Origin of the sequence: Bradyrhizobium sp. LCT2 (assembly GCF_009931255.1) — a bacterium.
GTDB lineage: Bacteria > Pseudomonadota > Alphaproteobacteria > Rhizobiales > Xanthobacteraceae > Bradyrhizobium > Bradyrhizobium diazoefficiens.
On sequence record NZ_CP034432.1, the window covers coordinates 1,369,982 to 1,427,652 of the forward strand.

The following is a 57,671-nucleotide window of genomic DNA, read 5'->3' on the forward strand; positions in this document are numbered from 1 at the left end:
GGCGGCCTCGGTGGCTTGGGCGGCGACGCTGCCGGCATCGCGACCGGTGCGCGGCGCGCCTCAGGCGGCGGGCAGGTCTTCTGCACTAATGGCGGCTGCCGTCCGGTCAACCGCGGTTGCCATCTCGAGTATCGCGGTGGCGGCGGCCCCGGCAACGATGCCAACGCCGAGGTGTGTAATTGAAGGGCACGGTGTCGTCCCGGCGAAGGCCGGGACCCATAACCACAGGAAGTGGTTTGGCGAAGATTAGCTATGATCTATAGAGTCTTCGGTACTCGCACCGTTCTCATACGATAGATCACGCGGTATGGGTCCCGGCCTTCGCCGGGACGACGTTACGTCGCAATCGCGCTCGCCGCGATGTTCACCGTCAGCGCCAGCAAGGCCGTGTTGTAGATGAACGAGATAATGCCGTGCGCGGTCGCGGTGCGGCGGATGGTCTTGTCGGTGATGCCGACGTCGGAGACCTGCGCGGTCATGCCGATCACGAACGAGAAATAGACGAAGTCCCAATAGTCGGCGTGGTCTTCCTTGTCGCCGCTCGGGAATTGCAACCCGCCCGGCGGGTGCCGATAGTAGTCATGGGCGTAGTGCAGCGCGAAGGTGGTGTGCACGGCGGCCCATGACAGCGCGATGGTGGTGATCGCGATCGTCAGCTCCGTGGCGCCGCGATGGGCGCCGAGCTCGGCGACGATCGCCGCGATGCTCGCGAATGCGCCGATCGCCGTCACCAGCAGGATCACGAAGCGGCCGTCGTCCTGCATCGCAGCGTTGCGGCGGATGTGCTGGTGGTCGTTGTTCAGCATCATCACGTAGACCAGCACCAGATAGGCCGCGATCAGCGCATCCCAGCCGAGCACGAGCCGCGTCGCCAGCCGCAGGGAGCCGGGCAGCAGCAGGCAGACCAGGATGCCGAACCCGAGTGAAATGAATGTCCGCGGCCGCGCGTAGATCACGCGCATCGGCCGCGACATTTTCTGGAAGCGCGCGAGGACGGGATCTTCCTTGTCGATGCCCGTCATCGCACGGTCAGTTCTTGCGCTCGGCGACAAACCGCGCGGCGGCTTGCAGCACGGCCGCGCGATCGCCGAAGATCGAGACCGCGCTGTCGGCGCGCGCGAGCAGGTCGCGCACGCGCTGCTTGGCGCCTTCGATGCCGAGCTGGGTGACGAAGGTGGTCTTGCCGAGCGCAGCATCCTGGCCCGAGGGTTTGCCGAGCGCCGCGGCATCGCCTTCGACGTCGAGCAGATCGTCGGCGATCTGGAAGGCTTCGCCGAGCGCGCGGCCGTAATCGTCGAGCGCCTGATATTCCTTGGCCGTGGCCTGGCCGAGAATCGCGCCGGCGATGCAGCCGTAGCGCAGCAGCGCGCCGGTCTTCATCTGCTGAATGCGGGCGACATCGATCGGCTCGTTGCCGCCGAAGCGGCCTTCGCCTGCGAGGTCGAGAATCTGGCCACCGACCATGCCGCCGATGCCGGCGCAGCGCGCCAGCGCGCGCGTCAGCAGCAGCCGTACATTGGCGTCGCGATGGATCTCGTCGCGGGTGACGATATCGAAGGCGAGCGTCAGCAGGCCGTCGCCGGCGAGGATCGCGGTCGCGTCGTCGGTCTTCTTGTGCAGGGTGGGCCGGCCCCGGCGCAGGTCCGAATTGTCCATCGCCGGCAGGTCGTCATGGATCAGCGAGTAGCAGTGGATGCATTCGAGCGCCGCACCGGCGAGCAGCGCCGCCTCGCGCGGCACGCCGAACACGGCTGCGCTTTCAACCACCAGGAACGGCCGCAGGCGCTTGCCGCCGTTCAGGCTCGAATAGCGCATTGCGTCCATCAGTCGCTTGGGACGGGCGATTTCATCGGGCAGGATGTCGTCCGCGAGGAGGCGCCCGAGCAGGGCCTCGGTGTCATCAGCGGTCTTGTCCAGACGTTTGGCGAAATCGGACGGGGACGTGCCGGTCATCAAGAAGGGCTCCAGAACTAAAATTCGGCGGGACAATCCTTTATGAGCCCGCCTCAGTCAATCGTTTGGAAGGCCTAAAAAGTGCTGGAAAAGACCCGAATTATCACAGACTTAATGGCTGGGCCCGTGGCTGCGTTTCATTTTGCGCCGGAAAGGTCGATTTGCGCATCGTTAAAATCCTGCTGGTAGCGCTCGCGGTCGTGGTTCTCGCGCCCTATGTGATCGCGCCGTTCTACCGCTCCGGTCATCCCGTTTCGACGCTGATGGCCTGGCGCAGCTTGCGGGGCGCGCCGATGCAGCGGGAATGGATCGATCTCGCGGCGATGTCGCCCTACCTGCCGCGGTCGGTGGTGGCGGCCGAGGACGCTCATTTCTGCAAGCATCACGGCATCGACTGGGGCGCGTTGCGCGAGGCGATCGACGACGCGAAGGAGGACGGCACCGCCTTCCGGGGCGCCTCCACCATCACCCAGCAGGTGGCGAAAAACCTGTTCCTCTGGCAGGGGCGGGACTTCATCCGCAAGGCGCTGGAATTCCCGCTGGCGTTGTGGATCGATTTCGTCCTGCCCAAGCCGCGGATCCTGGAAATTTACCTCAACATCGCCGAGCTCGGTCCGCAGAGCCAGTTTGGGGTGGAGGCGGCCAGTGCCTATGCGTTCGGTAAATCGGCCGCCAGCCTCTCCCCCCGGGAGGCGGCACTTCTGGCCTCGATCCTGCCGAATCCGGTCAAACGCAGCGCCAGGACCCCCGGACCGGGCGTCCGGCGGCTCGCCGGGACCTATGTGGCAAGGGCGCAGGCCTCGACGCTTGCGACCTGCTGGCGGGAAAATCGCTGATTTCGGGCCCTTTTCGGGCGCATTTTCCGGCCCAAGAGCCTAGCTTTGCGGCCAGCCTTCCTCTATAAGCGCGGCCTTGATCGGCATTCAGCTCGCCTCGTATTGCGGGTGCTGAGCCGTCCCTCGCGGACGATGCCCTGATGACACCAATCCCTAGAGGATATTGAAATGGCCGTTCCGAGAAGAAAAACCTCGCCGTCGCGCCGTGGCATGCGCCGCTCGGCAGACGCCATCAAGAAGCCGACCTATGTGGAAGACAAGGACTCCGGCGAGCTCCGTCGTCCGCACCATCTCGACCTCAAGACCGGCATGTACAAGGGCCGTCAGGTCCTGAAGAAGAAAGAGTCCTGAGGTCGGACTCTTCTTCGGGCAGGGTTATCCTCAATCAGGATGACGTGACCTGCCTGATTTCGGCCAACCCATGAGATATGACGGTGACGGCGGCGGAGCGAATGCTTCGCCGCTGCATTGTTCTGTCCGGATATCTTGATCGAGAAGGCATTTCGCCGATGGTCGGTTTCCCGCTGCTCCTGATTCCGCTCGCGGTCTACAACATCATCGCCTTCCTGATGCCCAGCGTGTCCTTCTCGGACGTGCTGTTCAAGGTGCCGATGATCACGGGCGAGACCTGGCCGGTCACGCTCGCCGATCTGATGCTTGCGCTCGGTATCGTGCTGCTGCTGCTCGAGGTGGTCAAAGGCGCGCGGCCCGGCTCGAAATTCCTGATGGATCATCTGCTGTCGCTGATCGTGTTCGGCGCGGCCGCCGCCGAATTCGTGATGTGGCCCAAATTCGGCAACTCCACCTATTTCCTGCTGGTGCTGCTCGCGATGGCCGATTTCCTCGGCGGCATCGCCCAGCGCACGCGCCGCCGCGTCACCTATGTCGCCGAGACGACGGTGCCCGCGCCGCGCAAGGCCAAGCGCCAGGCCGAGGCGCCGGCGGATGACGTCGCGTCCGAGCCCAAATTCGAGCCGGTGTCGGCACCGCAAGCAGCCCCGGTGCCGCCCGCGCCCACCGCTCAATCGGTCGCCGAATCCGTGCTGATGGACCATCCGGCGCCGAAGCCGGTGAGCCCGCCCTCGCCGGAAATTCCCTCGCCGCATCTGCAGCCGGGCAATGGCACGCCGTCGTCGCCGGATACGCCGCGCTGATCGATTTCAAGCCACCTGCCGCGTGCGCGCGCTGACGCTTCCGAGCGGGCGCTTGCTGCCATAGGCCATCCGCGCATCTTCAGGGGAGGCGCGGCGGAGCCGGCTGGCCTGGGGCAAATGCTCGGCATTGGCGATGAGTTGGGTGACGAAGCTCGGATCGGGGCGAGGCAGCGGCGCCTTGATAATCCACTGCAACGTCGGCAGCAGCGGCACGAGGGCCGAGCCTGTGCCGTAGTCCGCCAAGTCCGATCGATCAGTACTCAACATCGCAATCACCGTTGATCCGGCGAAGATCGTCGCGTTTCGGGACGCGGGCGCCGGTGCGAGTCACGTACTCGCAAGGCCTATGCCGGCCGGGCCGGTTTGGTTCCGCGCTGCCCCGAAACATGGTTTCCAAATTGTTTATCAACTTTGCCTAGGGTTGGGGGCGAATCTGGCTCTATCCTGTGCCGGCTCAGGACTCCCCGCTGTCCCGAAATGAGGCGATTTTGACCCCCGCATTGCCACAAGCCTCCGACATCCTGGCCGCGCTCGGCCAGGCCGTGTTCGCCTGGGACATCGCCAGCGACGTCATCGTCTGGGGGGAGCACGCCGGCGCCGTCTTCCCCGGCATCCCCGCCGAGCGGCTCGCGACCGGCGCCGAATTCGCCAAGCTGATCGAGCCCGCGCCGTCGCTGCGGACCGCCGCGCTGGCGCAGACCTCCGCCGTGCACGGCGCCGACGGCACGCCCTACCGGGTCGAATACGGCGTGCGCATGAGCGCCTCCGATCCCGTGGTCTGGGTCGAGGAGACCGGCCGCTGGTTCGCCGGCCCCGACGGCCGTCCGGTCCGCGCGATCGGCTCCGTCCGCATCAACAATGAGCGCCACGCCCGCGACGAGGAATTGACCAGGCTGGCCCGGCTCGATCCGCTGACCGGCGAGCTCAACCGCTCGCATCTGATCGCGGCGCTGGCCGAGGCGATCGAGGAGACGACCCGCTTCCGCTCGACCGCGGCCTTCATGCTGGTCGGCATCGATCATCTCGCCCGCGTCAACGACGCCTTCGGCTTCGACGTTGCTGATGCCGTGATTCTCGATGTCGGCAAACGCATTCGCGCGCGGCTGCGCGGCGGCGACGTGCTCGGGCGCTTCTCCGGCAACAAGTTCGGCCTGATCCTGAAGAACTGCACCATCGACGACATGAACGTCGCCGCCGAGCGTTTCCTCGCCGGCATCCGGGACGAGGTGGTGCCGACCAAATCCGGCCCGGTCTCGGTCACCGCGTCGATCGGCGCGGTCAGCGTGCCGCGCTATGCCCGCAACACCGACGAGGCGGTCAACCGCGCCCATGAGACGCTGGACGCCGCAAAGCGCCGCCGCGCCGGCTCGTTTGCAGCGTGGCGTCCGGATGCCACGCGCGACGCGCAGCGCCGCGTCAACATCCGCGTCACCGACGAGATCGTCACCGCACTGAACGAGCGCCGCATCAAGCTCGCCTATGAGCCGGTGGTCTCGGCCGTCTCGCGCGAGCGCGCATTCCATGAATGCCTGGTGCGGATGGACCAGGGCGACGGCCAGGTGCTGCTCGCGCCCGACATCGTGCCGGTTGCCGAGCGCCTCGGACTGATCCGCCTGGTCGATCACCGCGTGCTCGAGCTCGTGGTCGCCGAGCTCGCGGCCGCGCCCGATGTCAGTCTCAGCCTCAACATCTCGCCGGACACCACCATGGATCCGGACTGGTGGGCGGGAATCGAGTCGCTGATGCTGGCGCATCCCGGGGTCGCCGAGCGGCTGATCGTCGAGATCACCGAGACGGTCGCGATCCAGGACATCGACGATGTCCGCGGCTTCGTCACGCGGCTGAAGAATTTCGGCAGCCGCATCGCCATCGACGATTTCGGCGCCGGCTACACCTCGTTCCGCAATTTGCGCAAGCTCGGCGTGGACATCGTCAAGATCGACGGCGCCTTCGTGCAGAACATCACCCGTTCCGCCGACGATCGCGCCTTCGTGCAGACCCTGATCGACCTCGCCCGCCGCCTCGACATCAAGACGGTGGCCGAATGGGTGCAGGACGACGAGGCCGCAAACATGCTGCGCGACTGGGGTTGCGACTACATCCAGGGCCGTCTGATCGGGCTGGCGTCAGCCGAACGCCCGTGGAGTGCGCCGCCGGACAGCGCGCTGCCTGCGGCGGGGTAGGAGTTCATCGTTTAATCGCGCTGCGATCTCGCTTCCCCTCCCTCACGCTCCCTCATCCAGCGCCACCAGCTCGCGCTTCCTGCGCAGCGACGGCAGCAGCGGGGCGACCAGCAGCGCCAGCGCCAGCGCAAGGCACGCCGCCGAGATCGGCCGCTGCACGAAGGTCCAGAGATCGCCCTGCGACAGGATCAGCGACTTGCGCAGATTGTTCTCCAGCATCGGTCCGAGCACGAAGGCGAGCACCAGCGGTGCCGGCTCGTAGCCGAGCTTGCGCATGAAATAGCCGATGATCCCGAACGCGATCATCACATAGACGTCGAACACGTTGTTGCTGGAGCAGTACACGCCCAGGATCGTGAACAGGATGATCAGGGGAAAGAGGATGTTGTAGGGCAGCTTCAGGAGCTGCACCCACATGCCGATCATCGGCAGATTGAGGATCAGCAGCATGACGTTGCCGATATACATGCTGGCGACGATGCCCCAGAACAGGCCGGGGTTTTGCGTGATCAGCAGCGGCCCCGGTTGCAGGCCGTGGATGACGAAGGCGCCGAGCAGCAGCGCCATCACCACGTTCGGCGGGATGCCCAGCGTCATCAGCGGAATGAACGCGCCGCCGGCCGCCGCGTTGTTGGCGGATTCGGGGCCCGCGACGCCCTCGATCGCGCCATGGCCAAACCGTTCCGGCGTTTTCGACAGCCGCTTCTCCAGCGCATAGGACGCAAACGAGGCCACCACCGCGCCGCCGCCGGGCAGGATGCCGAGCAGGAAGCCGAGCAGCGTGCCGCGCGCGACGGGGCCGGCGCTGGCCTGCCAATCGGCCTTGTTCGGCAAGAGCTGCGTGATCTTGGCGTTGATGATGTCGCGCTTGATCGCCTGCTCGGTGTTGAGCAGCACCTCGGCGACGCCGAACAGGCCCATCACCACGGGCACGAGGCCGATGCCGTCGATCAGCTCCATGCGGCCGAAGGTCAGGCGCGGCTGCGCCGTGATGCTGTCGAGCCCGATCAGCCCGAGCACGACGCCGATGCACGCCATCAATAGCGCCTTCGGCATCGAGCCCTGGGTGAGGAAGGTGAGCACGACGAGACCGAGCACCATCAGGCTGAAGTACTCGGCCGGGCCAAATGCGATCGCAATGCTGGCAAGTCTTGGCGCCACCAGCATCAGCGCCACCAGCGCGAACGTGCCGGCGATGAAGGAGCCGAAGGCGGAGATGCCGAGCGCGGGGCCGGCGCGGCCCTGCTTGGCCATCTGGTGGCCGTCGATGCAGGTCACGACGGAGGCCGCCTCGCCCGGGGATGTTGACCAGGATCGAGGTGGTCGAGCCGCCATACATCGAGCCGTAATAGATGCCGGCCATCATGATGATGCCGGATTCCGGCGCACCCGACAGCGTCACGGGCAGCAGCAGCGACATCGCCGAGATCGGCCCGATGCCCGGCAGCACGCCGACCAGCGTGCCGATGAAGACGCCGATGAAGCAATAGAGCAGGTTGATCGGCAGCAGCGCGACGCCGAACCCATGCGCGACGTTGACGAGCGTATCCATGCGATCAGCCGATCCCGAACAGGCCGGAGGGCAGCTGGATCAGGAGCAGGCGCTTGAGCACCCACCACATGCCTGATGGCACCAGCACGGCGATCGGGATCGCCAGCGTCCAGCGCACCGGATCGATCAGCCGCAACATCAGCAGCAGCAAGGGGATCGACGACAGCAGAAATCCCAGCGGCTCCAGCGCGAAGGAGAACGCGACGAGGCAGGCGATGACGAGCAGCGGCTTGCCCCAGCGCACATTTTCCCAGCGCGAGGCCAGCGTCGGCCCGCCCTCGGTGACGGCCGAGACGATGATGGAGGCCGCGAACACGCACATCAGGATGCCGGTGTAGAACAGCACGTAGCCGGAACCGGGATCGTTGATCGTGCCGAGCTTCAGCCGCAAGCCCTGCCAGATCACGCAGCCGCCGAGCCCGAGCCCGATCAGCCCGCCCCAGAGTTCGGAGTTGGAGAGGCGGAGTTTGACGTTGGTTTGGTCGCCCATGTGAAACACTCCTAGACCACCGTCACCCCCGCGCAACGGCGAAGCCGTTGTCGCTGAGGCGGCCGCTTCTTCAGCGAAGGGCGACAGTGCCCGTGTCCATCCTTCGAGGCGAGCCGCAAGGGCGGCTCGCACCTCAGCATGACTTCAGAATTTGCAGTAGCCCAAGTTGTTCTCGCGATTCTACTTCTTCGCGAGCCCGAGCGTGTCGATGACCTTGCGTTCGGACTCCGTGACCTCGACGACGAACTTCCTGTAGTCCTCGGTGTTCTTGTAGTTCGGCACCATGTCGTACTTGGCGAGCGTGGCGATCACCGCGGGATCTTCGACGGCCTTCTTGAAGGCGTCGTGCAGCTTGGCGACGATCTTGGGGTCCATGCCCTTCGGGCCGGCGATGCCGAACGGGGAATCGTAGACCATGGGGTAGCCGAGCTCCTTCAGCGTCGGCACGTCGGGATAGTTAGGCGATCGCGCGCCGGTCCAAACCATCAGAAGCTTCAGCTTGCCGGCGTCGACCAAGGGCCGCCATCCCGTGGAATCGGCCTGGAGCATCGTGTGCTGTCCCAGCACTGCGGCGTTGGTCTCGGCGCCCCCCTTGAACGGCACCTGCGTGAGCTTGATGCCGGACATCGCCGCGATCTGCTCCATGCCGATATGGAGCGAGGTTCCGGTGCCCGGAGACGCATAGGTCACCTTGCCCGGATTCGCCTTCGCGAACTCGACCACGTCCTTCCAGGACTTGAACGGCGACTCCGCGCTGGTGGTCACGCCGAACGTGTAGCCGGTGAGGTGAATGATATAGGTAAAGTCCTTCGCCGGGTCCCATGACACGTCCTGCATCAAGGGCAGGCGGAAGACGGTGATCGGGATCTGCGAGATGGTGTAGCCGTCGGGCTTGGCGGCCGCTGCCATGGTCGCGGGGCCCACCGTGCCGCCGCCGCCGGCCTTGTTGTCGATCACGATCGGCTGTCCCAGCACTTTCGAGGCGCTGTCCGCGATCGCGCGCATCGAGATGTCGGTCGAGCCGCCGGCCGGCCATGGCACGATCAGCGTGACCGGCTTGCTCGGATAGTCCTGCGCGCCGGCCGCGGTCGCGAGCAGCGCTCCCACGGCAATATGTATGGCGGCGAATACAGCCGTCCTCAGCCCATACCGCGACATCGGGTTACCTCCCTCGCAGCGGCCTCGTTCGGGCCGCCGTCTCTCTTTGTCATGACGGGATTGTCCCTGAAATCACCAGAGAAGAAAAGCGCATTGCGCGGACCGTGCGCAGCGGTCGACGCGGCTATCCAGCCGGAAACGTTATGTGCGACAATTGGTCGTTTGGAGGCGTGCCGAGGCACGGAATTTGACGTGGGCGTCCTTACGCCACGCGGCGAACCGCGTTCAGCGTCTCGATGGTACGTGCAACCTCGGCCGCCGGGCACGGTCTGCCGAAGTAATAGCCCTGCACCGCGGTGCAGCCGCATTCGCGCACGAAGTCGAGCTGCTCCTCGGTCTCCACACCCTCAGCCGTGGTCTCGACGCCGAGCACGGAGCCAAGGCTTGCGATGGTGCGAACGATGGCGACGCTCTCCGGGCTTTCGCCGAGCGTGCCGACGAAGGAGCGGTCGATCTTGATGCGGTCGAATGGAAACTTGCGCAAATAGCTCAGCGAGGAATAGCCGACGCCGAAATCATCGAGGCTGACGCGCACGCCGAGCGCGCGAAGCTGGTGCAAGATCTCGATCGTCGCCTCGCTGTCGTCGAGCAGCGCGGTCTCGGTGACCTCGAGCTCGAGCCGCTGCGGCGGCAGGCCGGCTTCCGCGAGCGCGCTCGTGTTCATCGCCGCCAGCCCGCGCGAGCGGAACTGCACCGGCGACAGGTTCACCGCGACCGTGACATCGGGCCATGACGCCGCGGTCGCACAGGCCGTGCGCAGCACCCATTCGCCGATCGGAACGATCAGCCCGTTCTCTTCGGCGATCGGAATGAATTCGGCCGGCGAGACGAAGCCGCGCGAGGGATGCTTCCAGCGCAGCAGCGCCTCGAAGCCGGTGAGCTCCGAGGACTCGAGCCGCACCTGTGGCTGGAACACCAGGTGGAATTCACGCGCCTCCAGCGCGCCGCGCAGGTCGTGCTCGAGCGCGTGCCGGCTGCGGGCCTCTTCCTCCATCTCGGGTTCGAACAGCTGATAGGCGCCGCGCCCCCTGGCCTTGGCCTGGTACAGCGCGAGATCGGCGCATTTCATCAGCTCGTCGGCATCGAGCCCGTGATCGGGCGCGATCGCGATGCCGACGGAGACGCCGACATGGATCGACTGGCTTTCCAGCGGCGGCGGGTGGCCGATGATCTCGACCAGGCGGCGGGCGAGCTTTTCGGCCGACTGTGGCTGCGGGCCGCGCTGGAGAACGGCGAACTCGTCGCCGCCGAGGCGGGCGACGGTGTCGTGCTCGCCGACATTCTCCTTCAGGCGCGCGGCGACCCAGCGCAGCAAGCGGTCGCCGGCGGCATGGCCGAGCCTGTCGTTGACGGTCTTGAAATTGTCGAGGTCGAAGCACAGCACGGCCATTGCGCCGCCGGCGATCGCGACCTGGTTCAGTCCCTCGCCCATCTTGTCGCGGAACAGCGTGCGGTTGGGCAGGTCGGTGAGTGAATCGTGCCGGGCCATGTGCGCGACGCGGGCCTGGGCTTTGTGGCGCTCGGTGACGTCCTCATAGGTGACGACCCAGCCGCCAAGCTCCATCCGCTTGTGGTTGAGCTTGATGATACGGCCGTCGCTCAAATGGCGGTGCAGCGTGTGTTCGCCCTCGCGCAGCCTTTCGACATAATCGGTATAGAGCTTGGCGCCGGTCGTGTCCGGATGGATGCCGAGCTCGCAGCTGTGATCCATGATCTCGCGCATCGAAATGCCCGGCTTCACCACGTCGGGCGACAGCCCGTACATCTCGATATAGCGGCGATTGCAGACGATCACGCGCAGGCTCGAATCGAGCATGCACAGGCCCTGGCTCATGTTGTTCAGCGCCGCGTCGAAGCGGCGATACTGTTCGCTCAGTTCCTCGATCGCGCGCTCGCGCTCGGTGATGTCTTCATAGGTGGCGACGAAGCCGCCCTCGGCCAGGGCGCAGTAGCGCACCGAGATCACGGTGTCGTTCGTCATGCGCCGGCGCATCGGCGAGGAATCGCGGTTCGCGATCTTCGCGCTGGCGGCTTCCAGGAGCTGTCGCGGACTGTATTCCGAAACGAACGCGCCGTTCGCCATCGATCGTTCGATCAGCTCGCCGAGATGCGTGCCGGGCCTGGTTTCCTCCGGCGACAGCCAGTAGATCTTGCGGTAGGTGGTGTTGCAGACGCGCAGGCGCATGTCGCTGTCGTAGAAGGCGAGCCCGTGCGCCATGTTCTCCATCGCCGCGTCGAGGATGAAGTTCTGCTGCCTCAGCGTCTCCTCGTATTTCAGCCGCTCGGTGACGTCTTCGTGTACCGTCACCCAGCCGCCGTCGGGCAGGAAGCGGGAGACCGCCTGCACCATCCGCCCGTCGTAGCGCATCACCAGCAGCGTCTTCGCCTTCCGGCTGCGCACGTCCTCGAGCCTGGTGTCGTGGAATTCGTCGGCCGACATGCCCGGCGTGTTGCCGCGCGAGAGCCAGTGTTCGATGGCCGCGCTGTGCGTGACGCCCGGCTTCACGACTTCTGGGTCGAGGTTGTAGAGTTTCAGGAAGCGTTCGTTGCAGACGACGACGCGGCTGTCGGCGTCATACATGATGAGGCCGTGCGACATGTTGGCGAGCGCATGCTGGCTGCGTTCTGTCTGCACGCGCAATTCCGCCTCGAGCCGGGCGAGGCGGCTGACGTCGTCACAGATCGTCATCCAGCCGCCGCCGGGAAGCGGCTTCAGCTCGAGTGCCATGACGAGGCCAGTCGCCAGCCGTTGCTCGGTACGGAACGGCTTGCCTGCCGCGATCTGCACGATCCGCGTCGAATACAGCGAGTCGAGCTCGCTTTCCGGAAAATTCCCACGCGTCGCGCTGTGCGCGAGCACCTCGCGATATCTCGTGCCCACCCGCACGACATCGGCCGACATGTCGAACAGCGACAGGTAGCGCTGGTTGACCAGCACGATCCTGTTGTCGGCATCGTAGACGCAGACACCCTGCTCCATGTGGTCGAGCGCAAGCTGGCTCAACGCGACCAGGGCCTCCGGGCCCTGCTCGCGGCGTGCACCAAGCTCGTTGTCGCGGGTCGACGTCATGGGGTCGGCGTGATCTCGGCGGGCAATAGACTTAACGCAGCGTAATTCGAGCGCCGAGGGTAACGGAGACCCCGGAAAATTCCCTTAAGCGCAGTAGTTTACGGAGGGTGACCGGCGATGGAGAGCGTCTCCGGATTGCAAAGGTGCCTGCAAGAGTTGGCCGAGAGGGCGCAACATATTCTGGTGTCGTCCCGGCGAAGGCCGGGACCCACAACCATAGGGAGAGGTTTGGCGAAGACTAGTAGTGAACAGGTTTTCCCGCGGTACTAGCACCCTGCGTTTACAGACAGATCACGCGGTATGGGTCCCGGCCTTCGCCGGGACGACACTGAGTGTGGCGGCATCTGCCCTCACGGCCCGTAGAGCACGAGTTCCGTGTCGGTGAGATCGGCGAGCTGCGGCTGGTGCGGGCCCTTGAAATATTTGCGGCCACGCCGCTCAGTATAAATACCGACGAGGCCGGGAACCGGGCCGTTGGCATCGACCGCCACCGAGATCTTGCCGAGCCGCAGCAGCAGCCGGCCGATGCGGCCTGCGCAGGCGGCGTATTCGGCGGCGCTGCGGCAGTAGATCAGCTTCATCGCGGGCGGCGCGATGAAGCCGCGGCGGATGCGCACCGGTTGCAGGATGAAGGGGAAGGTTCCCTGCGGCGTGCGGCAGACGAGGCTAAGGCAATTGTAGCGCGCATGCCGCGTCAGCAGTTCGGTCTCGGCCTCGGAAAGTCCCTCGATCGTCTTGGCGTGCTGCGAGATGACTTCGATCTTGCTCCAGCGCGGGGGCCGCGCCAGCGCTGGCACCGAAAAGAATATGCCGCGGCAATAGGCACGGAAGCCCTGCGTCTCGATGATCGGCCAGGTCCACGGCGCCGGGCTGATGTTGAGATAGGTCACGTCCTTGTGCCGCTGCGCGATCTTGGTCAGCAGCGGGGCGTAGTTGCGATACGCCGGATCGACATACCAGCTCGACAGGTTGCACTGGATCGCGGTCTCTTCACCGTTCTTCCGTGCCGTGTAGATCAGCAGCAGCACGCCGACCGGCGTGCCGTCATTGTCGATCATGTAGCCGAAGCGCGGATAGCCCTCCGGCACCGGCCGGAAGGCCTGCCGGCGCAGGCCCTGGATCCAATAGTTGCGCGAGCGGCCCACGAAGCCGCGCGTCAGCAAGTCCGCGATGGCATCGACATCGGACTCGGTAATCTCGCGGCATCGAACCTTGGTGTGGATCACGCTCGTCTTACCCGTGGAAATGGTCGGCCTCGTTTGGTCTATCGTTTCAGCATGATCTTTTCGGAAAACCGCTTCGCACTTTTCCGGATCATGCTCTAGCGCCAGCCTTCGCCATGGGCGCCAGCCGCAACATGCGGCTGCAGGCCCAGGATGTCCCGCACCTTGGCGGGCCAGGCGGAAAGATCGGTGCCGTGGGTGTGGAACATGGCGACCGCGAGCCGGTCCATGCCGAAGGCGACGCAGCCGGTGTGGGCCGGCTCGCCATTGGCGTCCTGGATGCCCCAGGTGGTACCGAAATGCTCGCGGTGATAGTTGAAGCTCATGCAGGCGGTCGGCTGCTCTTCCGAGCGCAGCGGGATCAGGAGCTCGAACTTGAGCTGCTGCTGCTTCTGGCTCACCGCCTTCATCTGGCCGACGCGGCCGAAGAAGGGATCGCTGGCGTAGTCGACGCGGAAGGTCAGGCCGAGATCGCGGGCGATCGCCTGCGCGCGCACCATCCAGCGCTCGCGGAAATCGGAAACGTCGTCGGGCGTGCCGATGCAGACATATTCGCGCATCCGGAACGATTGCAGCCGGTCGAGATGCTTCGACGGCTCACGGCGGAAGCAATCGGCGGCGACGTCGAAGCGGAGACCGCCCTTCGGCAAAGGTCCGCGGCTCGCCGCGATCGGATAGACAGGGTAGCAGGCGGCCGGCGACAGCACGAGGTCGGCCGGCGACAGCGACGTGGTCCAGTCGCCGCCGGCATCGAACCGGCTCACCGCGGCGTTGATCTCACGCTCGGTGCCGTGCAGGCCGCAGACGCATCCGAGCAGGTTCGGAAAGCTCTTGAGATAGCCGGACTTCTCGAGCTGGGTGCGACTCATCACCGGTGGGAAGCGCAGCGCTTCGGTGCCGGCTTCGCGATGGCTGGTGATCAGCGCGACGAGCCGCTCGACGACGCCTTCATAGAGCGCGGTGCGGGCGTAGACACCGTCCGAGCCCATGCTGTGGAACAGCTTGTCGGCGAGATGATCGAGCGGATCGGCGATTTGCGGCGCGGTGTCAGGCGAGTTGGGGAGAACAGCAATGTTCATGTTCGACTTCCTGCTATCTGAAATTATTCTTGTTGGACGAAGGCACGTCAGTCTCGAAAACTTGTCAGTCCCGCAGGCTCGCCGGAATGCCGCTCATCAGCGTCGAGGTCGCAGCGTTGGCCAGGATACGGTCGTTGTTGATCATGATCGGCGACGACAGCACGTCGCGCAGGTGGCGGCCCATGGTGAACTCGCCGTCGTTGCGGTAGCCGGAGAGGCCCGCGGTGCGCATCGCATGCATCACGGTCTCGACCGCGAGCTCGGAAGCCTGCACCTTCAGAAGCGTGATCGACGACTGGAAGTCGAGCGAGCCGAGTGCGCGCTCGTCATGCTCGGCGCGGGCGAAGGCCTCGATATTGGCGGCGATCAGCGCGCGGAGCTTTGCCAGCGACATTTTTGCCGCGGTGAAGTGCGCTGCTGCCGGCGGCATCTGGCCCCCGGAGCTGCGGGCCGCCTTGCGGATGAAGGCCTGCGCGCGCGTCACGGCTGCGGCGGCAATGCCGGCCCAGGCCGAGGACCAGCACAGATGCGCGAACGGCGTCATCGTCTGGGCATGGATCTTGTCGTAGGCTTCCGGGAAGACGCGGTCGGTCGGGCAGTCGACCTTCAACTCGAATCCGGTGGAGCAGGTGCCGCGCATGCCGAGCGTTTCCCAGCCCAGCGTACGCTTCAGCGAATAATCGTCCTTGGCGAGCGCCAGCAGCACCTGGTCCGAGGCGGCGGCGTCGGTGGCGCGGCGGGCGATGGTGACGAGGCCGTCGGCCTCGGCGCCGTAGGAGATCACGGTGGCGTCGCGCACCAGCGAGACGGTGTCGCCGGCGACGTCGACGGCGGCGGCGCTGGCGCGGATGTTGCCGCCGTTCTGGCCTTCTGTGGTGGAGGAAGCGAGCAGCCACTGGTCGCGGGCGACCCGGCGCATCATGGTTTCCATCCAGGGAATGCCGTGGCCGTGCCTGACGACGCAGGCGACTTTGGTCTGGTGCATCGCGTAGATCATCGCGGTCGAGGCGCAGGCGCGCCCGAGCGTGTAGCAGATGTCGGTGACGTCGTAGATCGAGGCGCCGAAGCCGCCGAACTCGACCGGGATCATGACGCCGAGCAATTTCTGCTCACGCGCGACGTCGAAAGCCTTGTGCGGGAAGCGGGCGTCGCGATCGACCCCGTCTGCGTCGGCCGCTGCCGCTACCGCGGTTCGGGCGACGCGCTCGATCAGGGAGGGACCCTGCTCGAGGAGGTTCGTCTGCGTTTCGTCGACAGTGAGAACTGCTTCACGCACGTTCATGCTCGTCCGCCTCCGGTTTGCCGTTCGAGATCGCCGGCATCATTCGCGATGCCGCGTAAGCGATCCTCCGGCCATCTTTGCTTGTGAGACGAGGCTACGGATTTAATTCAAATTCGTCGATGAAATACAGGGTAAACAAAGCCAAATTCCGAACGAACAGTTAAGGTCGGGTTGTTGGCATGGCCGGAATTTCCGCGATCGCGTTAGGGATCTGGAAGATGTCCGGATTCCCGACAATCTGAGTCATCGTTTACTAAGAAACGCGAAGTAATGGTGCCGGCCATTGCGGGATCGGCCGTCCCTGACCATCGTAGGCGGCAGTCCGGACCGACTAGACAAACGGGAATTTGCCGATGCAGGCCTTCAATACCGACGTGCGCAATCGCATCATCAAGCTGGTGAAGGGCATCCTTGAACAGAACGCGCTCGCCGCGGACGTCACGCCGCAGGCCAAGCTCGTCGATGTCGGCCTGACCTCAATGGACATGGTCAATCTGATGCTCGGCGTCGAAGCCGAATTCGATTTCACCATTCCGCAGTCGGAGATCACGCCGGAGAATTTCCAGTCCGTCGAGACGCTGGAGCGGATGGTGATGACCCAGCTGCAGCCGGCGACCGCGGCTTAGCTAAGCGCACGGCTGTCTCCCCGGGATCGTCCTGGCGAAAGCCAGGACCCATTACCCCAGGCAGGAGTTTGGCGAAGTTTGGTCGTTCGGGATTGATATCGCGCCCCATCGATGGACCTCGCGGTATGGGTCCTGGCTTTCGCCAGGACGACACCGAACGTGTTACGAGCGCCTCACGCCCCTCACGCGCATCGTTCCCCCACCCCCGTTCCAAAACCGCCGCAAAACTGGCATAGCTTAACCATGTCGCACGTAGCGGACAGGGTGGAGCAGGCATGACGCAGGCGGTATTGGGCATCATCGGTGGCTCCGGCATCTATGACCTGCCGGGCGTCGAGGGCGCGCACGAAGAGGTGATCAAGAGCCCGTGGGGCGAGCCGTCGGCGCCCCTGCGGCGCGGGACCATCGCAGGCCTGCCGATCGTGTTCCTTCCGCGGCACGACAAGGGCCACAGGCTGTCGCCCTCCGACATCAACTACCGCGCCAATATCGACGTGCTGAAGCGCGCCGGCGTCACCGACCTGATCTCGCTGTCGGCCTGCGGCTCGTTCAAGGAAGAGATGCCGCCCGGCACCTTCGTGCTCGTCGATCAATTCGTCGACCGCACCCACAAGCGCGAGAGCTCGTTCTTCGGCCGCGGCTGCGTCGCGCATGTGTCGATGGCCCATCCGGTCTCGCCGCGGCTGCGCATCCATCTTGCCGCGGCGGCCGAGGCCGAGGGTATCGCAATCGCGCGCGGCGGCACCTATGTCTGCATGGAGGGGCCGCAGTTCTCGACCTATGCGGAGAGCATGACCTACAAGACGCTTGGCTATTCCGTGATCGGCATGACCAACATGCCCGAGGCGAAGCTCGCGCGCGAAGCGGAGATCTGCTACGCCACGGTCGCGATGGTGACGGATTTCGACTGTTGGCATCCCGACCATGACGCCGTTACCGTGCAGGACATCATCCGCGTGCTGACCTCGAACGCCGACAAGGCGAAGGCGCTGGTGGCGCGGCTGGCAAAGGATTTCCCGCGCGAGCATGAGCCGTGCCCGATCGGTTCGGACCGCGCGCTCGACACCGCGCTGATCACTGCGCCCGAGGCGCGTGATCCCGAGCTTCTGAAGAAGCTCGATGCCGTAGCAGGGCGCGTGCTACGCGGCTGAGACGAAAGGCAGAAAGCCATGAAGGTTGACGGCAAGCATTTCCGCAGCATCTGGCGCGAGCGCGACGGCTGGTCGGTCGGCGCGATCGACCAGCGCCGGCTGCCGCATGAGTTCGTCGTTGCAAGGTTGACCTCGTGCGAAGACGCGGCCGTTGCGATTCGCGACATGCTGGTGCGCGGCGCGCCGCTGATCGGCGCGACGGCAGCCTATGGCATGGCGCTCGCGATGCGCGAGGATGCTTCCGATGCGGGCCTGAAGCGTGCCTACGAGACGCTGGTTGTGGCACGCCCGACCGCAATCAATCTGAAATGGGCACTGGATGAGATGCGTGCGACCCTCGCGCCGATCGATCCGGTTGAACGGGCCGAGGCGGCCTATGCGCGCGCGGACGAGATCGTCGAGCAGGACGTCGAGATCAACCGCGGCATCGCCGCCAACGGTTTGGCGCTGATCGAGGCGATCGCGGCGAAGAAGCCGGGCGAGGTCGTCAACGTGCTGACCCATTGCAACGCCGGCTGGCTCGCCACCGTCGACTGGGGCACCGCCACGGCGCCGATCTACCTCGCGCATGAGCGCGGCATCAAGGTCCATGTCTGGGTCGACGAGACGCGCCCGCGCAACCAGGGTGCCTCGCTCACCGCCTGGGAGCTCGGCCATCACGGTGTGCCGCACACGGTGATCCCCGACAACACCGGCGGCCATCTGATGCAGCACGACATGGTCGATCTCGCCATCGTCGGTACCGACCGCGTCGCCGCCAATGGCGACGTCTGCAACAAGATCGGCACCTACCTCAAGGCGCTCGCCGCGCATGACAACGGCGTGCCGTTCTACGTCGCGCTGCCGTCGCCGACGATCGATTTCGCCGTCCATGACGGCATCCGCGACATCCCGATCGAGCAGCGCAGCGGCGTGGAGGTCACCGATATGACCGGCCGCACCGCCGACGGAAGGCTGGAGACGGTGCGCATCGTGCCCGAGAACTCGCCGGTCGCGAACTACGCCTTCGACGTGACGCCTGCTCGCCTCGTCACCGGTCTCATCACCGAGCGCGGTGTGCTGAAGCCCGACCGCGCCTCGCTCGCCGCAGCGTTTCCGGAGCGAATCTCCGCCGCGGCGGAGTAGGCTCTCGTAGGGTGGGCAAAGGCGCGAAAGCGCCGTGCCCACCATCTGCTTGTCCCAATGGAATTGGTGGGCACGCTTCGCTTTGCCCACCGTACAGCCTTCGCGAACTATGTCAGCTTCAACCCTGTCGCCTTCTCAAGCTCGGCAATCGCCTGGGCGCCGCTGGTGACCTTGATGGTGGTCATTCCCATCTCGCGCGCGGGTTTGAGATTGACGCCGAGATCGTCGAGATAGACGCAATTTCCCGGATCGACCTTCAGCGTCTCGACCATCATCTTGTAAATGCGTGGGTCGGGTTTGCGCAGGCCGATCTTGGCGGACTCGATGACGTGGTCGAACAGCACCATCACCTCGGCGATGTAGAGCGAGCGCCCGGTCATGCTGCCGATGGCGTTGGCAGGCAGGTTGTTGGTGATGCAGCCGGTCTTGAGCCCGGCCTTGATGCGCTTCAACGCTTCGACCATCTCGGGACGCAGATCGCCCTGAAGCAGCGGCAGCACGTCGCGGCCGCGCACCTCCGCGCCGAGCGCGCGCGACTCCTCCGCGAACAACGTGTCGAAGGTGTCGATGTCGACCTCGGCGCGCTCGAACCTGGCCCAGGCGTTCTCCAGATGGTTGGCCGCGTTGGTGCGCCGGATGATGTCGATGGGCAGCCCACGCTCGGTCTCGAACCGCGTGAACGCCTCGAACGGCGAGCTCGTCAGCACGCCGCCAAAATCAAAGATCACCGCCTCGATCGCCAATGTCCTGCCCTCGTCAATTCCTTTCCAAGAGGGCTAGCATGCGCTATCGGCAAGGGCCAGTCCGAAGCAATCCGCCCTCACCGAGGCTGCCGCCAAAGCGTGTTCCCATGAAGAAGCTTGCAACTCCCATCATCGCGGCGCTGCTGCTCGCCACGCCCGCCCATGCCATCGTCGGCGGCGGCACGCCGCAGGTTGATGGCGTTGCGCGCGCCGTCGTCACCATCGTCGGCTCGCGCGGCAATTTCTGCACCGGCAGCCTGATCGCACCAAAACTCGTGCTCACGGTCGCCCACTGCGTGCAGCCCGGCGCGGACTACAAGATCGTGGATCGCGGCACCGACGGCCAGCCGCAATTGCTGAATGTCCGTACCGTCGCGATCCATCCGAACTTCAACATGCAGGCGATGCAGGCGCATCGCGCCACCGCCGACGTGGCGCTGCTGCAACTGGAAATTCCACTCAAGGGAAAATCGGCGGTGCCAGTCGGCATGCCGAATATTCCAATCCAGGTCGGCAGCCGTTTCGTCATCGCCGGTATAGGCGTCACCGTGCGCGGTGATGGCAAGAGCGGCGGCGCGACGCGCGTCGCGGGCCTCGTCGCCACCGGCCAGCCCGGCACGCTTCAGATCCGGCTGGTCGATCCCGTAACCAACGGTGTTCGCGACGGAATCGGCGCCTGCACCGGTGATTCCGGCGGTCCTGTGTTCGAGGACAAGCCGAACGGCGCCGTGCTCGTCGGCCTCATCAGCTGGTCCACGGGGGCGAATGGCGCGGCTGGCTGCGGCGGGTTGACCGGCGTCACGCCGCTCACGCTCTACCGCGACTGGATCTTGCAGACCGCGCGGAGCTGGGGTGCGGCGCTGTGATTTGACCGCAACTTGATCTATGTCATTTTGTAGCGGAAGCGCGATGGGCGACCATGCCTGTCGCGGAGGAAACGCGTCGCTCAATCAAGGGCGGCCACAAAAGCAAGCAAGGCATAGAAGCAACAATGAATGTCGCTGTTCGCAGTCACGCCACGGCCAAACAGGTTTCAGAGCATTTCGACGTGCTGATCGTCGGCGCCGGCATCTCCGGCATCGGCAGCGCCTATCACGTCACAAAGCACCTGCCGGGCACGAGCTACGTCATCCTGGAAACGCAAGCGACGTTCGGCGGCACCTGGAGCACGCATCGCTATCCCGGCATCCGCTCGGACAGCGACCTCCACACTTTCGGTTATAGCTTCAAGCCCTGGGTCGGGCCGCCCATCGCGACCGCCGAGGAGATCCTCGCTTATATGAACGAGGTGATCGAGGACAACGATATCGCCCGCCACATCCGCTACAAGCACAAGATCAATTCCGCGAGCTGGTCGAGCGACCAGAACCTCTGGACCATCGAAGCGGTCACGACCGATACCGGTGAAGCAAAGACCTTCACCGCGAACTTCCTCTGGATGTGCCAGGGCTATTATCGCCATTCCGAGGGTTACACGCCCGAGTGGAAGGGCATGGATCGCTTCAAGGGCCGCATCGTCCATCCGCAGACCTGGCCTGATGACATCGACCTCACCGGCAAGAGGGTCGTCGTGATCGGCTCGGGCGCGACCGCAGCGACGCTGGTGCCGAACATCGCGGACGATTGCGCGCATGTCACCATGCTGCAGCGCTCGCCGACCTATTTCCGCCTCGGCCGCAACGCCATCGAGATCGCCGAGGAGCTGCGTCGGCTCCAGGTGGATGAAGCATGGATCCACGAGATCGTCCGCCGCAAGATCCTGTTCGAGCAGGATGCGTTCACGAAGCTCTGCGTGTCCAGGCCCGAGCAGGTGAAGAAGGAACTGATCGGCCAGATCAGCGCGGTGCTTGGGCCGGATTACGATGTCGAGACGCACTTCACGCCGAGCTACCGGCCGTGGCGGCAGCGCATCGCCTTCGTGCCCGATGCCGATCTGTTCAAGGGGATTGCCAGCGGCAAGGCCTCCGTCGTCACCGACGAGATCGAATGCTTCGTCGAGAACGGCATCCAGCTCAAGTCGGGCAAGCTGCTGGAGGCCGATATCATCGTCACCGCGACCGGCTTCAATCTCGCGGCGCTCGGCGACATCGCCTTCGAGATCGACGGCAAGCCGCTCGCCTTCGGCGACACCGTCACCTATCGCGGCATGATGTTCACGGGCGTGCCGAACATGGTCTGGGTGTTCGGCTATTTCCGTGCCAGCTGGACGCTGCGCGTCGACCTCGTCGCCGATTTCGTCTGCCGCCTGCTCGGACATATGAAGGCGAAGGGCAAAAAGAAGGTCGAGGTGAGCTTGCGCCCCGAAGACCACAACATGCCGATCCTGCCCTGGATCGATCCGGAGAACTTCAACCCCGGCTACATGATGCGCAACATGAACCTGCTGCCCAAGCGCGGCGACAAGCCGGAATGGCAGCACAGCCAGGATTACTGGACCGAAAAGGACGAGATCCCGAAGACGGATCTGGATGACAAGGCGTTCGTGTACGGGTGAGGGGGTTGTTCCTGTAGGGGCGATGGCCGTCGTCACGCATGCCACTGTCGTCCCGGGGCGCGAAGCGAGCCCGGGACCCATACTCCCAGGCAGTGGTCGTAGGGCGAGCAGGTAACTCCGAGTCTTCGCCAAACGTCTCCCTGTGGGTATGGGTCCCGGATCGGCGCTCCGCTCTAGACAACGCTACGCGTTGTCGGGAGCTGCGCTTGTCCGGGACGACACCGTCTGTTGGGTTAGTGGTGTCCCAACTCATTCGCGCAGCGGCTACGAATTCCGCCTTGTCGCGCTCGTCGCAATCGCCGCAGCCGCGGTCCGGTTTTCCACGCCCAGCTTCGCATAGATCTGCTCGAGATGCTTGTCGACCGTGCGCGGGCTCAGTCCCAGGATCTGCGCGATGTCGCGGTTGGTCTTGCCCTTGCTGAGCCAGGCCAGCACCTCGCCTTCGCGGGTGGTGAGGCCGAGCTCGCTGGTGAATTCCGGCGGCAACGCGGTGCCGGATTCCTTGGACAGCCGCAGCAGGAACTCGTTCGGCGCGGTTTCGCCCATGTAATAGAACCGGAGTTGCGGATTGTCGGGCAAGGAAGCGCCTTGCGACTTCGAGCTGCCCTTGCCCTTGGCCTGCTCCAGCCAGTGCAGCAGTGATGGCGGAAGGGCAAAGTCGTCGGCCTGGGCCCCGTGGTGATCGGACAGCAGCTTCTGCGCCTGCGGGGTCGCCCAGAGGATGCTGCCCTGCCGGTTGACCGCGAACAGGAAGCGGCCGGAGACGTCGAGCGCGGCGCGCGCGCTCTGGGTCAGGCGGGCGTTGCCGAGATGGACACGGATGCGCGCCAGCATCTCCTCGATCACGATCGGCTTGGTCACGTAGTCGACGCCGCCGGCGTCCAGCCCGCGCACGATATGCTCGGTCTCGGCGAGGCCCGTCATGAAGATCACGGGGACGTTGGCAAGGCCCGCATCGCGCTTGAGGCGGCGGCAGGTCTCGAAGCCGTCGATGCCGGGCATCACCGCATCGAGCAGCACGATGTCGGGCGTGATCTGCTCGACGATGCGCATCGCCGCCGCGCCGTCGAGCGCCACCATCACCGTCATCCCGGCGCCGTCGAGCGCATCGGTGAGCAGCCGCAGCGTCTCGGGAGAGTCATCGACAACGAGCGCGACGTCGCGCTTCTTCGACTCAATGCTCATGCGCATGCAACGTCTTCAATGTGGTCATGTACTGGTCGAGATCGAAGCGGTCGACCAGCGATCGCATCTGGGCGACGAAGTCGGCATGCTCCGGATGCTCGCTGCCGATCTCGTCGAGCTTCAGCTGGATGCCCTTGACGTAGCCGATCTGGCCGAGCCCGATCAGCTCCTCGATGTGTCGCACCGGCGGCCGTGAGCCGCTCTCGGGCTGCCAGAACGGCACCGCGATCTCGTCCGAGCCGTATTGCCATTCGATCTTGAGCAGTTGGCGGATCGTCTCCAGCAGCCGCGGAATGTCGATCGGCTTCATCAGATAGCCGTCGTGGAACGGTTGCGCCAGCGGCGTGCCGTGAGCCTCCAGCGCGCTCGCCGAGACCATCAGGATTCGGGCCTGGTGATGGCCGCTCGCGCGCAGCGTCTCCGCGACCGTCCAGCCGTCCATGCCGGGCATGGAGATATCGAGCAGGAACAGATCGGGCCGGCAATGCTGCGCCAGCGCGAGGCAGCCCGGGCCGTCTGCGGCGCTGAGCAGGATGAAGCCGAGCGGCGTCAGCACTTCGCGCAGGAGGTCGCGATGAACGGGGTCGTCGTCGGTGATCAGGATCGTCTTGCGCGCGCCGTGATAGCCGGAGACCGGCGCCTCCACCGGCGCGATGCGCTGGGGATTGGCGACCTCCGACAGCAGGATCTTGACCTTGAACGTGCTGCCGGTGCCGACCGTGCTCATGACCTTGATGTCGCCGCCCATGACGCCGGCGAGCAGCCGGCTGATGGTCAGCCCGAGGCCCGTTCCGGTCTGCGGCTGCGAGACACCGAGGGCGCCGCGTTCGAACGGCGCGAAGATGCGTTCGAGATCGTCGCCCTGGATGCCGGGACCGGTGTCGATCACTTCGAATTCGGCAACGGGGCTGCGATAGTGCACGACGAACTGCACGCTGCCGGTCTGGGTGAATTTGATCGCGTTGGAGAGCAAATTGATCAGCACCTGGCGCAGCCGCTTCTCGTCGGCATAGACCACGACCGGCAAGTGGGCGGGACGCCTGAACACGAAGTCGATGCCCTTGGCGGCGGCCTGAAGGCGGAACATGCCGACGAGCTGGTCGAGGAATTCGCTGAGCCGCACCTCGTCGCGCGAGAGATACAGCCGCCCCGCCTCGATCTTGGAGATGTCCAGGATGCCGTCGATCAGGCCGGAGAGATGATCGGCGCTGCGGCGAACCACGCGGACCTGGTCGCGCGGCTTGGTGTTGAGCGTCGTATCCTGCTCGAGGAGCTGCGCATAGCCGCTGATCGCATTCAGCGGCGAGCGCAGCTCGTGGCTGAGGCCGACGACATAGCGGCTCTTGGCGAGGTTGGCGGATTCGGCGACCTCCTTGGCGCGCTGGAGTTCGGCGTCGGTGCGCTTGTGCGCGTCGATCTCCTGGATCAGCAGCGTGGTCTGCCGCCGCGTCTCGGCCTCCGCGGCCCGCCGGCTCTGCTGCGCCAGCACGAACAGCCAGGCCACCACGCCGATGATGATGCTGAGCGAGAAGAACACCTTCCACAGCACGTCGGAGACGAGCATGTTCTCGCCATGCGCGCTCGCGGAGGTCTGGAGATAGATCAGCCCCAGCACGAGCGCGACGAGGCCGGCCGAGATCACGAACACGCCGATGTAATGGCCGAGCTGCGAATTGATCCGCTGGTAGATCGGCTGCGGCAGGATCTTGCCGAGCGTCTCGGAGAATTGCGTCTGTACGCGCGCATGCGGCTTGCAGAGGTCGTGGCAGCGGGCGTCGAGCGAGCAGCACAAGGAGCAGATCGGCCCGGCGTAAGCGGGGCAGGAGGCCATGTCCTCCGGTTCGAACGAGTGCTCGCAGATGCAGCACTGGATCGCCTCGATGTTCTGCCAGCTCCGCTTCGGCTTGCGCGCGATGTAGTATTTGCCACCGGTCGCCCATGCGATCAGGGGGGCGGCGAGGAAGGCAACCGCCAGCGCGATGAAGGCCGACAGCGCCTTCGCGGTCGGCCCGAATAGGCCGTAGAAGGCACTGATGGAGATGATGGTCGCGATCGTCATCGCACCGACGCCGACCGGATTGATGTCGTAGAGATGCGCGCGCTTGAACTCGATCTGCTGTGGCCGCAATCCAAGTGGCTTGTTGATGACGAGGTCGGCGACCAGTGCGCCGACCCAGGCGATCGCGACGTTGGAATAGAGCGCCAGCGTCTGCTCCAGCGCCTTGTAGACGCCGATCTCCATCAACAGCAGCGCCACAATGACGTTGAAGACCAGCCAGACCACGCGGCCGGGATGGCTGTGGGTCAAGCGCGAAAAGAAGTTCGACCAGGCGATCGAGCCGGCATAGGCGTTGGTGACGTTGATCTTGACCTGCGACAGGATCACGAAGGTGCCGGTCAGCGCCAGCGCGAGGTCGGGCTGTGACAGCACGTATCGAAATGCTTCGAGATACATATGCGCCGGCTCGGCGGCCTCTTCGGGCGGCACGCCGTGGCTGAGCGCGAAGAAGGCGAGGAACGAGCCGGCCAGCAATTTCAGCGCGCCGAGCACGATCCAGCCGGGGCCCGCGCTCATCAGTGCGATCCACCAGGAGGTCCTGGAGGCCCGACGGTCGCGCGGCAGGAATCGCAAGAAGTCGACCTGCTCGCCGATCTGCGCCACCAGCGAAAACACGACCGAGGCCGCAACACCGAACAGCAGCAGATCGAAATGTCCGTTGAGGTCGCCGTGCTCGCCCGAGAACTTGCGCCACTCCGTGAACGAGTAGGGGTTGGCCCAGGCGATCGCCGCAAAGGGCAGGATGTGCAGAATGATCCAGAGTGGCTGGGTCCAGAGCTGGAAGCGGCTGATCAGCGTGATGCCGTAGGCCACCAGCGGGATGATGACGACCGCACTGATGAGATAGCCGACCGGCCTCGGAATCCCGAAGCACATCTCGAGCGCGGACGCCAGGATCACCGCTTCGATCGCGAAGAAGATGAAGGTGAAGGACGCGTAGATCAGTGAGGTGACGGTCGAGCCGATGTAGCCGAAACCAGCGCCGCGCGTCAGCAGGTCAATGTCGATGCCGCATTTGGCGGCATAATAGGCAATCGGCACGCCGCAGCAGAAGATGATGGTCGAGACCACGAGGATCGCGGCGGTGGCGTTGGTGACGCCATAGTTCAGGGTGATGGTGCCGCCGATCGCCTCCATCGCCAGGAACGAGATCGCGCCCAGCGCGGTGTTGGCAACGCGGGCGGTGGACCAGCGACGCGCGCTCTTGGCCGTGAAGCGCAGCGCGTAGTCTTCCAGCGTCTGGTTGGCGACCCATTGGTTGTACTGGCGCCTGACGCGGTCTATTCGCTGCCGCCCTGCCACTTAATCCCACTCCCGATACGACCCGGATCCCTCGCAAATCCCGTACCAAAAGCCTACGTCGGCATTTTGCGGTGCAGTATACGCGATCTTGCGTATGCTTGCGCTGCACAAATTCGAGCCATCCTCACGGCACCAATCGCGTGTCCTCGAACAAAAGTGGGGTGCTCATGTCAGACAAAGCAAACAAGGGCCTGTTGTCGCCGCTCCGGCGCAAATTATTGATGGGAATGGCGGCGGTGCCGGCCATCACGATGCTGCCGCGGGCGTCTTTTGCACAGGCCCCGGCGACCTCGGCGGTCAATACCACGGGTCTCGCGGTCACCGACACCGAGGTGACGGTCGGCATCCTGCATTCGGCGACCGGCACCATGGCGATCTCCGAGACCGGCTCGATCGAAGCGGAAAAGCTCGCCATCGAGCAGATCAACGCCATGGGCGGCGTGCTCGGCCGCAAGATCAAGTTCATCCAGGAGGACGGCGCCAGCGACTGGCCGACCTTCGCCGAGAAGGCCAAGAAGCTGCTGGTCAACGACAAGGTCGCGGCGATCATGGGCTGCTGGACCTCGGCCTCGCGCAAGGCGGTGCTGCCGGTCGTCGAGCAGTACAACGGTATGCTCTATTACCCGACCTTCTACGAAGGCCTCGAGCAGTCCAAGAACGTGATCTACACCGGCCAGGAGGCGACCCAGCAGATTCTCGCGGGCCTGAACTGGATCGCCAAGGAGAAGGGCGCGAAGTCGTTCTTCTTCATCGGCTCCGACTACATCTGGCCGCGCACCTCGAACAAGATCGCGCGCAAGCACGTCGAGAACGTGCTGAAGGGCAAGGTCGTCGGCGAGGAGTATTATCCGCTCGGCAACACCCAGTTCAATTCGGTCATCAACAAGATCAAGCTGACCAAGCCCGACGTGATCTTCACTGACGTCGTCGGCGGTTCCAACGTCGCGTTCTACAAGCAGCTCAAGGCTGCCGGCATCGACCTCGCCAAGCAGCCGCTGCTGACGATCTCGGTGACCGAAGACGAAATCGACGGCATCGGCGGCGAGAACATCGCAGGCGCCTATGCCTGCATGAAGTACTTCCAGTCGCTCGACAATCCGAACAACAAGACTTTCGTGCCCGCGTTCAAGAAGATGTGGGGCGAGAAGACCGTGATCGGAGACGTCACCCAGGCTGCCTATCTCGGCCCGTGGCTGTGGAAGTTGACGGTCGAGAAGGCCGGCTCGTTCGACGTCGACAAGATCGCGGCGGCGTCGCCGGGCGTCGAGTTCAAGGGTGCTCCGGAAGGCTATGTGCGCATCCACGAGAACCATCACCTCTGGTCGAAGACCCGGGTGGGCCGCGCCAAGCTCGATGGCCAGTTCGAGCTGATCTACGAGACCGCCGATCTCGTCGAGCCGGATCCGTTCCCCAAGGGCTACCAGTAAGAAGCGCTACCAGTAAGGGCGCGGCCTCTGTCGCGTCTCCCTCGAGGCAAAACCGCTCCCTGGCGTGGATCGCAAGTCCATGCCCAAGACCCCCGCGTCGCGAACCTGCTCGCGACGCGGGACCCTTTCCCTGACGGAGGACATCGATGTTCGGCGACTACTCGATTGGCGACCTTGGCTCCATCTTCGTCATGCAGGGTTTTGCGGGACTGATCCTGTTCTCGGTCTACGTGCTGATGGCGCTCGGTCTTGCGATCATCTTCGGCCAGATGGGCGTCATCAACATGGCCCATGGCGAGTTCATGATCCTCGGGGCGTACGTCACCTGGATGACCTCGAATTTCTTCCAGTCCTATTTGCCGAGCCTGTTCAGCGGCTACTTCTTCCTCGCGATGATCCTGGCCTTCGTCGCGTCCGGCGCGCTGGGAATGCTGGTGGAATGGGTGCTGATACGGCACCTCTACAAGCGCCCGCTCGATACGCTGCTCGCCACCTGGGGCCTCAGCCTGATGTTGCAGCAGGCCTATCGTTCCGTGTTCGGCGCGCGCGAGGTCGGCGTCGAGCTGCCGCAGTGGATGCTCGGCTCGCTGCACGTGACCGACAGCATCGAAGTGCCGATCAACGGCGTCTTCGTGATGTGCCTCACCGTGCTGATCACGCTGGGCGTCGCCTATGTGATGTACAAATCGCGCTGGGGCCGGCAGGTGCGCGCCGTCGTGCAGAACCGCATCATGGCCGGCGCCGTCGGCATCAACACCGAAAAGGTCGATCGCTACACCTACGGCCTCGGCTGCGGCATCGCCGGCATCGCGGGCAGCGCCTTCACCATGATCGGCTCGACCGGGCCGACCTCCGGTCAGCTCTACATCGTCGACACGTTCCTGGTGGTCGTGTTCGGCGGCGCCGCGAGCCTGCTCGGCACCATCGCCTCCGCCTTCTCGATCTCGCAGACGCAATCCACCCTCGAGTTCTTCATGTCGGGCTCGATGGCCAAGGTGCTGACGCTGCTCGCCGTTGTCGGAATCCTGATGCTGCGGCCGCAGGGGCTGTTCGCCCTCAAGGTCCGGAAGTAAGAAAATGGGGCTGATGCAATGACCGACAATCGGTTCTTCAATCGATCGGAGCTCATCGGAATTCTGGTGCTCGCGGTGTTCCTGGTGGTGGTGCTGCCGCTCTCGCTCGATGTCTTCAGGCTCAATCTGGTCGCGAAATACCTGACCTATGCATTCGTCGCGCTGGGGCTGGTGATCTGCTGGGGCTATGGCGGCATCTTAAGCCTCGGTCAGGGCGTGTTCTTTGGGCTCGGCGGCTACTGCATGGCGATGTTCCTCAAGCTCGAGGCATCGAGCGTGGAGAACACCAAGATCCAGTCGACCCCCGGCATCCCCGATTTCATGGACTGGAATCAGATCACCGCGCTGCCGTTCTTCTGGAAGCCCTTCAACAGCCTCACCTTTACCATCGCCGCCATCATTCTCGTGCCCGGCATCTTCGCTCTCATCATCGGCACCGCGATGTTCAAGCGCCGGGTCGGCGGCACCTACTTCGCCATCATCACCCAGGCCGTCGCTGCCATCCTCACCATCCTGATCGTCGGACAGCAGGGTTACACCGGCGGCATCAACGGCATGACCGATCTGCGCACGCTGAAGGGCTGGGACATCCGGCCCGACCACGCCAAGATCGTGCTGTACTTCTTCGAGGTTGGACTGCTGTTCGCCTGCATCATGATCGCGCAGTTCGTCCGGCACTCCAAGCTGGGGCGCATCCTGGTCGCGATGCGCGAGAAGGAGGACCGGGTTCGCTTCTCCGGCTACAGCGTCGCGAACTTCAAGATCTTCGCCTTCTGCATCGCCGCGGTCTTCGCCGCGATCGGCGGCGCCATGTTCGCGCTGAACGTCGGTTTCATGTCGCCCTCTTTCGTCGGCATCGTGCCCTCGATCGAAATGGTGATCTACACCGCGGTCGGCGGCCGGCTGTCGATCCTGGGCGCGATCTACGGCACGCTGCTGGTCAACTTCGCCAAGACCAGCCTGTCGGAAACCTTTCCCGAATTGTGGCTGTTTGGCCTCGGCGGATTGTTCATCGCCGTGGTCCTGGCCTTCCCGAACGGCCTTGCCGGGATCTGGGGCGACTATGTGCAGCCGCGCATCGATCGCCTGATCTCGTCACGCAAACCGAAACCCGAGGGCTGGACCGAAAGCTCGGTCGCCGACGGCGCTCCGGCAGAGTGAGGAGATCATCATGCTCGTAGGTCACCACGATGCCGATGCCATGCTGGCAGTGAGGAGATAGGTCATGCTCGTCGGTCATCGCGATGCCGATGCCACGCTGGCAGTGAGGAGATAGATCATGCTCGTCGGTCACCAGCCCAAGGAATTCCTGCTCGCCGTCGAAGCGCTCACCGTGTCGTTCGACGGGTTCAAGGCGGTCAATGATCTCTCCTTCTACGTGGACGAGAACGAGATCCGCGTCATCATCGGCCCCAACGGCGCCGGCAAGACCACGGTGCTCGATCTGATCTGCGGCAAGACCAAGGCCACGTCGGGCTCGATCCAGTTCCGCGGCAAGGAGCTGACGCGGATGAAGGAGAACGAGATCGTCAAGACCGGGGTCGGCCGCAAGTTCCAGAACCCCTCGATCTACGACGATCTCACGGTGTTCGAGAATCTGGAGATCTCATATCCCCGCGGCCGCTCCGTGTTCGGCGCGCTGACCTTCACCCGCGACGCCGCCGTGCGCGACCGGGTGCACGAGGTCGCCGAGATGATCTTCCTGAAGGATCGGCTCAACGTGAACGCCGATCTGCTCAGCCACGGCCAGAAGCAATGGCTCGAGATCGGCATGCTGCTGATCCAGGACCCGGACCTCTTGATGCTGGACGAGCCCGTCGCCGGCATGAGCGTGTCCGAGCGTGCCAAGACCGCCGAGCTGCTCAACCGCATCATCAAGAACCGCTCGGTGCTGGTGATCGAGCACGACATGAAGTTCGTCGAGGACATCGCGCACAAGGTCACCGTGCTTCACCAGGGCCAGATCCTCTCCGAGGGGACCATGGAGAAGGTGAAGAACGATCCCAAGGTCGTTGAAGTCTATCTGGGTCATTAGGAGCGCGATGATGCTGGCAATTTCCGACCTCCACGTCGCCTACGGCCAGAGCGAGGTGCTGCATGGGCTCAACGTCAAGGTCGCGCCGAACGAGATCGTTGCGATCATGGGCCGCAACGGCATGGGCAAGACCACGCTGATGAAGTCGCTGATGGGCATTCTGCCGGCGAAAAGCGGCTCGGTGACCATGGACGGCGCCGAGCTCGGTGGTCTGCCGAGCTACGAGAGGGTGGCCAAGGGCCTCGCCTATGTGCCGCAGGGCCGCATGATCTTCTCGACCATGACGGTGAAGGAGAACATCGAGACCGGACTCGTCGTCTCCGGCGGCACCGAGGTACCTGAAGACATCTACGAATTATTCCCGGTGCTGCTGGAGATGAAGGGCCGCCGCGGCGGCAATCTGTCCGGCGGCCAGCAGCAGCAGCTCGCGATTGCGCGGGCGCTCGCGACCAAGCCGAAGGTGCTGCTGCTGGATGAGCCGACCGAAGGCATCCAGCCGTCGATCATCAAGGACATGGCGCGCACCCTGAAGCGCATCCGTGACGAAAAGGGGCTCTCGATCGTCGTGTCCGAGCAGGTCCTGAGCTTCGCGCTCGAGATCGCCGACCGCGTGCTGGTCATCGAGAACGGCGAGATCGTCCGCGACGATCCGCGCGACGCCGTCGATGCCGCGCAGGTCTCCAAATATCTGTCCGTCTAACCAACCGTAGTAAAAGGGGAGCATCTCGATGCCAGAGACACTGATCAAGGTCGATCTCACCAAGTCGGCCTACGAAAATGACATGGTGCATAATCGCTGGCACCCCGACATTCCGATCGTGGCCTGGGTCAATCCCGGCGACGATTTCATCATCGAGACCTATGACTGGACCGGCGGCTTCATCAAGAATAACGATTCCGCCGACGACGTGCGCGACATCGATCTGTCGATCGTGCACTTCCTCTCCGGCCCGATCGGCGTCAAGGGCGCCGAGCCCGGCGATCTCCTGGTCGTTGACCTGCTCGACGTCGGCCCGCTCAAGGAGAGCCTGTGGGGCTTCAACGGCTTCTTCTCCAAGCAGAACGGCGGCGGCTTCCTGACCGACCACTTCCCGCTGGCGCAGAAATCGATCTGGGACATCAAGGGCCTCTATACCTCGTCCCGTCACGTTCCGGGCGTCAACTTCGCGGGCCTCATTCATCCCGGCCTGATCGGCTGTCTGCCCGATCCGAAGATGCTGGATATGTGGAACAAGCGCGAGGCCGAGCTGATCTCGACCAACCCGACCCGCGTGCCCGGCCTTGCCAATCCGCCATTCGCGCCGACCGCCCATGGCGGCCGTGCCAAGGGCGACGTCAAGGCGAAGATCGGCGCCGAAGGCGCGCGCACGGTGCCGCCGCGCGAGCATGGCGGCAATTGCGACATCAAGGACCTGTCGCGCGGATCGAAGATCTACTTCCCGGTCTATGTGCCCGGCGCCGGTCTCTCGATGGGCGACCTGCACTTCAGCCAGGGCGACGGCGAGATCACCTTCTGCGGCGCGATCGAGATGGCCGGCTGGCTGCATCTGAAGGTCGAGGTGATCAAGGACGGCATGGCGAAGTACGGCATCAAGAACCCGATCTTCAAGCCGTCGCCGATCACGCCGAACTACAAGGACTATCTGATCTTCGAAGGCATCTCGGTCGACGAGGCCGGCAAGCAGCACTATCTCGACGTCCACATCGCCTACCGCCAGGCCTGCCTCAACGCCATCGAGTATCTGAAGAAGTTCGGCTACTCCGGCGCGCAGGCCTATTCGATCCTCGGCACCGCGCCGTGCCAGGGGCACATTTCCGGCGTGGTCGACGTGCCCAACGCCTGCGCCACGCTATGGTTGCCGACGGAGATCTTCGACTTCGACGTGATGCCGTCGGCGGCAGGTCCCATCAAGCACATCACGGGCGATATCCAGATGCCGATCTCGCCGGACAAGTAATCCCTGCGCGACGGGATGCGGGACGGCGCGTATCTGCCGCCCCGCATCCGCCGCCAGGTGTGTTGAACAGGCAAGAGCGTGGGGATGATGCGATGCCGGTCTATGAATATCTCTGTGACGACTGCGGTCCCTTCAAGGACCTGCGCCCGATGGCGGAATGCGACGATCCGCAAAGCTGTCCGCATTGCGAGACCATGGCGCCGCGGGTGATCCTGACCGCGCCGAATTTCTTCTGCATGCCGGCGGAGAAGCGCAAGGCGCACGCCGTCAACGAGCGTAGCACGCACGCGCCGCAGACGCTCGCGCAATACAAGGCCTCGCACGGCCCCGGCTGCGGCTGCTGCTCCACGGGCAAGACGGTCAAGGACAAGAGCTCGACGGACAAGAGGAAGCCGGCGCGGTTGATGACCAAGAGCAGGAGCGGCGCCAAGGGTTTTCCAACGGCCCGCCCCTGGATGATCAGTCACTAACCCACGCGACCGCTCGATCGGCGGCCAACCCAGAACAACAAGTCAAGAACAGGAGCGGTCAAAATGCTTCACGGCGACATTTCCAGCAGCAACGACACCGTCGGCGTCGCAGTGGTGAACTACAAGATGCCCCGCCTTCACACCAAGGCCGAGGTGCTCGACAACGCCCGCAAGATCGCCGACATGGTGGTGGGCATGAAGGTCGGCCTGCCCGGCATGGACCTCGTGATCTTCCCCGAATACTCCACTCAAGGGATCATGTACGATTCCAAGGAGATGTATGAGACCGCCTCGGCGGTGCCCGGTGAAGAGACCGCGATCTTCGCCGAGGCCTGCCGCAAGGCGAAAGTGTGGGGCGTGTTCTCGCTGACCGGCGAGCGCCACGAGGAGCACCCGCACAAGGCGCCCTACAACACCTTGATCCTGATGAACGACAAGGGCGAGATCGTCCAGAAGTACCGCAAGATCATGCCCTGGGTGCCGATCGAGGGCTGGTATCCCGGCAATTGCACCTATGTCTCCGACGGCCCGAAGGGCCTCAAGGTCAGCCTGATCATCTGCGACGACGGCAACTATCCGGAGATCTGGCGTGACTGCGCCATGAAGGGCGCCGAGCTGATCGTGCGTTGCCAGGGCTACATGTATCCGGCCAAGGAGCAGCAGGTCCTGATTTCCAAGGCCATGGCATGGGCCAACAATGTCTATGTCGCGGTCGCTAATGCCGCCGGCTTCGACGGCGTCTATTCCTACTTCGGCCACTCCGCGATCATCGGCTTCGACGGCCGCACCCTCGGTGAGTGCGGCGAAGAGGATTACGGCATCCAGTACGCCCAGCTGTCGAAGCATCTGATCCGCGACGCGCGCCGCAATGGCCAGTCGCAGAACCACCTCTACAAGCTGGTCCACCGCGGTTACACCGGCATGATCAATTCCGGCGAAAGCCCGCGCGGCGTTGCGGCGTGCCCGTATGATTTCTACAAGAACTGGATCAAGGATCCCGAAGGCACGCGCGACATGGTCGAGGCGATGACCCGCTCGACGCCGGGGACCGACGAGTGCCCGATCGACGGCATCCCGAACGAGGCGGCGGCCAGCAACTACTGAGCCGTCGCGGATGTCGCGGGGTAGGCAAAGCGTTCGCGGGCCCGCCCCTCATCGCGGGCTCACGGGCAGGGCGCCAAGTGTGTTCGTGGCGCAGCGCCAAGCCCCGACTGGCGGGGCAGTTCTACTGTGCATGGGGTTGTTTTCGAGATTTTTTGGCAGAGCGGCGGATCAGCTCGCCACGCCTACCGCTTCTTCTGCTCGGGCTTGCGCGGTGGCCGCGGCGGCACGGGCGTGCCGGCCATCTTGTTGGCGGTCTCGCTGACGTCGAGCAGCGAGCGACGAATGTCCTCGATGTAGCTCGCCGACTTCTTCCTCATGGTGTCGGTCAGCTCGCGCAGCCCCTGCACCGTCTCGAACAGCTCGTCGGCCTTGCCATCGACGAAGCCCGGCACCACGCCCTCGATCTTGGTGACCGCCTTGTCGAAGCCTGCGAAGGCACTGTCGACCTTGGCCATGACGGAATCGATTTCGCCGCCCTTGCTCCTGAGGTCGGCGCTGGAGTTCTCGAATGTGCGGAGCCCCTCCTTGATCGCAGGGGCGTTGCTCACGATCGTGCGGTCGACACTGTGCAAGGTGTCGACGATGGATTCGACGTCGCTGAGATCGGCGGTGAGCACGGGAATGCCGTCCGAATCAAGCGGCACCGGCGGTGCGGAAGGCGCGCCGCCGATCAGGGAGACCGCGGCGACGCCGGTGAGACCCTGGAACTCGATTCCCGCCACGGTGTCCTTGCGGATCGGCGCGGAGTTGTCGAGCATCACCAGCGCCACGACCTTGCGGGGATTGTCCAGCTTGATCGACAGGATCTGGCCCGCGAGCACACCGTCGAAATTGACCGGGCCGCCCCGGCGCAGGCCGCTGGCGGAACCGCCTTCGAACACCACGCGCAACTGGCTGCGACTCTGGATGGTGCGCCATTTCTGTACGCCGAGCAGGCCGCCGAACGCCACGGCGATCACCGCCAGCGTCGCCGTCCCGATCACCAGATTGCTCGCGCGTGCCATGCGGGTGCGATTTTACGACCAAAGCGGGGAAGTTGGAAGGAGACCGAACGACCGCAATGCTAACGCGGGCGGGTTAACGACTTGTCCGCCGTAGCTCGAAGAGCGAAGGCGGAAGCGTAACCCGCCACGGCTCCCCGCCGTGCAAAATGGCGCGCTAATCCGCTCTATGCGACATCAATGCCCGGCCGCGCGCTTTGCCGCGGCATTGTTCAGCACGATCAGGGCATCGACCGCCACGCCCGTCCTGGTGTTGATCAGGAACGGATTGATGTCGATCGAGGCGATCCGGTCGCCGGCATCCGCGATCAGGTTGGACAGGCCGACCAGCGCCTTCACCGCGGAGGCCTCGTGCAAGGCCGGCTTGCCGCGATAGCCGCGCATCTTGATGCCGGCCTTGGTGCGGCCGATCAGGAGCCGCGCCTCGGCCTCGTCCAGCGGCGCGCCCGCGAGCGCGACGTCCTTCATCAGCTCGATGTCGATGCCGCCGGTGCCGAACAGCACGACCGGACCCATCTCGGCGTCGAGCGAGGCGCCGACCACGAGTTCGAGGTCGGCCTTGACCTGCTGCGCGATCAGGATGCCGTCGAGCCTCGGCTTGCCCTTCAGCCGCTTCACCCGCGCGGTGATATCGGCGAACGCCTTCCTCACCTCGGCCGCATTGCTCAGGTTCAGCACCACGCCGCCGATGTCGGACTTGTGCAGGATCTCGGCGCTGACGACCTTTGCCACGACCGGGAAGCCGATCTGCTTCGCGATCTTCACGGCTTCCGCCGCCGTCTGTGCGATCGCTTCCTTCGAGGTCGGGATGCCATAGGCCTTCAGGAGCTTCTTCGAGGCGACTTCGTCGAGCGCGGCGCCGTTCGCCGATGTCAGCGCCTTTTCCAGCACGGCACGCGCGGCGGGTTTCGAGCTCGAGACGATGTCGGGTACTTCCTTGCGTAGCTTCGCATAGGCGAGCAGTGACTTGATCGCGGTCACCGCGCGGTCCATGCCCTGCATGACCGCGAGATGCGGCAGCGATTTGCGCAAGGACTTGGTGAACTCGGTGAAGCCGATCGACATCGCGCTGATGTAGATCACGGGCTTCGAGGCCCGGCTCGCCATCTCGTCGACGATGCGCAGGTTACGCTCGCGCAGCTCGTGCGGCGCCTTCGGCAGCTCGGCATCGATGATGACGATGTCGATTTCGGGGTCGTCGATCATCAGCTTGATCGACTTCATGTAGACGGAGGGATCGACGACCGCGGCAAAGCCGGCGTCAAGCGGATTGCCGACGATCGATCCGGGCCCGAGCATCCTCGCCAGCTCCGAGCTGACATGCGGGCTGAGCGGCGCGAAGTTCAAGCCTTCCGCATAGAAGGCGTCGATCAGCATGCCGCGCTTGCCGCCGGACAGCGTGACCGCGGCGAGCCGGTCCCCGTTGGGTACGGCGGCGTGGACGAAGCATTCGGTGGTCTCGATCAATTCGTCGAGCCCGCCGACCCGGATGACACCTTCACGCGTTGCGATTGCGTCGAACGTCTCGATCGAGCCCGCCAGCGCTCCGGTGTGCGCCATCGCCGCGGCGCGGCCGCCCTCGGATGCGCCGAGCTTGAGCGCGATCACGGGCTTGCTCGCCGCGCGCGCCGCCTTGCAGGCGTCGCGAAAGGCCTTTGTGTTGCGCACGCCCTCGAGGTAGACGACGATCACCTTGACGCTCGGATCCTCCGCGAAATAGCGCATCAGGTCCGGCGTCTCGAGCCCGGCCTCGTTGCCGGTCGTGACCATGTAGCCGACGCCGACGCCGCGATCCTCCAGCGCCTGGCGGATCGCCATGACGATGGCGCCGGATTGCCCGGCGATCGCCACCGCGCCCTGTTCCATGGTGACGATGCGGTCGTCGATATTGGTGAAGAGCTTTTCGCCGGCGCTTAAGTTGCCGAGGCAATTCGGGCCGGTGACGGCGAGGCCGGTTTCGCGGATGGCCGCTTGCAGTTCGGCGGCGAGCTTCTGGCTCTCGTCATCCTGCAACTCGCTGAAGCCGGAGGTGACGATGGTGGCCGAGCGCGCGCCGGCCGCGGCGGCATCGCGGATCACCTGCACGGCGAAACGCGCCGGCACCAGCACCAGGACATGATCGGGCTTTTCCGGGAGGGCTGCAAAATCCTTGTAGCAGGGCACACCCCAGATCGTCTCGCGCTTGGCGTTGACCGGATAGAGCCCGCCCTCGAAGCCGTATTTGACCAGATTGTTCCAGATGCGCTCGGCATAATTGCCGGGCTTGTCGGTTGCGCCCACCAGCACGATGTTGTGCGGGTGCAGCATGGCATGGATGCCCTTTACGATGTCGCTGGCGTCGGGCGATGGAGACCATGGGCGCGGAGAGGAGAATGCAGCAGATACGCGAGCTTCCATGGTGTGACCTCACCTGTTGTTCTTCTTGGTGGCGCGTCACTCTGTTCTATGGCGAGTTCTTCGCAGTAGCAACCACATGGTATGCCGTGTGATGGAATGAGCGATGCATCGCTGCTATTCATTCGCTCCCATCAGGACGCCATGCAGGACATAACGTTCGGGACCGGACGTAACGGCGTCGAACGGCCAGCAGGTGGCGAGCACGAGCTCGACATCCTGTGTCGCGGGATCGATGCCCGATGCGTCGAAACGGACAACGGTCGCAGAATCCACGCGATAGCGGAAATGCCTGCCGTCGCGGCGGGTGATCTCGATCACGTCTCCGATCGCGACATTCCGCAAGAAGCGGAAATGCGTATCGCGATGGGCGGCATAGACGGCAACGCCGCGCTCGCCGGCATCGACTGTCCGCTCGATATGGCCGGGTCCGAAAGCAAGTGCCTGGCCGCTCGCGCCGTCCAGCACGATCGCGCTGGCGCCGATCCGCTTCACCTCGATCCGTGCGACCGGCCAGGTGTCGGCCCATGACCACGGCTTGACCACCTCTCCCGTCGCAACGCTTCGGTCGAACGCGCGCTCCAGCAGCACCTGCGCGAGCCACGCCTTGGCATGGATATAGGCGCCGTCGCCGAACAGGACGGCGCCGATCAGCGCGAGAACCAGGGGAGAGATGAGGCGCGGCATTGAGTATCTCTTGTTCGTCGTTCCGGGGCTCGCGTAGCGAGAACCCGGAACCTCGAGATTCCGGGTTCGGCTCTACGAGCCGCCCCGGAATGACATTCCCCAAAAAAGGCGCGCGCGGCCGTTGGGTAGGGGACGGGCAGCCGCGCGCGCTAACAGAGGAGTTCGGGGGGCTCCTCTCTCAAGCGGCGACAGTGAGCAAGGGCTGACGCCGGTTGAACACGAACAGGATCAGGGCGAGCACGATCAGGACCAGACCTCCGATCATCTTCAGCTCGGCCGAGGTGGCGGTCTTGGGCAGGCGGATCGCGTCGGGTGCGGCGGGGGTCGGCCGCCTTGCCGCCGGCTGGTTGCGCGCATCGGCATGACGTTCGCGCAGCTGCGTCGGCACCTGCTGCGGCCGTTCGCCGAAGATCTTCTCGAAATCCCAGCCGGCCGGCAGGTTGATCGGCAGCTCGCTTAGCTTGAGCGGTTCTCCCTCGGGGCGGCTCGGGGTCTTATCGACTGCGACGAGGCTGGTCAGCCGCGTGACGATCTGATGGTCGAGCGCCAGCGCCAGGATCGCCTTGTCGGCCTCTTCCGGCGTCATCTCGCGCATCGTGCGCGCCACTTCGGCGTCGCCGATCTTGCGCCTGGCCCAGAGTTTTGACAGGCCCTTGCCTTCGGCGGCATTCTGCAACGGCAGCGTCACCGACCACGGACGGTCGCCGACGCGACCCTTGATCTCGAGCGAGCCTGCGAGCTTGTCGAGCCTGGCCGCCAGCACCAGGGGCTCGTCGCGATAGACGTCCGGAATGATCGCCGGGGTGACGTCGGCCGTGGCTTCGGAGAACTTTGCGCTGAGGCCGGTCACCGCCGGATTTTCCAGCTTCGCGAACAGGCCGCGCATGCGCTCCTCGACCTGCTCGACAGAGCCGATATGGGTGAAGGCGCCGCGGCCGAGCTCGGAAGCGCGCGTCATCAGATAGGTGTTGGGCGCGGACCCGATGCCGACCATGAACACGCGCGAGCGGCCGCGCATCGCCGTGATCGTCTCGAACAATTGCTGCTCGTTGCCGATCGCGCCGTCGGTCAGGAACACGACCTGGCGAACCATGCCGGTGTCACCGATCTTGTCGGTCAGCGCGGCGCGCATCGCCGGCACCATCTCGGTGCCGCCGCGCGCCTGCAAGGCGCTGACGAACGAGGTCGCTTCGCCGACATGGGCGGCATCCGCCGGCACGGAGGCCGGAAACAGCACGTCCATGGTATCGTCGAAACGGATGACGTTGAAGCGGTCGGCCGGCTGGAGGCGGCCGAGGGCGTAGAGCAGGCTCGCCTTGGCCTGGACGATCGAGGTGCCACCCATCGAGCCCGAATTGTCGATCACGAACACGACCTCGCGCGGCAGCGGCTTCTGCGTCGCCTGCTCGGCGCTCGGCGGCGTGACGAAGGCGAGCAGGTAATCGGCATCGCCGACATGCTCGCGGAACAGGCCGACCGACGGTGCTTTCTGAGCCGCCGGCTTCCACGTCAGTTCGAAATCGCGGTCGGCGGGCACCGCGCCGTCGGCGAGCGTGACGATGCGCGTCGCGTTGTCCGGGCTCTCGATCTTGACGTTATGATGGTGGCTCTTGACCTCGCCGAGCGCAAAGCCGGCCTTCAGACGCACTGTGATGCTGGTCGGGTTAGCGGGCGCATTCCTGGCGGGATCCAGCACTGTCGGGGAAATACGCTCGCGGTCGGGCACGGGATCGGACGTGGCGGCGCCCCAGCCGGAGCCGTCGTTGCGGAAGTCGACACTCTGTACAATCGGCGCCGGATTGTAGCGCGGGGCGACCACCAGCGGCACGCGCAGCGAATATTCATTGCCGGATTGATGCACCGGCTCCTGATATTCGATCTGCACCAGCACGGTTTCGCCGGGACCGATATTCGCCACCGAGTTGGTGAAGATGTTGGGCCGCTCCTGCTCGGTGAGCGCGGCCTTCTGGCCGGCGCTGCGCGCCTGTTCGTAGATCACGCGCGCCTGCTGCCGCTCCTTGATGTAGCCGACGATGACGCGGTCGCCGACCACCATCTTCAGCGTGTCGACGGCGCCATTGGTCGCGAGCGGATAGACATAGGTGGCCTCGACCCAGTCCTTGGTCGGATTGCGGAACACCTGGGTGACGCGGGCGCGCAGCGTCGGGCCCGATACCGTGATGTCGATGTCGGTGCCGAGGCGGATCGCTTCGGTGGTGGCGCCGTCCTCCTTCAGCAGCAGGCTGCCCGATCGCGCCTCGCCGGGCTGGAGCAGGCTGGCCTGTTCGGTCGTTGCCGACCAACTCGTCCCGAAGCTCACCAGCAGGGCCACGAAGGCGACCAGCATCACCGCGATGCCCTGCGCGAGAAGAAACAATCCGAGCTTGATCAGCCGGCTCAGCATGGGATGTTCGTCGCTGTCGGCTGTGTCGTAAGTATTCATTTGGCCTGCTCCCGAAGGATGTTTGCAGGCTCAGCATCCGCCGGGAGGGCCTGATTTCGCGAGCAGAATGATCGGCAATGTTCCGCCGCGGCCGGCCCGGGCGGGCGGCGGACGGGTGGCCATGTGCGGTTTTGTGCTGGTTTGTCCGCCCTGCTAGAATGGTGCTCCCAAGGCAGGGGTGACGATGCAGACGCAGGACGACAAGCAGCTTTCGGACGAGCAGAGCCGCGAGATCGCGGAGACCATTCGCGAGGAGCTCGCCAGGCGCCGGATCTCCCGGCAGGCGCTGGCCGAGCAGGCCAAGCTCAGCCTGTCGACGCTGGAGAAGGTGCTCGGCGGCCGCCGGCCGTTCACGCTGGCGACGACGGTCCGGCTGGAGCAGGCGCTGGGCGTGTCCTTGCGCAAGAGCGTCGTCGTCGTGACGCCTGCGGCCGCGAACGATGTCGCGCCCGACAGCCTCGGCTCCTATGCGCATCGCGCGGTGACCTGGCTCGAGGATGTCTACATCACGCTGCGGCCGTCGTTTGGCGACAAGGACGCGATCTTCGCCTACCGCACCGAAATCTTGTGGGAGCCGAAGGTCTCGTCGCTGGTCTTCCGCGAGGGCGATCGGACCGATGCCGCCTATGAGCATACCGGCGAGGTCGCCGTGCCGCATCAGTCCGGCTTCATCTATCTCGTCATCATCAAGCACGGCCAGCATCGCGTGATCACGGTGTCGCGGCCGACGGTCGCCGGCGAGATGTACGGCATCATCTCAACGCTCCGCGCCGGTCCCGGCTCGCAGCTGACGCCGATTGCAGCACCGATCGCCTACGTGCCGCTCAGGAATGTTCCGAAGCCGTCCTTGGGACGGGTCGCGCCCGGCGACGCCAACTATGAGCTGTACCGAAAACACCTGCGCCGCACGGTGGAAGAGCCGTTCGCGCTGTTCTTGCCGGCATAGGTTCACCCTCGGTTCACCCCTGGAAATCCGCGGACAAGGGGATGGCGGCCTCGCGGCTGCCATCCCCCATGCACGGACAGTTCGCCGAGAACTAGCCGCTCGGCTCCGCGCTGATGATGGGGCCGAACAGTTCCCACTGGCCGTTCTTGAACCGCCACATCTTGAGCTGTTCGATCGGCGCGAAGTCGGTGGGCGAGGTGTTGATCTTGATCCCCGGGATCAGCGTATCGGGGGCGAAGTCCTTCAGGCTGGCGGCCTGCTTCATCACGTTCTCGCGGGTGAGATTGTCGCCCGCCTGCTTCAGCACCTGCACCATCGTCTGGGCCGCGGCATAGCCGTAGACCAGATTAGCGTCCGAGATGTTTGCGCCGGGCATGTATTTGTCGATGAAGGCCATGAACTTCTTCATGCCCTCGTCGTCCTTCCATTGCGGATCCGACGCGTCCTTCAGATAACCGGCCGATAGCACGCCCTCGGAGGCTTCGAGGCCGGCGGGCTTCATCACCGCGCCGATGGACACCGAGACATCCGTCATCAGGTGCATCGGCTTCCATTCCAGCTCCGCGATCTTCTTGATGGCTTGCGCCGCGAATTTCGGGGTCGAGATGTTCACGAAGACGTCCGCGCCGGTGCCCTTGAGCTTGACGATGTGCGAGTCGATCGATGGCTCCGAGGTCTCGTAGCTCTCCTCGGCCACGATCAGCTTCGATGCCTTGTCGCCGAACACGTCCTTGATGCCGGCGACGTAGTCCTTGCCGAAATCGTCGTTGGCATAGAAGATCGCGACCTTCGCGTCCGGCTTCTCCTTCAGGATATATTTTGCGAAGATCCGCGCCTCGACCCGGTAGCTCGGCTGGAAGCCCATCGTCCACGGGAAATTTTGCGGGTCGTTCCACTTGCTGGCACCGGTGGCGAGGAAGAGCTGCGGGATCTTCTTGGCGTTGTGATATTTCTGCACGGCGGTCTGGGTCGGCGTGCCCAGCGCGTTGAACACCAGGAACACTTCGTCGCTCTCGATCAGCTTGCGGACCTGCTCCACGGTCTTGGGCGGCGAGTAGCCGTCATCATAGGAGATCCAGTTGATCTTGCGGCCGTTGATGCCGCCCTGGTCGTTGATCATCTTGAAATAGGCTTCCTCGGTCTTGCCGATGACGCCGTAAGCGGAGGCGGGGCCGGAATAGGCCTCGACATTGCCGATCTTGATCTCGGTGTCGGAGGCGCCGGTATCGTACCTCTTCTGTGCGTAAGCCCCTTGAACCGAGAGCAATGTCAGGGCCGTCGCCGCCGCGAGCAGGACGCGTTTCTTGTTTTTCATGGAAATTCCTTGGGTTTCTTGTGGGTCGGAGCAGGCACTACAAAAGGAAAAAGCGCCCGCGAGAGGGGCGCTTTGGTCAGGCGTTGGCGACTTTCTTGTCGACTTCGGAGGCCGCCGAGAATTCCTTGCGCAAGGTCGGCTTGTGGATCTTGCCGGTGGCGTTGCGCGGCAGCGCATCGACGAAGCGAATTTGGCGTGGGCATTTGAAGCGCGCGAGATTGGCCGCGCAATGTGCGAAGACGTCGGTTTCCGTCAGCCTTTGTCCTGGCTTGACCGCGACGATGGCAAGGCCCACCTCGCCCCATTGCGGATCGGGAATGCCGATGACGGCGGCTTCGGCGATGGCGCCAAGCTGGTGCAGGACGTTCTCGACCTCGGCCGGATAGACGTTCTCGCCGCCGGAGATGTACATGTCCTTCCAGCGGTCGACGATGTAGTAGAAGCCTTCCTCGTCGATTCGCGTCGCATCGCCGGTGTGGAGCCAGCCGTCGGTGAAGGAAGATTTGTTCGCCTCCGGCCTGTTCCAGTAGCCGGGCGTGATGTTTGGTCCCTTCACCCAGAGCTCGCCAAGCTCGCCGACATCGGCGTCGCTGCCGTCGGGCCGCACGATCCGCACCTCCGTGTGCAGCACCGGCTTGCCGGCGGAGCCGGCCTTGCGCGCCGCATCCTCGCGGTCGAGCACCAGCACGGCCGGCGAGGTCTCGGTCATGCCATAGCCCTGCTGGAGTGCGACGCCGCGCGCCTCCCAGACCTTCAGCAGCGGCACCGGCATTGGCGCGCCGCCGACACCGCCGACGATCAGCCGGGTAAGGTCGGTCGTTGCGAAGGCGGGATGCTGCGCCATGAACTGGTAGATCGCGGGGACGCCGAAGAACACGTTGATGCCCTGCGCGGGATCGTTGATCAGGCCGAGCGCCGTGCCGGGATCGAAGGCCCGCATGATCATCACGGTGCCGCCGGCATGCAGCACCGGATTGGTGTAGCAATTCAGCCCGCCGGTATGGAACAGCGGCAGCACGGTAAGCAGCACCGAGGACGGTCCGATGCAGGCGGGACCGCCGAGATTGACGCAATTCCAGAACGTCATGCCGTGGGTGATGGTCGCGCCTTTCGGATGACCCGTGGTGCCGGACGTGTACATGATGGTCGAGACGTCATCGAGTGTGACCTCCTCGATCCGGTCGAGCGGCTTTGCGGCGGCGATGCCGGCCTCGTAGGCCCCGCCGGGGCCGAGCAGCAGGCTGGTCGCTACACCGCAGAGCTTGGCGACGCTCAGCGCCGTCTCGGCGAGGTCGGCATCATGGATCATCACCTTCGGCGCGCAATCAGCGGTGATGAACTGGAGTTCGGGAACGGTGAGGCGGGTGTTCAGCGGCACGAAGATCGCACCTAACCGCCCGCAGGCAAACTGCACCTCCAGCGTATCGGTCGTGTTCAGCGCCAGCACCGCGACGCGGTCGCCGCGCGAGACCTTCAGCGTGTGACACATGAACGAGGCGAGACGCGAGACCCTCGCATCCAGCTGCGAATAGGTGAAGCGGCGCTCGCTCGCGAGGTCGATGACCGCGACCTTGCCAGGCGTGCGGCGGCCATGATGGGCGATCCAGTCGTAGTAACGAACGGCCAAAAAACCCTCCCTCGGCGGTCTTGTGCCGCCTGTATCCCTATTGCCGTGCAATGCCCGGCGTGGCCCTGGGGCCAGCCGGAGTTTGTGCAACACGTCTTTTTTGATTTGGAGTTGGCGCGCGAGGGGCGAAAATCGTCTTGCGTTGAGTTGCTAGGTGATGGCCTGCTGAATGGCCTTCCCGGGTCAGCCACTCCGCGCAAGTGAGCTGCCCAGGTTCCAGCCATGGTGGATGAGACGAATCCGTCCGCGAGGCGAGAGTGCGATGAAGAGCCCGTTCTATACCGCCGAGCACGATGCCTTCCGCGACGTGATGCGCCGCTTTGTCGAGAAGGAGATCTCGCCCTTCGCCCATGAATGGGACGAGGCCGGCGAATTTCCCCGCGCGCTCTATCGCAAGGCGGCGGAGATCGGCCTGTTGGGGCTCGGATTCCCCGAGGAATACGGCGGGATTGCCGCCGACCAGTTCATGAAGATCGTGGCGAGCCAGGAGCTGGCGCAGGCCGGCGCCGGCGGCGTCAGCGCCAGCCTGATGAGCCACACCATCGGCTCGCCGCCGATCGCGCGTGCGGCGCGGCCGGAGGTGAAGGCGCGCGTGCTGCCGCAGGTGCTGGCAGGCGAGAAGATCTCCGCGCTCGCGATCACCGAGCCGGGCGGCGGCTCGGACGTTGCAAACCTTCGCACGCGGGCGCGGCGGGACGGCGATCACTACGTCGTGAGCGGCGAGAAGACCTTCATCACCTCGGGCATGCGCGCCGATTATCTGACCGTCGCCGTGCGTACGGGCGGCGAGGGCGCCGGCGGCGTCAGCCTGCTCCTGATCGCGGGCGACACGCCCGGCCTGTCCAGGACAAAACTGAAGAAGATGGGCTGGTGGGCCTCCGACACCGCGACGCTGCATTTCGACGACTGCCGCGTGCCGGCCGAAAATCTGATCGGCGAGGAGGGCCAGGGCTTCAAGATCATCATGCAGAATTTCAACAGCGAGCGCATGGGTATGGCGGCGGGCTGCACCGCCTTCGCACGCGTCTGCCTCGACGAGGCGATTGCCTACGCCAAGGAACGCAAGACCTTCGGCAAGCCGCTCGCCCAGCATCAGGTCATCAGGCACAAGATCGTCGACATGGCGCAGAAGGTCGCGGCCTCGCAGGCGATGCTGGAGATGCTGGCCTGGCGCCTGGAGCAGGGCGAAAGTCCGGTCGCCGAAATCTGCATGATGAAGAACCAGGCAACGCAGACCATGGCGTTCTGCGCCTCGGAAGCGGTGCAGATCTTCGGCGGCGCCGGCTTCATGCGCGGCATCAAGGCCGAGCGCATCTACCGCGAGGTCAAGGTCAACGCCATCGGCGGCGGTACCGAGGAGATCATGAAGGATCTTGCGTCGCGGCAGATGGGGCTGTGATGCACGCTGTCATTCCGGGGCGGCGCGAAGCGTCGAACCCGGAATCTCGATATTGTAGGACTCATCTCTGGATTCCGGGTTCGCGCTTCGCGCGCCCCGGAATGACGAAGGGAAAGAAATGCTATTCACCGCCGACCACGACGACATCCGCCGCTCCTTGCAAAAATTCGTCGCGAACGAGATCAATCCGCACGTCGACGAATGGGAGAAGGCCGATATCTTCCCCGCGCACGCGCTGTTCAAGAAGATGGGCAGCCTCGGCTTCCTCGGATTGAACAAGCCGGTCGAATTCGGCGGCTCGGGGCTCGACTATTCCTATGCGCTGATGATGGCGGAGGAGCTCGGGGCCATCACCTGCGGCGGCGTGCCGATGGCGATCGGGGTGCAGACCGACATGGCGACGCCGGCGCTGGCGCGGTTCGGCTCCGACGAGGTGCGGCGCGAATTCCTGGCGCCCTCGATTGCGGGTGATTTCGTCGCCTGCATCGGCGTCTCCGAGCCCGGCGCCGGCTCCGACGTCGCCTCGATCAAGACCGCTGCGCGCTCCGACGGCGACGACTATGTCATCAATGGCGGCAAGATGTGGATCACCAACGGCACCCAGGCCGACTGGATCTGCCTGCTCGCCAACACCGGCGATGGGCCCGTTCACCGCAACAAGTCGCTGATCTGCGTGCCCATGAAGGCCAAGGGCGTCACGGTCGCCCGCAAGCTCGACAAGATGGGCATGCGCTCGTCCGACACCGCGCAGATCTTCTTCGACAATGTCCGCGTGCCCAAGCGCAACCGGATCGGCGAGGAGGGCAAGGGTTTTACCTACCAGATGATCCAGTTCCAGGAGGAGCGGCTGTGGGGCGCGGCCGCCTGCCTCAAGGCGCACGAATACATCATCAACGAGACCATCGAATACACCCGCAACCGCAAGGCTTTTGGCCAGAGCATCCTCGACAACCAGGTCGTGCACTTCAAGCTCGCGGAGATGCAGACCGAGGTCGAGCTGCTGCGCGCACTGATCTATCGCGCCGGTGAGGCGCTGGTGGCGGGTGAGGACGTGACCAGGCTCGCGACCATGGCCAAGTTGAAGGCCGGCCGGCTCGGCCGGGAGCTCACCGACGCCTGCTTGCAATATTGGGGCGGAATGGGCTTTACCAACGAGACGCCGGTCAGCCGTGCCTATCGCGACAGCCGTCTGACCTCGATCGGCGGCGGCGCCGACGAGGTCATGCTGATGGTCCTGTGCAAGATGATGGGCACGCTGCCCGGCAGCAAAGGGAATGCATCATGATCACGCTCTATCACTGCGACGCCGCACGCTCGTTCCGTCCGCTCTGGATGCTGGAGGAGATGGGGCTGCCGTACGAGTTGAAGATGCTGCCGTTCCCGCCGCGAGTGTTCGCCAAGGAGTATCTCGCGCTCAACCCGCTCGGCACGATTCCCTTCATGATCGACGGTGAGACGAAGATGACGGAGTCCTCGGGCATCTGCCACTACCTCGGCACCAGATACGCCCCGACGCCGCTGATGGTGGACGTCGAGGATCCCGCCTATGGCGCGTTCCTGAACTGGATGTATTTCAGCGATGCCACGTTAACCTTCCCGCAGACGCTGGTGCTCCGCTACACCCAGCTCGAGCCGGAGGAGCGCCGCAATCCGCAGGTCGCCGGCGACTATGCCAAATGGTTCCTGGGCCGGCTGCGCGCCGTTGAGGCAGCGACCGCGAATGCCGAAACCTTGTGCGCCGGCCGCTTCACCGCCGCCGACATCGTGATCGGCTACGCGCTCCGCCTCGCCGACAACATCGGGCTCGCCAAGGATTTCGGGCCAAACGTCGCAGCCTATTGGGCGCGATTGCAGCAGCGCGAGGGCTTCAAGCGCGCCGTTGCTGCGGAGCAGAAGGCTGGAGTCGAGCAGAATGTCGCGCCGCGGGTAAGGGCGTAGTTGTCGTCCTGGCGAAAGCCAGGACCCATTACCCCGGTAATCGTTTGGAGTGGGAGGTGTAACCGTCGACCTTCGCCAAATTCCTTACTGTGGGAATGGGTCCTGGATCCGCGCTCCGCTTCGCTGCGCTTGTCCAGGACGACGATGCTGGAGAGAGTTCCGGGTTCGCCCAACGGCCTACCGGAACCGCTGCCCTTTTGCGCGCCCTGACAGCGCTATCCCTTCGTGACAGCGCTCAAATTTGCGCTAAGGTGATCTTCGTCCGCAGCGGCCAGAGAGCCGCGCGAGGAGGACCCCAATGGAAGATAACGGTCGCGAATCCGACCATCTGATGCTGATCACGCCGGAACGGGTGTTTTATGCCGGCCTGCTCGGCCGCCCACGCAAGCGGACCCCCGGCTGCTGCCATGTCTATGTGGCGGTCAAGGGCAACCTGCACCTGACGATCGACGATGTCCTCGCCACCGGCGAGCTGTTCGTCACCCTGCCGAACCAGCGGCATTCCATTGCCGGCGACTACCGCACTGCAATCAGCGTGACGCTCGAGCCCGAAAGCATGCCGGATGGCGTGATCGAGGCTTTGGCCGAGCGGCTGACCGGACCGGACCGGGCCGTCTATGCCCGCAAGATCCTCGCCGCCTACGCGCTGCTGCGCCAGCGCCGCTACGGCGACATCACCACCGCCGAATTCGACGAGATGTGCTTTGGCGAGGCGCTGCCGCGCCGCGTGCTCGATCCGCGGGTGATGCGCGCGGTCGCGCGCATCGGGCGCTTCTCCGGCGAGCCGGTGACGGCGGATACCTGCGCGGCCGAAGCAGGTCTTTCCGCCTCGCGCTTCCTGCATCTGTTCAAGGAGGAGACCGGCATCTCGTTCCGCTCCTTCCGCGCCTGGAAGCGCGCGCGGCACTTGCTGCATTTCGCCAACCAGGACCTCAACCTCGCTCATCTCGCGCAGGACATCGGCTATCCCGATAGCACGCATTTCAGCCACTCGATCCGCCGCTTCTACGGCTTGAAGCCGCGCGCGATCTTCGTCGGCTCGCGCGATCTTGCGATCTATCGCAGCACCGAGACGGTGAGGCTCGCGGAAGCGAGCTAGGCTCGCTCTCGTAGGGTGGGCAAAGCGAAAGCGTGCCCACCATTTTCACCGAATACCAAGACGTGGTGGGCACGGCGCAAGAGCGCCTTTGCCCACCCTACGCACCTACAACTCGCTATTTTCCAGCTTCTCCGCGCAAGAAGCCGCATGCCGCGCGTCACATGATCGCAAGCGTTGAATTCTCAACGTGCGAGACATCCAAGTCATGAGCGTCAAGGCATGAGCGACAAGGCCGTCATCACCTGCGCGCTGAACGGCGTGCTCACCGACCCCAAGCAGCACAACGTGCCGGTGACGCCGGAGCAGATGGCGCGCGAGGCCAAGGCTGCGTTCGATGCCGGCGCCAGCATCATGCACATCCATCTGCGTCAGCAGGCGCCGAACAAGGGGCACCTGCCGTCCTGGGAGGTCAGTGTCAGCAAGGAGATCCAGCAAGCGATCCGCGAAGCCTGCCCGGGCGTGATCATCAACCACACCTCGGGCGTGTCGGGGCCGAACTACTCAGGCGCGCTCGACTGCATCCGCGAGACCAGGCCGGAGATCGCCGCCTGCAACGCCGGCTCGCTGAATTATTTGAAGGTGAAAGCCGACAACACCTGGGCCTGGCCGCCGATGATGTTCGACAACGCCGTCGAGAAGGTGAAGGACTATCTCGACGTCATGAACGCGGTCGGCACCATCCCCGAGTTCGAATGCTTCGATGTCGGCATCGTCCGCTGCGTCGGCATGTACACCCAGGTTGGCATGTACAAGGGCCCGCTCGAATATAACTTCGTGATGGGCGTCGCCTCCGGCATGCCGTCGGATCCCGACCTGTTGCCGATCCTGATCAAGCTGAAGCGTCCGGAGGCGCATTGGCAGGTCACGGCGATCGGCCGCGAGGAGATCTGGCCGCTGCACCAGCGCTGCGCCGAGCTCGGCGGTCACCTGCGCACCGGCCTCGAGGACACCTTCTATCTCGCCGACGGCACGAAGGTGACGTCGAACGGCCAGCTGATCGAAGCCGTCGCCGCCTGTGCCCGCCGCGCCGGCCGCGAGATCGCAAGCCCCGCCGAGGCGCGGAAGATCTTTGGGACGAATCGGTAAGCCACACTCCGTCGTTCCGGGATGGCCCGAAGGGCCAGGCCCGGAATCCATAACCACGATCGGGAATATGGATTCCGGGCTCGCGCTACGCGCGCCCCGGGATGACGGGAAGGAGCATTAATGTCCATTCTCGAAAACACCATTTCCCCCGGCAGCGCGGCCTACCACGCCAACCGCGACGGCATGCTGGGTTTGATCGACCGCATGCGCGCGCTGGAAGAGCGCACGCGTGCCGCATCGGCCGCGGCAAAGGACCGCTTTCACAAGCGCGGCCAGCTGCTGCCGCGCGAGCGCGTCGCGCTGGTGCTCGATCCCGGCGCGCCCTTCATCGAGCTGTCGACGCTCGCCGGCTACATGTTCGACGTGCCCGATCCGAACAAGAGCGTGCCGGGCGGCGGCGTCATCGCCGGCATCGGCTTCGTCTCGGGCATCCGCTGCATGGTCAGCGCCAGCGATTCCGGCATCGACGCCGGCGCGCTGCAGCCGTTCGGCCTCGACAAGACGCTGCGGGTGCAGGAGCTCGCGCTGGAGAACAAGCTGCCCTACGTGCAGCTGGTCGAAAGCGCCGGCGCCAATCTCTTGCGCTACCGCGTCGAGGATTTTGTTCGCGGCGGCAACATCTTTCGCAACCTGGCGCGGCTCTCGGCGGCGGGCCTGCCGGTCGTGACCGTAACGCACGGCTCATCGACCGCGGGCGGCGCTTATCAAACGGGCCTGTCCGACTACATCGTCATGGTGCGCGGCCGCACCCGCGCCTTCCTCGCAGGTCCGCCACTGCTGAAAGCCGCAACCGGCGAGATCGCGACCGAGGAAGAGCTTGGCGGCGCCGAGATGCACACCCAGGTCTCCGGCCTCGGCGACTATCTCGCCGAGGACGATCGCGACGCGCTGCGCATCGCGCGCGAGATCATGGCGGCCCTGGAGTGGGAGCGGCCGGACGGAGCTGCTCCGCAATTCAAGCCGCCGCGCTACGACCAGGACGAGCTGCTCGGTATCATGCCGATGGACCACAAGCGCCCCGTGGACATGAAGCAGGTGATTGCCCGCATCATCGATGATTCCGACTTCACCGAGATGGCGCCGAATTACGGCCCGGCCACTGTCTGCGGTCATGCCCGCATCGAGGGCCAGGCCATCGGCATCATCACCAACAACGGCCCGCTCGATCCTGCCGGCGCCAACAAGGCAACGCATTTCATCCAGGCTTGCTGTCAGACCCGCACGCCGCTGCTCTATCTCAACAACACCACCGGCTACATGGTCGGCAAGGCCTATGAGGAAGCCGGCATGATCAAGCACGGCTCCAAGATGATCCAGGCGGTGACGTCGGCGACGGTGCCGCAGATCACCATCTATTGCGGCGCCTCGTTCGGCGCCGGCAATTACGGCATGTGCGGGCGCGGCTTCCATCCGCGCTTCTGCTTCTCCTGGCCGAACGCCAAGACGGCGGTGATGGGCGGCGAGCAGGCCGCCGAGACCATGGCCATCGTGACGGAAGCCGCCGCCGCGCGGCGCGGCAAGCCGATCGAGAAGGACAAGCTCGATGCGATGAAGGCGCAGATCGTCGGCGTGTTCGATGGTCAGATGGACGTGTTCTCGACCAGCGCGCGCGTGCTCGACGACGGCGTGATCGATCCGCGCGACACCCGGGCGGTCCTCTCCGAAGTGCTCGCGATCTGCCGCGAAGGCGACGCACGCACGCCCCAGCGCATGCAGTTCTCGGTGGCCCGGCCATGAGGAACGGATCAGTGCAGCACCGGCCGTTCTTCAAGGTCCTGATCGCCAACCGCGGCGAGATCGCGTTGCGGGTGATGCGCAGCGCGCGCAAGCTTGGCCTCGGCGTCGTCGCGGTCTATTCCGACGCGGATCGCGATGCGCTCCATGTGCGGCAGGCCGATCAGGCCGTGCGCATCGGCGAGGCGCTGCCGGCGCAATCCTATCTCAACATCCCCGCGATCATTGCCGCGGCGAAAGCCAGCGGCGCGGATGCCGTCCATCCCGGCTACGGTTTCCTCGCCGAGAACGAGGACTTTGCGCAGGCCTGCAAGGACGCCGGTCTCGTCTTCATCGGCCCGTCGCCCCAGGCGATCGAGGCGATGGGCAACAAGGCCGGTGCCAAGGAGATCATGCGGAACGCCGGTGTGCCCTGCGTGCCCGGCTATCAGGGCCTTGAGCAAGGCGACGAGGTCATGCTCGCGGAGGCCAAGAAGATCGGCTTTCCCGTGATGATCAAGGCGGTGGCCGGCGGTGGTGGCCGCGGCATGCGGCTCGTGACCGATGCTGCATCCTTCCCCGACGCGCTGCGCAGCGCGCGGTCGGAGGCGAAGGCTGCGTTCGGTGATGCCACGGTCATCCTCGAACGCGCGATCCAGAATCCACGCCATATCGAAATCCAGGTGTTCGGCGACAACCACGGCAACGCCATTCATCTCGGCGAGCGTGACTGCTCCGTGCAGCGGCGGCACCAGAAGCTGATCGAGGAAGCGCCGTCGCCGGCCGTCACGCCGGAGCTGCGTGCGAGAATGGGCGAGGTCGCCGTCGCCGCGGTGAAGGCGCTGCGTTACGAGGGCGCCGGCACGCTGGAATTCCTGCTCGATGCGAGCGGGGAGTTCTACTTCATGGAGATGAACACCCGTCTCCAGGTCGAGCATCCCGTGACCGAGGCGATCACGGGGCTAGATCTCGTCGAGCTGCAGCTGCGCGTCGCGCGCGGCGAGCAATTACCGGTGAGGCAGCAGGACATCCGCTTCGCAGGTCACGCCATCGAGGTGCGGCTCTGCTCGGAAGATGCCGCGCAGGATTTCATGCCGCAGTCCGGCAGCATGGCGCGCTGGCAGGTGCCGGATGGCATCCGCGTCGAGCACGCGCTGCAATCAGGCTCGGAGATCCCGCCGTTCTACGATTCCATGATCGCCAAGGTGATTAGCCACGGCGCGACACGCGAGGAGGCGAGGGGACGGCTGATCGTCGGCCTGGAGCAGCTCACCGCCTTCGGCGTGACCACCAACCAGGCCTTCCTGATGTCCTGCCTGCGTCATCCCGGCTTTGCCAGGGGCGAGGCGACGACGGCGTTCATCGGCGCTCATCGCGACGAGCTGCTGGCTCCCCCGGCGGACGCGGCGTTCGGCACGGCGCTGGCAGGCCTGCTGCTCTACGTCACAAATCCGCGCGCGCCGTCATGGCGGGGCGGCCGGAGCCTGTCGGCAACGTTTCCGCTTCCTGCGAAAATCGAGATCGCCGGCCAGGCGCGCGAACTCGAAGTTACGCGAGAGCGGGATGGTGGGTACACCGTCGCCACCGACGGCCGGCAGGACAAATTCGAAATTGATCAGCTCGATCCTGACGCGATCCGCTTCCGTCACGACGGTATGATGGACAGCGCCAAATTCCTGCGCGATGGCGATCGGCTCTATCTCCAGCATCGCGGCTTTCCGCTCGCGGTGACCGACTTCACTCTCGCTGCGCCAAAGGCGGCGGCAACCAACGGCGGCGACGGAAAAGTCCGCGCCGCCATGAACGGCCGCGTCGTCGCCGTCCTGGTCAAGCCGGGCGACCGCGTCGCCGCCGGCCAGCCGGTGCTGACGCTGGAAGCGATGAAAATGGAGCACGTCCACAAGGCCGGCATCGACGGCGTGGTCGCCGCGATCGACGTCACCGAGGGTGAGCAGGTGACCACCGGCAGGATCGTCGCGGAGATCGGAGCGGGGTAGCGCGGCAAATTCGATTGCGAGCGCAGCGAAGCAATCCAGAATCTTTCCGCGGCGGCAGTCTGGATTGCTTCGCTGCGCTCGCAATGACGACGGAGATGCTGCCCCGAACTCAACTCGCTGTGGGTTGCTGGCCTCCGCCTCGTATGGAATCATAAATAATTTCAAAGAGATGTTAGAAATTTGCATCGATCGCGCGATTCAGATTGAACAATGTTCATTAGTGGGTTACCAATACTGAACATTGTTCAAATACGGAGCTCCCATGCTGTGCGCACATGACCACGCTCAAAAGCCCAATGTCACGTTCCCCTCAACGCCCCGTCGGTTCGCCGCACCTACAGTTCGCGAAAAATACCTGATCGGCGCGCTCTTCGTTCTGGCCCTGGCGGCGCTGCTGGCGCCGACTCTGCCCCCCGGCGCGTGGCACATCCCGCATTTCGTCGACGCCCGCTCCTGGCTCGGCGTGCCCAACGCCGGCGACGTACTGAGCAATCTCGCCTTCCTCGCGATGGGCGTCTGGGGCTCGGAGCGGCTGCGCGCCCGCCATGATGCACCCGTGGGAGCAAGCTGGTTTTTTGTGGGACTGATCCTCACTTGCTTAGGCTCGGGCTTCTATCATCTGGACCCCGACATGCCGCAACGGCTCGTGGCTGATCGTCTCGGCATGGCGGTGGCGTTCGCAGGATTCCTGGGCATCGCGGCCAGCGAGCGCATCAGCGTGCGCGCGGGCGAGGCGGTGCTGGTGCTGATGATGGTTGCGGGCCTGCTCGCGGCCTGGGTGGCACGCGAGAACCTCACGCCATGGGTGGTCGTGCAGTTCGGCGGCATGGCGTTGGCCGTGGGACTGGCCCTGACACGGCCCCGGCCTGGTGCGCTTGGCGTGCCGCTCGGCGGCGTGATTTTCTTTTATGTGCTGGCCAAGCTTTTCGAGCTCGGCGACGAGGCCGTTTTCGAAGCGACAGGGCATATCGTCTCGGGCCACACACTCAAGCATCTGGCTGCTGCGCTGGCGGCGTGGCCGGTGATCCGGGCGTTGGCGCCTGTTGCTATTGGCTCCGCCCAGTCCCGTCATTGAGCAAACACGCCACCTGGTGCCCGTCGCCCGCATCTAATAGCGCCGGCCGCTCCGTCCTGCACCGGTCCATCGCGAACCGGCAGCGCGTGTGAAACGCGCAGCCGGATGGCGGATTGACCGGGCTCGGCACGTCGCCGTCGACCAGCGGCGCGAGCTTCTTCGCGAGCGGGTTGGCGATCGGCACCGAGGCGAGCAGGGCCTGCGTGTAGGGATGGCGGGGGTTCCTGAACAGCTCGTCCTTGGCGGCGATCTCGACGATGCGGCCGAGATACATCACCGCGACGCGGTGGCTGATATGGGCGACCACGGCGAGGTCGTGCGCGATGAAGAGATAGGAGAAGCCGTGCTGGCGTTGCAGGTCGATCAGCAGATTGATCACCTGCGCCTGGATCGAGACGTCGAGCGCGGAGACCGGCTCGTCGCAGACGATCAGGCGCGGCCCCAGCGCGAGCGCCCGTGCGATGCAGATGCGCTGGCGCTGGCCGCCGGAGAATTGATGCGGAAAGTTGCGCATCTGGTCGGGCCGCAGGCCGACCTGCTCGAACAGCCTTGCAGTCCGCGCTTCCAGCTCCTTGCCGCTCGCGAGCCCGTGCACGGCCAGCGGCTCTCCGACAATGTCGCCCGCGGTCATGCGCGGATTGAGCGAAGCAAAGGGGTCCTGGAACACGATCTGCATCGAGCGACGGTGCGGGCGCAGCGCCGCCTTGGAAAGATGCGTGATGTCCTCGCCCTCGAGACGGATCTGGCCCGAGGTCGGTTCGACCAGCCGCAGCACGCTGCGCGCCACCGTCGACTTGCCGCAGCCGGACTCGCCGACCAGCCCCAATGTTTCGCCGACACCAACCGTGAACGAGACGCCGTCCACCGCGTGCACGGTGCCGACCTGCCGGCGCAACACGCCGGCGCGCACCGGGTAGTGCTTCCTAAGGTCGGTGACCTCGAGCAGCGCTTCGGTCATGCGACCTCCGCGACGTCAGCCGCGCGCCAGCAGGCGGCGAGATGGCCGCCGCCCCAATCCTGCAATGGCGGGTACTCCTCGCAGCGCTTGATCGCGAGCTTGCAGCGCGGCGCGAAGGCGCAGCCCTGTGGCAGCCGCACCAGCGACGGCACGGTGCCGGGAATTTCGTTGAGCCGCGCCTGCGTCGCGGCGCCGGACGCCGGCACCGACGGAATCGAGGCCATCAGCCCGCGCGTATAAGGGTGTCTGGGATCGGCGAACAGCGCCTCGACGCTGGCTTCCTCGACCTTCCTGCCTGCATACATCACGATCACGCGCTGCGCGGTCTGCGCGACGACGCCGAGATCATGCGTGATGAGCACGAGCCCGGTGCCGAGCTCCTTCTGGAGGTCGAGGATCAGCGCCAGGATCTGCGCCTGGATGGTGACATCCAGCGCAGTGGTCGGCTCGTCCGCGATCAGCAGCGCCGGCCGGCAGGCCAGCGCCATCGCGATCATCGCGCGCTGACGCATGCCGCCCGACAACTGGTGCGGATATTCCCGCGCGCGCCGTGCCGGCTCTGGAATCCGTACCAGCCGCAGCATCTCGACTGCGATGTTCCGGGCTTCTTTGGCCGACGTCACCCGGTGCAGCCGCACGGCCTCGACGATCTGGTCGCCGATCCGCATGACGGGATTGAGCGACGTCATCGGCTCCTGGAAGATCATGGAGATGCGGTTGCCCCTGACGGCGCGCATCTCCGCTTCGTCCAGCGTCAACAAATCGGTGCCTTCGAGCGAGACCGACCCGCCGACGATGCGGCCGGGCGGATCGGGCACCAGCCGCATCAGCGACAGCGCGGTGACGCTCTTGCCGCAGCCGGACTCGCCGACGATCGCCAGCGTCTCGCCGCGCCTGACGGTGAAGGAAACATCATCGACGGCCTTGAAGAGACCGGAGTTCGTGAAGAACACCGTCTTCAGGTTCTTCACTTCGAGCACGAGATCGGATTTATCAGCCATCAGCCGCGCTGCCGGGGATCGAGGATGTCGCGCAGGGCGTCGCCGAACAGATTGGCGCCGAACACGGCGAGGCTGATCGCGATCCCCGGGAAGATCACCAGCCACGGCGCGGTGCGGGCATATTCGGCAGCGGATTCCGACAGCATGCGGCCCCAGGACGGATAAGGCTCGGGAATGCCGAGGCCGAGGAAGGAGAGCGAGGCTTCGGTCAGGATCGTCGAGCCGAGCTGGGCGGTCGCCAGCACGATCAGCGGCGCCAG

At 64.8% G+C, this 57,671-nt stretch carries 48 protein-coding genes and 1 pseudogene (2 of these 49 running past the window's edge); 27 read left to right on the top strand and 22 right to left on the bottom strand.

Annotated features, from left to right (window positions below):
- Positions 1 to 183: the 3' portion of a caspase family protein gene (locus EI171_RS07135; RefSeq protein ID WP_161532925.1), read on the top strand. 1,635 nt of this gene lie to the left of the window's left edge; only the last 183 of its 1,818 coding nucleotides appear in the window; its start codon lies beyond the left edge, outside the window; its stop codon occupies positions 181 to 183.
- A 152-nt stretch (positions 184 to 335) separates the two neighbouring features.
- On the opposite strand, the gene EI171_RS07140 is transcribed toward EI171_RS07135, so the two are convergent.
- Together EI171_RS07140 and EI171_RS07145 are read right to left on the bottom strand one after the other, a co-directional pair.
- Complete coding sequence (locus tag EI171_RS07140; RefSeq protein ID WP_161532926.1) at positions 336 to 1,022, bottom strand: DUF1345 domain-containing protein; 687 nt, start codon at positions 1,020 to 1,022, stop codon at positions 336 to 338.
- A 7-nt stretch (positions 1,023 to 1,029) separates the two neighbouring features.
- Entirely contained in the window at positions 1,030 to 1,953 is a 924-nt protein-coding gene (locus EI171_RS07145; protein WP_011083768.1) for a polyprenyl synthetase family protein, read from the bottom strand.
- A gap of 161 nt (positions 1,954 to 2,114) precedes the next feature.
- Between EI171_RS07145 and mtgA the strand changes: the two genes are divergently transcribed.
- The 3 genes from mtgA to EI171_RS07160 all read left to right on the top strand — a co-directional run bounded on the left by mtgA (position 2,115) and on the right by EI171_RS07160 (position 3,943).
- The gene (gene mtgA / locus EI171_RS07150; protein ID WP_161532927.1) at positions 2,115 to 2,789 is read left to right on the top strand and encodes a monofunctional biosynthetic peptidoglycan transglycosylase; all 675 of its coding nucleotides are present in this window, start codon (positions 2,115 to 2,117) and stop codon (positions 2,787 to 2,789) included.
- 168 nt (positions 2,790 to 2,957) lie between these two features.
- Positions 2,958 to 3,140, top strand: a complete 183-nt coding sequence (gene rpmF, locus EI171_RS07155) for a 50S ribosomal protein L32 (RefSeq protein WP_007598106.1) — start codon at positions 2,958 to 2,960, stop codon at positions 3,138 to 3,140.
- Between the two features lie 158 nt (positions 3,141 to 3,298).
- Entirely contained in the window at positions 3,299 to 3,943 is a 645-nt protein-coding gene (locus EI171_RS07160) for a hypothetical protein (protein ID WP_028172628.1), read from the top strand.
- A 6-nt stretch (positions 3,944 to 3,949) separates the two neighbouring features.
- Here the strand turns inward: EI171_RS07160 and EI171_RS07165 are convergent, their stop codons facing one another.
- Positions 3,950 to 4,210, bottom strand: a complete 261-nt coding sequence (locus tag EI171_RS07165) for a hypothetical protein (protein ID WP_161532928.1) — start codon at positions 4,208 to 4,210, stop codon at positions 3,950 to 3,952.
- Positions 4,211 to 4,431: 221 nt separating this feature from the next.
- Between EI171_RS07165 and EI171_RS07170 the strand changes: the two genes are divergently transcribed.
- On the top strand, positions 4,432 to 6,126 hold the full coding sequence (locus EI171_RS07170) for a bifunctional diguanylate cyclase/phosphodiesterase (protein WP_060909479.1): 1,695 nt from the start codon (positions 4,432 to 4,434) through the stop codon (positions 6,124 to 6,126).
- A gap of 42 nt (positions 6,127 to 6,168) precedes the next feature.
- Here EI171_RS07170 and EI171_RS07175 read toward each other — a convergent pair.
- The 7 genes and pseudogenes from EI171_RS07175 to EI171_RS07205 all read right to left on the bottom strand — a co-directional run bounded on the left by EI171_RS07175 (position 6,169) and on the right by EI171_RS07205 (position 15,980).
- Positions 6,169 to 7,678, bottom strand: a pseudogene (locus tag EI171_RS07175) (tripartite tricarboxylate transporter permease).
- Positions 7,679 to 7,682: 4 nt separating this feature from the next.
- Entirely contained in the window at positions 7,683 to 8,168 is a 486-nt protein-coding gene (locus EI171_RS07180) for a tripartite tricarboxylate transporter TctB family protein (protein WP_161532929.1), read from the bottom strand.
- A gap of 180 nt (positions 8,169 to 8,348) precedes the next feature.
- Positions 8,349 to 9,326: a tripartite tricarboxylate transporter substrate binding protein gene (locus EI171_RS07185; protein ID WP_161532930.1), complete on the bottom strand. Its 978-nt coding sequence runs from the start codon at positions 9,324 to 9,326 to the stop codon at positions 8,349 to 8,351.
- Between the two features lie 202 nt (positions 9,327 to 9,528).
- Entirely contained in the window at positions 9,529 to 12,396 is a 2,868-nt protein-coding gene (locus EI171_RS07190; RefSeq protein ID WP_161532931.1) for a PAS-domain containing protein, read from the bottom strand.
- A gap of 350 nt (positions 12,397 to 12,746) precedes the next feature.
- Positions 12,747 to 13,622: a hypothetical protein gene (locus EI171_RS07195; protein WP_011083777.1), complete on the bottom strand. Its 876-nt coding sequence runs from the start codon at positions 13,620 to 13,622 to the stop codon at positions 12,747 to 12,749.
- Between the two features lie 95 nt (positions 13,623 to 13,717).
- On the bottom strand, positions 13,718 to 14,698 hold the full coding sequence (locus EI171_RS07200) for an amino acid--[acyl-carrier-protein] ligase (RefSeq protein ID WP_161532932.1): 981 nt from the start codon (positions 14,696 to 14,698) through the stop codon (positions 13,718 to 13,720).
- A gap of 64 nt (positions 14,699 to 14,762) precedes the next feature.
- Positions 14,763 to 15,980, bottom strand: coding sequence for an acyl-CoA dehydrogenase family protein (locus EI171_RS07205; protein WP_161532933.1), 1,218 nt, complete (start codon positions 15,978 to 15,980; stop codon positions 14,763 to 14,765).
- A gap of 353 nt (positions 15,981 to 16,333) precedes the next feature.
- Between EI171_RS07205 and EI171_RS07210 the strand changes: the two genes are divergently transcribed.
- The 3 genes from EI171_RS07210 (at position 16,334) to mtnA (ending at position 18,882) form a co-directional block, all read left to right on the top strand.
- Positions 16,334 to 16,606 carry a phosphopantetheine-binding protein gene (locus EI171_RS07210; RefSeq protein WP_011083780.1) on the top strand — a complete coding sequence of 91 codons (273 nt, stop codon included), beginning with the start codon at positions 16,334 to 16,336 and terminating at the stop codon, positions 16,604 to 16,606.
- 275 nt (positions 16,607 to 16,881) lie between these two features.
- Entirely contained in the window at positions 16,882 to 17,757 is an 876-nt protein-coding gene (locus EI171_RS07215) for an S-methyl-5'-thioadenosine phosphorylase (protein WP_161532934.1), read from the top strand.
- An 18-nt stretch (positions 17,758 to 17,775) separates the two neighbouring features.
- On the top strand, positions 17,776 to 18,882 hold the full coding sequence (mtnA, locus tag EI171_RS07220; RefSeq protein ID WP_161532935.1) for an S-methyl-5-thioribose-1-phosphate isomerase: 1,107 nt from the start codon (positions 17,776 to 17,778) through the stop codon (positions 18,880 to 18,882).
- A 107-nt stretch (positions 18,883 to 18,989) separates the two neighbouring features.
- On the opposite strand, the gene EI171_RS07225 is transcribed toward mtnA, so the two are convergent.
- Positions 18,990 to 19,625 carry an HAD-IA family hydrolase gene (locus EI171_RS07225; RefSeq protein WP_161532936.1) on the bottom strand — a complete coding sequence of 212 codons (636 nt, stop codon included), beginning with the start codon at positions 19,623 to 19,625 and terminating at the stop codon, positions 18,990 to 18,992.
- Positions 19,626 to 19,732: 107 nt separating this feature from the next.
- Between EI171_RS07225 and EI171_RS07230 the strand changes: the two genes are divergently transcribed.
- The gene (locus EI171_RS07230) at positions 19,733 to 20,491 is read left to right on the top strand and encodes a trypsin-like serine protease (protein ID WP_161532937.1); all 759 of its coding nucleotides are present in this window, start codon (positions 19,733 to 19,735) and stop codon (positions 20,489 to 20,491) included.
- 125 nt (positions 20,492 to 20,616) lie between these two features.
- A complete protein-coding gene (locus EI171_RS07235; RefSeq protein WP_028172639.1) occupies positions 20,617 to 22,119 on the top strand; it encodes an NAD(P)/FAD-dependent oxidoreductase in 1,503 nt (500 codons plus the stop codon).
- A gap of 264 nt (positions 22,120 to 22,383) precedes the next feature.
- Here the strand turns inward: EI171_RS07235 and EI171_RS07240 are convergent, their stop codons facing one another.
- Together EI171_RS07240 and EI171_RS07245 are read right to left on the bottom strand one after the other, a co-directional pair.
- Positions 22,384 to 23,310 carry a response regulator transcription factor gene (locus tag EI171_RS07240; RefSeq protein WP_161532938.1) on the bottom strand — a complete coding sequence of 309 codons (927 nt, stop codon included), beginning with the start codon at positions 23,308 to 23,310 and terminating at the stop codon, positions 22,384 to 22,386.
- Positions 23,294 to 26,665: an ATP-binding protein gene (locus tag EI171_RS07245; RefSeq protein WP_011083787.1), complete on the bottom strand. Its 3,372-nt coding sequence runs from the start codon at positions 26,663 to 26,665 to the stop codon at positions 23,294 to 23,296. Before EI171_RS07245 ends, EI171_RS07240 begins: the two co-directional genes overlap by 17 nt.
- A 167-nt stretch (positions 26,666 to 26,832) precedes the next feature.
- Between EI171_RS07245 and urtA the strand changes: the two genes are divergently transcribed.
- The 8 genes from urtA to EI171_RS07285 all read left to right on the top strand — a co-directional run bounded on the left by urtA (position 26,833) and on the right by EI171_RS07285 (position 34,732).
- Positions 26,833 to 28,092: an urea ABC transporter substrate-binding protein gene (urtA, locus tag EI171_RS07250; RefSeq protein WP_161532939.1), complete on the top strand. Its 1,260-nt coding sequence runs from the start codon at positions 26,833 to 26,835 to the stop codon at positions 28,090 to 28,092.
- 146 nt (positions 28,093 to 28,238) lie between these two features.
- Entirely contained in the window at positions 28,239 to 29,165 is a 927-nt protein-coding gene (gene urtB / locus EI171_RS07255; protein ID WP_011083789.1) for an urea ABC transporter permease subunit UrtB, read from the top strand.
- 18 nt (positions 29,166 to 29,183) lie between these two features.
- Positions 29,184 to 30,326 (top strand): urea ABC transporter permease subunit UrtC, encoded by a 1,143-nt coding sequence (gene urtC, locus EI171_RS07260; RefSeq protein WP_028172642.1) that lies wholly within the window; start codon positions 29,184 to 29,186, stop codon positions 30,324 to 30,326.
- 118 nt (positions 30,327 to 30,444) lie between these two features.
- Entirely contained in the window at positions 30,445 to 31,200 is a 756-nt protein-coding gene (gene urtD / locus EI171_RS07265; protein ID WP_011083791.1) for an urea ABC transporter ATP-binding protein UrtD, read from the top strand.
- A gap of 10 nt (positions 31,201 to 31,210) precedes the next feature.
- Entirely contained in the window at positions 31,211 to 31,900 is a 690-nt protein-coding gene (gene urtE, locus EI171_RS07270; RefSeq protein WP_161532940.1) for an urea ABC transporter ATP-binding subunit UrtE, read from the top strand.
- A 28-nt stretch (positions 31,901 to 31,928) separates the two neighbouring features.
- Positions 31,929 to 33,158 (top strand): formamidase, encoded by a 1,230-nt coding sequence (gene fmdA, locus EI171_RS07275; protein ID WP_161532941.1) that lies wholly within the window; start codon positions 31,929 to 31,931, stop codon positions 33,156 to 33,158.
- 92 nt (positions 33,159 to 33,250) lie between these two features.
- Positions 33,251 to 33,628 (top strand): zinc ribbon domain-containing protein, encoded by a 378-nt coding sequence (locus tag EI171_RS07280; RefSeq protein ID WP_161532942.1) that lies wholly within the window; start codon positions 33,251 to 33,253, stop codon positions 33,626 to 33,628.
- A gap of 63 nt (positions 33,629 to 33,691) precedes the next feature.
- Positions 33,692 to 34,732: an aliphatic amidase gene (locus EI171_RS07285; protein ID WP_161532943.1), complete on the top strand. Its 1,041-nt coding sequence runs from the start codon at positions 33,692 to 33,694 to the stop codon at positions 34,730 to 34,732.
- 182 nt (positions 34,733 to 34,914) lie between these two features.
- Here EI171_RS07285 and EI171_RS07290 read toward each other — a convergent pair whose 3' ends face one another.
- The 4 genes from EI171_RS07290 to EI171_RS07305 all read right to left on the bottom strand — a co-directional run bounded on the left by EI171_RS07290 (position 34,915) and on the right by EI171_RS07305 (position 41,257).
- Positions 34,915 to 35,736 carry an MlaD family protein gene (locus EI171_RS07290; protein WP_161532944.1) on the bottom strand — a complete coding sequence of 274 codons (822 nt, stop codon included), beginning with the start codon at positions 35,734 to 35,736 and terminating at the stop codon, positions 34,915 to 34,917.
- Positions 35,737 to 35,910: 174 nt separating this feature from the next.
- Positions 35,911 to 38,130 carry an acetate--CoA ligase family protein gene (locus tag EI171_RS07295; protein WP_161532945.1) on the bottom strand — a complete coding sequence of 740 codons (2,220 nt, stop codon included), beginning with the start codon at positions 38,128 to 38,130 and terminating at the stop codon, positions 35,911 to 35,913.
- Between the two features lie 114 nt (positions 38,131 to 38,244).
- Positions 38,245 to 38,814 carry a class GN sortase gene (locus tag EI171_RS07300; protein ID WP_161532946.1) on the bottom strand — a complete coding sequence of 190 codons (570 nt, stop codon included), beginning with the start codon at positions 38,812 to 38,814 and terminating at the stop codon, positions 38,245 to 38,247.
- Positions 38,815 to 38,992: 178 nt separating this feature from the next.
- On the bottom strand, positions 38,993 to 41,257 hold the full coding sequence (locus tag EI171_RS07305; protein WP_161532947.1) for a marine proteobacterial sortase target protein: 2,265 nt from the start codon (positions 41,255 to 41,257) through the stop codon (positions 38,993 to 38,995).
- 184 nt (positions 41,258 to 41,441) lie between these two features.
- On the opposite strand from EI171_RS07305, the gene EI171_RS07310 reads away from it, so the two are divergent.
- The gene (locus EI171_RS07310; protein ID WP_161532948.1) at positions 41,442 to 42,203 is read left to right on the top strand and encodes a helix-turn-helix transcriptional regulator; all 762 of its coding nucleotides are present in this window, start codon (positions 41,442 to 41,444) and stop codon (positions 42,201 to 42,203) included.
- 91 nt (positions 42,204 to 42,294) lie between these two features.
- Here EI171_RS07310 and EI171_RS07315 read toward each other — a convergent pair whose 3' ends face one another.
- The gene (locus EI171_RS07315; RefSeq protein ID WP_038965212.1) at positions 42,295 to 43,518 is read right to left on the bottom strand and encodes an ABC transporter substrate-binding protein; all 1,224 of its coding nucleotides are present in this window, start codon (positions 43,516 to 43,518) and stop codon (positions 42,295 to 42,297) included.
- Positions 43,519 to 43,594: 76 nt separating this feature from the next.
- Positions 43,595 to 45,145: a long-chain fatty acid--CoA ligase gene (locus EI171_RS07320; protein WP_161532949.1), complete on the bottom strand. Its 1,551-nt coding sequence runs from the start codon at positions 45,143 to 45,145 to the stop codon at positions 43,595 to 43,597.
- A 262-nt stretch (positions 45,146 to 45,407) separates the two neighbouring features.
- On the opposite strand from EI171_RS07320, the gene EI171_RS07325 reads away from it, so the two are divergent.
- From EI171_RS07325 to EI171_RS07360, 8 genes are all read left to right on the top strand, one after another.
- On the top strand, positions 45,408 to 46,544 hold the full coding sequence (locus EI171_RS07325; RefSeq protein WP_028172653.1) for an acyl-CoA dehydrogenase family protein: 1,137 nt from the start codon (positions 45,408 to 45,410) through the stop codon (positions 46,542 to 46,544).
- A gap of 118 nt (positions 46,545 to 46,662) precedes the next feature.
- The gene (locus EI171_RS07330; protein WP_161532950.1) at positions 46,663 to 47,829 is read left to right on the top strand and encodes an acyl-CoA dehydrogenase family protein; all 1,167 of its coding nucleotides are present in this window, start codon (positions 46,663 to 46,665) and stop codon (positions 47,827 to 47,829) included.
- Entirely contained in the window at positions 47,826 to 48,482 is a 657-nt protein-coding gene (locus EI171_RS07335; RefSeq protein WP_011083803.1) for a glutathione S-transferase family protein, read from the top strand. The genes EI171_RS07330 and EI171_RS07335 overlap by 4 nt, the downstream gene beginning before the upstream one ends.
- A gap of 298 nt (positions 48,483 to 48,780) precedes the next feature.
- On the top strand, positions 48,781 to 49,581 hold the full coding sequence (locus tag EI171_RS07340) for an AraC family transcriptional regulator (RefSeq protein ID WP_028172655.1): 801 nt from the start codon (positions 48,781 to 48,783) through the stop codon (positions 49,579 to 49,581).
- Positions 49,582 to 49,800: 219 nt separating this feature from the next.
- Entirely contained in the window at positions 49,801 to 50,667 is an 867-nt protein-coding gene (locus tag EI171_RS07345) for a 3-keto-5-aminohexanoate cleavage protein (protein ID WP_161532951.1), read from the top strand.
- A 120-nt stretch (positions 50,668 to 50,787) separates the two neighbouring features.
- Positions 50,788 to 52,404, top strand: coding sequence for an acyl-CoA carboxylase subunit beta (locus EI171_RS07350; RefSeq protein ID WP_161532952.1), 1,617 nt, complete (start codon positions 50,788 to 50,790; stop codon positions 52,402 to 52,404).
- Complete coding sequence (locus EI171_RS07355) at positions 52,401 to 54,377, top strand: acetyl-CoA carboxylase biotin carboxylase subunit (RefSeq protein ID WP_161532953.1); 1,977 nt, start codon at positions 52,401 to 52,403, stop codon at positions 54,375 to 54,377. Before EI171_RS07350 ends, EI171_RS07355 begins: the two co-directional genes overlap by 4 nt.
- A gap of 262 nt (positions 54,378 to 54,639) precedes the next feature.
- Entirely contained in the window at positions 54,640 to 55,452 is an 813-nt protein-coding gene (locus EI171_RS07360; protein ID WP_161532954.1) for a hypothetical protein, read from the top strand.
- On the opposite strand, the gene EI171_RS07365 is transcribed toward EI171_RS07360, so the two are convergent.
- The 3 genes in view from EI171_RS07365 to EI171_RS07375 are tightly spaced (each overlapping or abutting the next) and all read right to left on the bottom strand, a layout consistent with a single transcriptional unit that may run on beyond the window.
- A complete protein-coding gene (locus EI171_RS07365; RefSeq protein WP_161532955.1) occupies positions 55,424 to 56,410 on the bottom strand; it encodes an ABC transporter ATP-binding protein in 987 nt (328 codons plus the stop codon). The two genes, EI171_RS07360 and EI171_RS07365, sit on opposite strands and share 29 nt — an antisense overlap.
- The gene (locus EI171_RS07370) at positions 56,407 to 57,411 is read right to left on the bottom strand and encodes an ABC transporter ATP-binding protein (RefSeq protein ID WP_161532956.1); all 1,005 of its coding nucleotides are present in this window, start codon (positions 57,409 to 57,411) and stop codon (positions 56,407 to 56,409) included. Before EI171_RS07370 ends, EI171_RS07365 begins: the two co-directional genes overlap by 4 nt.
- On the bottom strand, positions 57,411 to 57,671 hold the 3' portion of the coding sequence (locus EI171_RS07375; protein ID WP_028172662.1) for an ABC transporter permease. 633 nt of this gene lie beyond the right edge of the window; only the last 261 of its 894 coding nucleotides appear in the window; the start codon falls outside the window, past its right edge; the stop codon is at positions 57,411 to 57,413. Before EI171_RS07375 ends, EI171_RS07370 begins: the two co-directional genes overlap by 1 nt.

Bases quoted from the DNA above. Each gene is read 5' to 3' on its own strand.
- EI171_RS07140 (WP_161532926.1), bottom strand. From the start codon at position 1,022: ATGACGGGCATCGACAAGGAAGATCCCGTCCTCGCGCGCTTCCAGAAA.
- EI171_RS07145 (WP_011083768.1), bottom strand. From the start codon at position 1,953: ATGACCGGCACGTCCCCGTCCGATTTCGCCAAACGTCTGGACAAGACC.
- rpmF (WP_007598106.1), top strand. From the start codon at position 2,958: ATGGCCGTTCCGAGAAGAAAAACCTCGCCGTCGCGCCGTGGCATGCGC.
- EI171_RS07160 (WP_028172628.1), top strand. From the start codon at position 3,299: ATGGTCGGTTTCCCGCTGCTCCTGATTCCGCTCGCGGTCTACAACATC.
- EI171_RS07165 (WP_161532928.1), bottom strand. From the start codon at position 4,210: ATGTTGAGTACTGATCGATCGGACTTGGCGGACTACGGCACAGGCTCG.
- EI171_RS07180 (WP_161532929.1), bottom strand. From the start codon at position 8,168: ATGGGCGACCAAACCAACGTCAAACTCCGCCTCTCCAACTCCGAACTC.
- EI171_RS07185 (WP_161532930.1), bottom strand. From the start codon at position 9,326: ATGTCGCGGTATGGGCTGAGGACGGCTGTATTCGCCGCCATACATATT.
- EI171_RS07190 (WP_161532931.1), bottom strand. From the start codon at position 12,396: ATGACGTCGACCCGCGACAACGAGCTTGGTGCACGCCGCGAGCAGGGC.
- EI171_RS07200 (WP_161532932.1), bottom strand. From the start codon at position 14,698: ATGAACATTGCTGTTCTCCCCAACTCGCCTGACACCGCGCCGCAAATC.
- EI171_RS07205 (WP_161532933.1), bottom strand. From the start codon at position 15,980: ATGAACGTGCGTGAAGCAGTTCTCACTGTCGACGAAACGCAGACGAAC.
- EI171_RS07210 (WP_011083780.1), top strand. From the start codon at position 16,334: ATGCAGGCCTTCAATACCGACGTGCGCAATCGCATCATCAAGCTGGTG.
- EI171_RS07215 (WP_161532934.1), top strand. From the start codon at position 16,882: ATGACGCAGGCGGTATTGGGCATCATCGGTGGCTCCGGCATCTATGAC.
- mtnA (WP_161532935.1), top strand. From the start codon at position 17,776: ATGAAGGTTGACGGCAAGCATTTCCGCAGCATCTGGCGCGAGCGCGAC.
- EI171_RS07230 (WP_161532937.1), top strand. From the start codon at position 19,733: ATGAAGAAGCTTGCAACTCCCATCATCGCGGCGCTGCTGCTCGCCACG.
- EI171_RS07235 (WP_028172639.1), top strand. From the start codon at position 20,617: ATGAATGTCGCTGTTCGCAGTCACGCCACGGCCAAACAGGTTTCAGAG.
- EI171_RS07240 (WP_161532938.1), bottom strand. From the start codon at position 23,310: ATGCGCATGAGCATTGAGTCGAAGAAGCGCGACGTCGCGCTCGTTGTC.
- urtA (WP_161532939.1), top strand. From the start codon at position 26,833: ATGTCAGACAAAGCAAACAAGGGCCTGTTGTCGCCGCTCCGGCGCAAA.
- urtB (WP_011083789.1), top strand. From the start codon at position 28,239: ATGTTCGGCGACTACTCGATTGGCGACCTTGGCTCCATCTTCGTCATG.
- urtC (WP_028172642.1), top strand. From the start codon at position 29,184: ATGACCGACAATCGGTTCTTCAATCGATCGGAGCTCATCGGAATTCTG.
- urtD (WP_011083791.1), top strand. From the start codon at position 30,445: ATGCTCGTCGGTCACCAGCCCAAGGAATTCCTGCTCGCCGTCGAAGCG.
- urtE (WP_161532940.1), top strand. From the start codon at position 31,211: ATGCTGGCAATTTCCGACCTCCACGTCGCCTACGGCCAGAGCGAGGTG.
- fmdA (WP_161532941.1), top strand. From the start codon at position 31,929: ATGCCAGAGACACTGATCAAGGTCGATCTCACCAAGTCGGCCTACGAA.
- EI171_RS07280 (WP_161532942.1), top strand. From the start codon at position 33,251: ATGCCGGTCTATGAATATCTCTGTGACGACTGCGGTCCCTTCAAGGAC.
- EI171_RS07285 (WP_161532943.1), top strand. From the start codon at position 33,692: ATGCTTCACGGCGACATTTCCAGCAGCAACGACACCGTCGGCGTCGCA.
- EI171_RS07290 (WP_161532944.1), bottom strand. From the start codon at position 35,736: ATGGCACGCGCGAGCAATCTGGTGATCGGGACGGCGACGCTGGCGGTG.
- EI171_RS07295 (WP_161532945.1), bottom strand. From the start codon at position 38,130: ATGGAAGCTCGCGTATCTGCTGCATTCTCCTCTCCGCGCCCATGGTCT.
- EI171_RS07300 (WP_161532946.1), bottom strand. From the start codon at position 38,814: ATGCCGCGCCTCATCTCTCCCCTGGTTCTCGCGCTGATCGGCGCCGTC.
- EI171_RS07305 (WP_161532947.1), bottom strand. From the start codon at position 41,257: ATGAATACTTACGACACAGCCGACAGCGACGAACATCCCATGCTGAGC.
- EI171_RS07310 (WP_161532948.1), top strand. From the start codon at position 41,442: ATGCAGACGCAGGACGACAAGCAGCTTTCGGACGAGCAGAGCCGCGAG.
- EI171_RS07315 (WP_038965212.1), bottom strand. From the start codon at position 43,518: ATGAAAAACAAGAAACGCGTCCTGCTCGCGGCGGCGACGGCCCTGACA.
- EI171_RS07325 (WP_028172653.1), top strand. From the start codon at position 45,408: ATGAAGAGCCCGTTCTATACCGCCGAGCACGATGCCTTCCGCGACGTG.
- EI171_RS07330 (WP_161532950.1), top strand. From the start codon at position 46,663: ATGCTATTCACCGCCGACCACGACGACATCCGCCGCTCCTTGCAAAAA.
- EI171_RS07335 (WP_011083803.1), top strand. From the start codon at position 47,826: ATGATCACGCTCTATCACTGCGACGCCGCACGCTCGTTCCGTCCGCTC.
- EI171_RS07340 (WP_028172655.1), top strand. From the start codon at position 48,781: ATGGAAGATAACGGTCGCGAATCCGACCATCTGATGCTGATCACGCCG.
- EI171_RS07345 (WP_161532951.1), top strand. From the start codon at position 49,801: ATGAGCGACAAGGCCGTCATCACCTGCGCGCTGAACGGCGTGCTCACC.
- EI171_RS07350 (WP_161532952.1), top strand. From the start codon at position 50,788: ATGTCCATTCTCGAAAACACCATTTCCCCCGGCAGCGCGGCCTACCAC.
- EI171_RS07355 (WP_161532953.1), top strand. From the start codon at position 52,401: ATGAGGAACGGATCAGTGCAGCACCGGCCGTTCTTCAAGGTCCTGATC.
- EI171_RS07360 (WP_161532954.1), top strand. From the start codon at position 54,640: ATGCTGTGCGCACATGACCACGCTCAAAAGCCCAATGTCACGTTCCCC.
- EI171_RS07365 (WP_161532955.1), bottom strand. From the start codon at position 56,410: ATGACCGAAGCGCTGCTCGAGGTCACCGACCTTAGGAAGCACTACCCG.
- EI171_RS07370 (WP_161532956.1), bottom strand. From the start codon at position 57,411: ATGGCTGATAAATCCGATCTCGTGCTCGAAGTGAAGAACCTGAAGACG.